The 57,671-nt window shown below is 72.6% G+C and carries 41 protein-coding genes and 1 other RNA gene (1 of these 42 running past the window's edge); 18 read left to right on the top strand and 24 right to left on the bottom strand.

Features of this window, described 5'->3' with window-relative positions; all coding sequences use genetic code 11:
* The 4 genes from ACH4FH_RS36080 to ACH4FH_RS36065 all read right to left on the bottom strand — a co-directional run.
* Nucleotides 1-637: the start of a HelD family protein gene (locus ACH4FH_RS36080; RefSeq protein WP_398560198.1), read on the bottom strand. Its footprint begins 1,934 nt before the window's first position; 637 of the gene's 2,571 nt are visible here — the first part of the coding sequence; its start codon is at nucleotides 635-637; its stop codon lies beyond the left edge, outside the window.
* A 230-nt stretch (nucleotides 638-867) separates the two neighbouring features.
* Nucleotides 868-1,623, bottom strand: a complete 756-nt coding sequence (locus tag ACH4FH_RS36075) for an anti-sigma factor family protein (RefSeq protein ID WP_398560197.1) — start codon at nucleotides 1,621-1,623, stop codon at nucleotides 868-870.
* Nucleotides 1,620-2,159: a sigma-70 family RNA polymerase sigma factor gene (locus ACH4FH_RS36070; RefSeq protein ID WP_398560196.1), complete on the bottom strand. Its 540-nt coding sequence runs from the start codon at nucleotides 2,157-2,159 to the stop codon at nucleotides 1,620-1,622. The genes ACH4FH_RS36075 and ACH4FH_RS36070 overlap by 4 nt, the downstream gene beginning before the upstream one ends.
* 116 nt (nucleotides 2,160-2,275) lie before the next feature.
* Nucleotides 2,276-3,034 (bottom strand): CGNR zinc finger domain-containing protein, encoded by a 759-nt coding sequence (locus tag ACH4FH_RS36065; RefSeq protein WP_398560195.1) that lies wholly within the window; start codon nucleotides 3,032-3,034, stop codon nucleotides 2,276-2,278.
* Nucleotides 3,035-3,260: 226 nt separating this feature from the next.
* On the opposite strand from ACH4FH_RS36065, the gene ACH4FH_RS36060 reads away from it, so the two are divergent.
* A complete protein-coding gene (locus ACH4FH_RS36060; RefSeq protein WP_398560194.1) occupies nucleotides 3,261-4,064 on the top strand; it encodes a class I SAM-dependent methyltransferase in 804 nt (267 codons plus the stop codon).
* A 74-nt stretch (nucleotides 4,065-4,138) separates the two neighbouring features.
* Here the strand turns inward: ACH4FH_RS36060 and ACH4FH_RS36055 are convergent, their stop codons facing one another.
* From ACH4FH_RS36055 to ACH4FH_RS36045, 3 genes are all read right to left on the bottom strand, one after another.
* Nucleotides 4,139-5,371 (bottom strand): uroporphyrinogen-III synthase, encoded by a 1,233-nt coding sequence (locus ACH4FH_RS36055; protein WP_398560193.1) that lies wholly within the window; start codon nucleotides 5,369-5,371, stop codon nucleotides 4,139-4,141.
* 168 nt (nucleotides 5,372-5,539) lie between these two features.
* On the bottom strand, nucleotides 5,540-6,958 hold the full coding sequence (locus ACH4FH_RS36050) for a nitrate/nitrite transporter (RefSeq protein WP_398560192.1): 1,419 nt from the start codon (nucleotides 6,956-6,958) through the stop codon (nucleotides 5,540-5,542).
* A 92-nt stretch (nucleotides 6,959-7,050) separates the two neighbouring features.
* A complete protein-coding gene (locus ACH4FH_RS36045) occupies nucleotides 7,051-7,512 on the bottom strand; it encodes an ATP-binding protein (RefSeq protein WP_398560191.1) in 462 nt (153 codons plus the stop codon).
* A gap of 124 nt (nucleotides 7,513-7,636) precedes the next feature.
* Between ACH4FH_RS36045 and ACH4FH_RS36040 the strand changes: the two genes are divergently transcribed.
* Nucleotides 7,637-8,461 (top strand): helix-turn-helix domain-containing protein, encoded by an 825-nt coding sequence (locus tag ACH4FH_RS36040; protein WP_398560190.1) that lies wholly within the window; start codon nucleotides 7,637-7,639, stop codon nucleotides 8,459-8,461.
* Nucleotides 8,449-8,697, top strand: coding sequence for a DUF397 domain-containing protein (locus ACH4FH_RS36035; RefSeq protein WP_398560189.1), 249 nt, complete (start codon nucleotides 8,449-8,451; stop codon nucleotides 8,695-8,697). Before ACH4FH_RS36040 ends, ACH4FH_RS36035 begins: the two co-directional genes overlap by 13 nt.
* On the opposite strand, the gene ACH4FH_RS36030 is transcribed toward ACH4FH_RS36035, so the two are convergent.
* Nucleotides 8,694-9,662: a LysR family transcriptional regulator gene (locus tag ACH4FH_RS36030; protein WP_398560188.1), complete on the bottom strand. Its 969-nt coding sequence runs from the start codon at nucleotides 9,660-9,662 to the stop codon at nucleotides 8,694-8,696. The two genes, ACH4FH_RS36035 and ACH4FH_RS36030, sit on opposite strands and share 4 nt — an antisense overlap.
* 104 nt (nucleotides 9,663-9,766) lie before the next feature.
* On the opposite strand from ACH4FH_RS36030, the gene ACH4FH_RS36025 reads away from it, so the two are divergent.
* Nucleotides 9,767-11,065, top strand: coding sequence for an MFS transporter (locus tag ACH4FH_RS36025; RefSeq protein ID WP_398560187.1), 1,299 nt, complete (start codon nucleotides 9,767-9,769; stop codon nucleotides 11,063-11,065).
* Between the two features lie 29 nt (nucleotides 11,066-11,094).
* Here the strand turns inward: ACH4FH_RS36025 and ACH4FH_RS36020 are convergent, their stop codons facing one another.
* The 6 genes from ACH4FH_RS36020 to ftsE form a co-directional block, all read right to left on the bottom strand.
* Nucleotides 11,095-12,093, bottom strand: a complete 999-nt coding sequence (locus ACH4FH_RS36020; protein WP_398560186.1) for an alpha/beta hydrolase family esterase — start codon at nucleotides 12,091-12,093, stop codon at nucleotides 11,095-11,097.
* Nucleotides 12,094-12,245: 152 nt separating this feature from the next.
* Nucleotides 12,246-12,615: a transfer-messenger RNA gene (gene ssrA / locus ACH4FH_RS36015) on the bottom strand.
* Between the two features lie 158 nt (nucleotides 12,616-12,773).
* Nucleotides 12,774-13,253 (bottom strand): SsrA-binding protein SmpB, encoded by a 480-nt coding sequence (smpB, locus tag ACH4FH_RS36010; RefSeq protein ID WP_398560185.1) that lies wholly within the window; start codon nucleotides 13,251-13,253, stop codon nucleotides 12,774-12,776.
* A gap of 18 nt (nucleotides 13,254-13,271) precedes the next feature.
* Nucleotides 13,272-14,480: a S41 family peptidase gene (locus ACH4FH_RS36005; RefSeq protein ID WP_398560184.1), complete on the bottom strand. Its 1,209-nt coding sequence runs from the start codon at nucleotides 14,478-14,480 to the stop codon at nucleotides 13,272-13,274.
* Nucleotides 14,481-14,548: 68 nt separating this feature from the next.
* On the bottom strand, nucleotides 14,549-15,460 hold the full coding sequence (ftsX, locus tag ACH4FH_RS36000) for a permease-like cell division protein FtsX (protein WP_398560183.1): 912 nt from the start codon (nucleotides 15,458-15,460) through the stop codon (nucleotides 14,549-14,551).
* 9 nt (nucleotides 15,461-15,469) lie between these two features.
* On the bottom strand, nucleotides 15,470-16,159 hold the full coding sequence (gene ftsE / locus ACH4FH_RS35995; protein WP_030069385.1) for a cell division ATP-binding protein FtsE: 690 nt from the start codon (nucleotides 16,157-16,159) through the stop codon (nucleotides 15,470-15,472).
* A 251-nt stretch (nucleotides 16,160-16,410) separates the two neighbouring features.
* On the opposite strand from ftsE, the gene ACH4FH_RS35990 reads away from it, so the two are divergent.
* Nucleotides 16,411-16,605 carry a hypothetical protein gene (locus tag ACH4FH_RS35990; protein ID WP_398560182.1) on the top strand — a complete coding sequence of 65 codons (195 nt, stop codon included), beginning with the start codon at nucleotides 16,411-16,413 and terminating at the stop codon, nucleotides 16,603-16,605.
* 192 nt (nucleotides 16,606-16,797) lie between these two features.
* Here the strand turns inward: ACH4FH_RS35990 and ACH4FH_RS35985 are convergent, their stop codons facing one another.
* The 4 genes from ACH4FH_RS35985 to ACH4FH_RS35970 form a co-directional block, all read right to left on the bottom strand.
* Nucleotides 16,798-17,589, bottom strand: a complete 792-nt coding sequence (locus ACH4FH_RS35985) for a hypothetical protein (RefSeq protein WP_398560181.1) — start codon at nucleotides 17,587-17,589, stop codon at nucleotides 16,798-16,800.
* A 324-nt stretch (nucleotides 17,590-17,913) separates the two neighbouring features.
* Entirely contained in the window at nucleotides 17,914-19,020 is a 1,107-nt protein-coding gene (gene prfB / locus ACH4FH_RS35980) for a peptide chain release factor 2 (RefSeq protein WP_398560180.1), read from the bottom strand.
* 109 nt (nucleotides 19,021-19,129) lie between these two features.
* Nucleotides 19,130-20,431, bottom strand: a complete 1,302-nt coding sequence (locus tag ACH4FH_RS35975) for a serine/threonine-protein kinase (protein ID WP_398560179.1) — start codon at nucleotides 20,429-20,431, stop codon at nucleotides 19,130-19,132.
* A gap of 194 nt (nucleotides 20,432-20,625) precedes the next feature.
* On the bottom strand, nucleotides 20,626-22,257 hold the full coding sequence (locus tag ACH4FH_RS35970) for a protein kinase (RefSeq protein ID WP_398560178.1): 1,632 nt from the start codon (nucleotides 22,255-22,257) through the stop codon (nucleotides 20,626-20,628).
* 479 nt (nucleotides 22,258-22,736) lie between these two features.
* Between ACH4FH_RS35970 and ACH4FH_RS35965 the strand changes: the two genes are divergently transcribed.
* From ACH4FH_RS35965 to ACH4FH_RS35945, 5 genes are all read left to right on the top strand, one after another.
* Nucleotides 22,737-26,423, top strand: a complete 3,687-nt coding sequence (locus ACH4FH_RS35965; RefSeq protein ID WP_398560201.1) for an FHA domain-containing protein — start codon at nucleotides 22,737-22,739, stop codon at nucleotides 26,421-26,423.
* 299 nt (nucleotides 26,424-26,722) lie between these two features.
* Entirely contained in the window at nucleotides 26,723-28,153 is a 1,431-nt protein-coding gene (locus ACH4FH_RS35960; RefSeq protein WP_398560177.1) for an ABC transporter substrate-binding protein, read from the top strand.
* 37 nt (nucleotides 28,154-28,190) lie between these two features.
* A complete protein-coding gene (locus ACH4FH_RS35955) occupies nucleotides 28,191-29,573 on the top strand; it encodes a carbohydrate ABC transporter permease (protein WP_398560176.1) in 1,383 nt (460 codons plus the stop codon).
* Nucleotides 29,570-30,451 carry a carbohydrate ABC transporter permease gene (locus ACH4FH_RS35950; RefSeq protein ID WP_398560175.1) on the top strand — a complete coding sequence of 294 codons (882 nt, stop codon included), beginning with the start codon at nucleotides 29,570-29,572 and terminating at the stop codon, nucleotides 30,449-30,451. The genes ACH4FH_RS35955 and ACH4FH_RS35950 overlap by 4 nt, the downstream gene beginning before the upstream one ends.
* Before the next feature lie 344 nt (nucleotides 30,452-30,795).
* Nucleotides 30,796-31,740: a class I SAM-dependent methyltransferase gene (locus ACH4FH_RS35945; protein ID WP_398560174.1), complete on the top strand. Its 945-nt coding sequence runs from the start codon at nucleotides 30,796-30,798 to the stop codon at nucleotides 31,738-31,740.
* A 43-nt stretch (nucleotides 31,741-31,783) separates the two neighbouring features.
* On the opposite strand, the gene ACH4FH_RS35940 is transcribed toward ACH4FH_RS35945, so the two are convergent.
* Complete coding sequence (locus ACH4FH_RS35940) at nucleotides 31,784-32,473, bottom strand: class I SAM-dependent methyltransferase (protein WP_398560173.1); 690 nt, start codon at nucleotides 32,471-32,473, stop codon at nucleotides 31,784-31,786.
* 168 nt (nucleotides 32,474-32,641) lie between these two features.
* Nucleotides 32,642-34,945 (bottom strand): CDP-glycerol glycerophosphotransferase family protein, encoded by a 2,304-nt coding sequence (locus tag ACH4FH_RS35935; protein WP_398560172.1) that lies wholly within the window; start codon nucleotides 34,943-34,945, stop codon nucleotides 32,642-32,644.
* Between the two features lie 173 nt (nucleotides 34,946-35,118).
* Between ACH4FH_RS35935 and ACH4FH_RS35930 the strand changes: the two genes are divergently transcribed.
* From ACH4FH_RS35930 to galE, 3 genes are all read left to right on the top strand, one after another.
* Complete coding sequence (locus ACH4FH_RS35930) at nucleotides 35,119-38,844, top strand: CDP-glycerol glycerophosphotransferase family protein (RefSeq protein ID WP_398560171.1); 3,726 nt, start codon at nucleotides 35,119-35,121, stop codon at nucleotides 38,842-38,844.
* A 294-nt stretch (nucleotides 38,845-39,138) separates the two neighbouring features.
* Nucleotides 39,139-40,794, top strand: coding sequence for a glycosyltransferase family 2 protein (locus ACH4FH_RS35925; RefSeq protein ID WP_398560200.1), 1,656 nt, complete (start codon nucleotides 39,139-39,141; stop codon nucleotides 40,792-40,794).
* Nucleotides 40,795-40,850: 56 nt separating this feature from the next.
* Entirely contained in the window at nucleotides 40,851-41,837 is a 987-nt protein-coding gene (galE, locus tag ACH4FH_RS35920; protein ID WP_398560170.1) for a UDP-glucose 4-epimerase GalE, read from the top strand.
* Nucleotides 41,838-41,944: 107 nt separating this feature from the next.
* Here galE and ACH4FH_RS35915 read toward each other — a convergent pair whose 3' ends face one another.
* Entirely contained in the window at nucleotides 41,945-43,918 is a 1,974-nt protein-coding gene (locus tag ACH4FH_RS35915; RefSeq protein ID WP_398560169.1) for a glycosyltransferase family 2 protein, read from the bottom strand.
* A gap of 204 nt (nucleotides 43,919-44,122) precedes the next feature.
* On the opposite strand from ACH4FH_RS35915, the gene ACH4FH_RS35910 reads away from it, so the two are divergent.
* From ACH4FH_RS35910 to ACH4FH_RS35900, 3 genes are all read left to right on the top strand, one after another.
* A complete protein-coding gene (locus ACH4FH_RS35910) occupies nucleotides 44,123-46,723 on the top strand; it encodes a YfhO family protein (protein ID WP_398560168.1) in 2,601 nt (866 codons plus the stop codon).
* Between the two features lie 63 nt (nucleotides 46,724-46,786).
* Entirely contained in the window at nucleotides 46,787-47,839 is a 1,053-nt protein-coding gene (locus tag ACH4FH_RS35905) for a glycosyltransferase family 2 protein (protein ID WP_398560167.1), read from the top strand.
* Nucleotides 47,839-48,318: a GtrA family protein gene (locus ACH4FH_RS35900; RefSeq protein ID WP_398560166.1), complete on the top strand. Its 480-nt coding sequence runs from the start codon at nucleotides 47,839-47,841 to the stop codon at nucleotides 48,316-48,318. Before ACH4FH_RS35905 ends, ACH4FH_RS35900 begins: the two co-directional genes overlap by 1 nt.
* Here the strand turns inward: ACH4FH_RS35900 and ACH4FH_RS35895 are convergent.
* On the bottom strand, nucleotides 48,273-50,504 hold the full coding sequence (locus ACH4FH_RS35895; RefSeq protein ID WP_398560165.1) for a PIG-L family deacetylase: 2,232 nt from the start codon (nucleotides 50,502-50,504) through the stop codon (nucleotides 48,273-48,275). The genes ACH4FH_RS35900 and ACH4FH_RS35895 overlap by 46 nt on opposite strands.
* 219 nt (nucleotides 50,505-50,723) lie before the next feature.
* The gene (locus ACH4FH_RS35890; RefSeq protein WP_398560164.1) at nucleotides 50,724-51,347 is read right to left on the bottom strand and encodes a TetR/AcrR family transcriptional regulator; all 624 of its coding nucleotides are present in this window, start codon (nucleotides 51,345-51,347) and stop codon (nucleotides 50,724-50,726) included.
* Between the two features lie 140 nt (nucleotides 51,348-51,487).
* Here ACH4FH_RS35890 and ACH4FH_RS35885 point away from each other — a divergent pair, with 140 nt between their 5' ends.
* A complete protein-coding gene (locus tag ACH4FH_RS35885) occupies nucleotides 51,488-52,417 on the top strand; it encodes an ABC transporter permease (RefSeq protein WP_398560163.1) in 930 nt (309 codons plus the stop codon).
* Nucleotides 52,418-52,520: 103 nt separating this feature from the next.
* Nucleotides 52,521-53,255 carry an ABC transporter ATP-binding protein gene (locus tag ACH4FH_RS35880; RefSeq protein ID WP_398560199.1) on the top strand — a complete coding sequence of 245 codons (735 nt, stop codon included), beginning with the start codon at nucleotides 52,521-52,523 and terminating at the stop codon, nucleotides 53,253-53,255.
* Between the two features lie 96 nt (nucleotides 53,256-53,351).
* On the opposite strand, the gene ACH4FH_RS35875 is transcribed toward ACH4FH_RS35880, so the two are convergent.
* Nucleotides 53,352-57,671, bottom strand: a 4,320-nt coding sequence (locus ACH4FH_RS35875) for an NAD-glutamate dehydrogenase (protein WP_398560162.1), incomplete at its 5' end; no start/stop codon positions are given.

Below are 57,671 nucleotides of genomic sequence, written 5' to 3'. Positions count from 1 at the left end.
CCAGCGCGGCCATCAGCGCGCCGTCGCCGATCGCCGGCAGCTCCCGGCCGTCCAGTGTCGCGGTGACCTCCGGACGCATCAGGTCGTCCTCGACACCGAGGACCTGGCGGCCCTTGGAGCGGATGACGCGCCGGCGTACGACCCGGCCGGGGGCGACCGGGGTGGCGCGGTAGAAGGGTGCGGCGGCGGGCGCCCGCCAGTCGATGACCAGCGGGGAGTAGTCCGCGTCGAGGACGCCGAGGCGTCCGATGTGCAGCGTCTCGGCGATGGCGGCGTGGCCGTCCTCGATGGCGCCCTCGGCGGGTTCGACGGAGGTGTACGCGCCGTCCGGGCCCTTCTTGCCGTCCTTGCCCAGGAGCAGGTCGATGCGGCCGAAGAGAAAGTCCTCGTACTCGGAATTCAGGCGGTGGAGATGGACGCCGGCCTGGAAGACCTGGGCGTCGCGCTCGGCGAGTGCGCCGGGCGTGCCGACCTGGCCGCGCTTGGCGGCGTCGTCCATCAGGAACTCTGCCTCGTGGATCTTCTCCTCAAGGCGCCGGTAGACGCGGTCCAGATGCGTCTGCTCGGTCTCGATCTCGCGGTCGCGAACGGAATCCGAAGCGTGATCCGGCGCGTGCGTGGCATTCTGCGCGGCCACCCAGGCCCCCTTCTGCTGTGCGTAGGGCAGCCGTCAACCGTACGCGAACCGGGCACCGCGCGCACCTGGCCATACGGACAAAAAGGGACGTGTTCGGTCGGATGTTGACTCAGGCATCGACTTCATCCCCAGCCAGGTCAGCCGGGGGTCCCCGTTCGACGGTGAGCCGTCCCCGCCCGCGGCGCGCCGCGGCGCCCGGCGGGCGTGCCGCCGGACGGGTTGGCGCAGCCTCAGACGTCCACCGTGGCCAGCCGGTCGCCCGCCAGGGTGCGGATCTCGAACCGGTCGATGTCGCCGCGGTTGAGGGCCGCCCCGCCCGCGGCGTACAGCGGCTGCCGGTTCCACTTGGCGGCGCTGTCCTTGATGCCGTACCCGCCCGGGGGCACCGCCCAGGTGGTGACGGTCTGGCGCCTGCCGTCCTTGCCGACGGCGACCAGGTCACAGGTGAGCGGGCCCTTGACGTTGGCGAGTTCGAGGACGACCTGCGTACCCCAGGGCCGGGGCGCCATGGACACGCCCGCCGCGACCTTGGTGTCGGGGTCGACGGACGTCACCCGCTCGCCCTCGGCGTACTGCGCGCGGACGGCGTTGGCGAGCGGCGGCACGGCCTCGGCCCCGGTCCCGGTCCCGGATTCGCCGGAGGTCAGGGAGACCGTGGCGAGCGGCCCGCCGATGATCAGCACGGCGGCCGCGGCGACGAGGTACAGCCGGCGCCTGCGCCGGGTGCCGCGGGTCGCGGCGACCTCGTCGAGCAGGCCGTCCAGGACACCGGGCCCGGGGGTTGCGGTGAGGGTCTGTGGGGTGGGGGCGGACTCCTTGAACTCGGCCAGCAACGGGGGCAGGCCCATCAGTTCCTCGAGTTCCGCCGCGCACCGGTCGCATACGGCCAGATGTACCTCGAACCGGTCCGCGTCGGCGGCGTCCAGGACGCCCAGCGCGTAGGCGCCGACGTCGGTGTGCCGGTCCGGCTGCGTGGGCGGGTTCACTCCGTCACTCCTCGTTCCTCTAGCGAGAGCTTCAGGGAGCGCAGGGCGTAGAACACCCGGGACCGCACGGTCCCGGCCGGCACCCGCAGCACCTCCGCGGCCTCGCTGACCGTACGCTCCTTGAAGTACGTCTCGACGAGGGCCTCTCGGTGGGCCTGGCTGAGGTCGCTCAGCGCCTCGGAGATCGTCATCAGGCGCAGCGCCCGGTCGATCACATCGGCCGCGGGCATCGTCTCCAGGGGTGTGGGGTCGACCTCCTGCGGCCTGGCCTGGCGGCTGCGGTGTCCGTCGATGACGATCCGCCGGGCGACCGTCACCAGCCACGGCCGGATCGAGCCGGTGGCGCGCTGCAACTGGTCGGCGTTGCGCCAGGCGCGCACCAGCGTTTCCTGCACCACGTCCTCCGCGCGGTGCCGGTCGCCCGCCACCAGTCGCAGGACGAAGGCGAGGAGCGGACCCGCGTGCTCGTCGTAGAGGGCTCGCATGAGCGCCTCGTCTGGTGTCGTCCGGTCTGCCACGACGGCATCCTTGCGCACTCCAACTCCCGGGTCGATAGCGCGGATCACCGGAGCGGGCCGGGGACCATGCCACGGATCGGACTTGCGGAGAGGAGTACGGGCCAAAGGGACGGGGCGACTCACTGTCCGGCGGATTATTTTTTGGCGTGAATCAAAGGAGAGGCGGGAGGGGCGGGAGGGGCGGGAGGGGCGGGAGGGGCGGGAGGCGCGGACGGCCAGGGAGACGCGGGAGCCGACGAAGGCGAGGGAGGCACGGCAGGCGCGGGTGCCGCGCCGACGGCTCCCCCGGAGGGCCCGCCCGGGGTGGTCGTGCCCGTGCGCCGCCGCATCGAACGCCTGCGGTGCCGCGCCACCCGCTCCCGGTTGCCGCACACCTCGCTGGAGCACCACCGCCTGCGCCGCCCGCGGGAGGTGTCCAGATAGACCAGGGAGCAGCTCTCCCCCTCGCACTCCCGCAGCTGTCCGCGTGCCGCCTCGTCGGTCAGCAGCGTGACGGCGTCCCGCGCGATCGCGGCCAGCAGCCCGGCACAGTCGGGCGGGCCGGTGAACGTGCGGGCAAGGCTCCCTTCGGCGGTACGCAGCAGGCGCACGGCGGGCGGATCCGCGACCTCGGCGGTAGCGTTGAGCAGCGTCAGGTCGGCATCGGCCGCCCGGTCCCGGAGTTCGTCGTGCACCACGCGGTGCAGTAGCTCGCGCAGCGCTCTGAAGCGGGCGACCCAGCCGCCGTCGACACCCTCCAGCGGTACGCCGGGTGGTACCACCCCCGCGCCGACCAGCCAGGCCGTCAGGTGCTCGGGCCCGGTGAGCCGTTCGGCCGGGGTGCCGCCGGTCGTGGCCACCAGGTCCAGGCAGATCCGCCCGCAGTCGAACCGCAGGTCGTGAGGCGCCGCCATGTGCCTGTCACTCCTTAGAGAACAAACGCGTGTGCCCCAAGAGTGCCCGGCGCGGCGGCCGTCGGGAACCCTCCGGGGGCGCCCACCACGGAGGTGCACCGCACACGGACACATCAAGTAGACACTGCATGTATACCTCTCGGGTATAGTCCGCGGCGTGGCGCCCGGACGGCCCTGCCGACCACCGCGCCCTGCCCCTTCCGGCCCCACCAGGACGAAGGTCTCCATGTCGCCGAAATCCCTGCTCAGGAACCGCGCCAGCCTGACCCACAAGCTGGCCTACGCGATCCGGAACCCGGCCCGCATCACCCCGTACCTCAGGCGCACCGCGCGTGACGCCTGGCTGCGCGTGAAGCACCCCCGCCACGTGGACTACTACCGCGCGGTCATGGCGTCCGACGCGGCCCGCAACCCGGAGGCGGCCGTCGGTAGCCAGAGCCACGAGCGCTGGCTGGCGCTGGGGGAGATGCAGTTCGACTACCTGACGGAACACGGCCTCAAGCCGGTCCACCGGATGCTCGACATAGGCTGCGGCAACCTGCGGGCGGGCTGGCGTTTCATCGACTACCTGGACACCGGCAACTACTACGGCATCGACATCTCGCCGGACATCCTGATCTCCGCGAAGAAGACCCTCACCACCTACGAACTCCAGGCCAAGCTGCCGCACTTGACCCTCACGCACGACCTCACGCTGGACTTCCTGCCGGACGGCCACTTCGACGTCGTGCACGCGCACAGCGTCTTCTCCCACTCGCCGATCGAGGTCATCGACGAGTGCCTGGCCCACGTCGGCCGCATCCTGGCGCCCGGTGGCTTCTTCGACTTCACCTTCGACCGCACCGAGGGCGCCGAACACCAGGTGCTGCGGGAGGACTTCTACTACCGGACCGAGACACTGCTGCGACTTGCGCGCAAGCACGGCCTGGAGGCCCGGTTCATGGAGGACTGGGAGAAGCGGCCGCACGGCCAGTCCAAGATCCGCGTCAACAACGTCAACAACTTCGACCACGTCGACCACACAGCCTGACGCGTGCCGCGGCGGTCACCGCGGCACGCTCCGCCCGGAAGGACGCTCAGGCGCCGTCGCTCCGCCCGGACCGGTCAGGCCCCGTCGTACTTGCCGGTGTCCGCGTGCGGGTCGAGCGAGAGCCGGTAGCCCCGCTTGACCACCGTCTGGATCAGCTTCGGCGCGCCCAACGCCACCCGCAGCCGGGCCATCGCCGTCTCCACCGCGTGCTCGTCCCGCCCCGCGCCCGGCAGCGCCCGCAGCAGGTCCGCGCGGGCCACCACCCAGCCGGGGCGGCGGGCCAGCGCGCGCAGCAGCGCCATGCCGGCCGGGGGCACCGGCCGCAGCTCGCCGTCCACGACGACGGCATGGCCACGGATCTCGATGCGCCGCCCGGCGACGGGCAACGAGAGCACCCGGCCCGGGAGTTCGCGGCACAGCACCTGCACCAGCGGCCCCAGCCGGAAGCGCTCCGGCTGGAGAGTGGGCAGGTCGAGGGCCTGGAGGGGCAGCGCGGTGACCGGCCCCACGCACACCGACAGCACGTCCTGGCGCAGGGCGGCGAGCACCTCCTCCTTGATGCCGCGCTCCTCGGCGCGGCGCAGCAGCGACGCGGCGGCCGGGGCGCTGGTGAAGGTGACCGCGTCCACGCCGCGTCCGATCACCGCGTCCAGCAGGCGGTCCACGGGGGCGATGTCCTCGGGCGGCATCCAGCGGTAGACGGGGACACCCACGACCTCCGCGCCGTCGGCCCGCAGCGCCTCCACGAAGCCCGGAAGCAGCTCGCCGTGCAGCTGGATGGCCACCCGGCGCCCGGAGACCCCCTCCTCCAGGAGCCGGTCGAGGACCTCGGCCATGGACTCGGACGCGGGCGACCACTTCTCGGTCAGCCCGGCGGCCCGGATGGCGCCTCGCACCTTCGGCCCGCGCGCGAGCAGCTCGACGCCGGCCAGCCGGCCGAGCAGTTCCTCGCCCAGGCCCCACCCCTCGGCGGCCTCGACCCAGCCGCGGAAGCCGATGGCGGTGGTGGCGATCACCACGTCCGGCGCGTCCTCGATCAGGTCCCGGGTCGCGGCCAGCAGCTCGGTGTCGTCCGGCAGCGGGACGATGCGCAGCGCGGGCGCGTGCATCACCTGCGCGCCGCGGCGCTCCAGCAGCGTGCCCAGCTCCTCCGCCCGCCGCGCGGCGGTCACACCGACGGTGAACCCCTCCAGTGGCCGTACGGCCCGCGCGGCCTCCTGCCGGGTCTCCTGCGGATCCCCGTCGCTCGACTGCGTCTGCTGGTCGCCTCGCTGCTGTGGTTGCTGCTCCTGCTGCTGATCGTGCATGGTCGTCCCGCTCCGCCCAGAGTGGTGTGGTGCATTGTGCGTATGCGCTCCCCCACCGCCGCGGCTCGGGCGAGAGGGGTATCGAGGTACCGAGCCTGCCAACACCACGTGACAGGCCCGGTCACCCAGTATTTCCCAAGTGTTACGGCGCGTCCTGCGGCGCGCGTCTCACACCTCCGCGTAGACGGGGCGTGCGGCCGCTTCTCCCGCCTCCACGCCCGTCTCCGCGCCCTCCGAGGACGCCGCGCGCGACGGCCTGCGCAGGTATACGGCCCAGGTCACCACGCAGCACACCGCGTAGAAGGCGAGGAACGACACGAACGCCGGGGTACCGGATCCCGTCATCTGGAACGACTGCCGGAAGGCGAGGTTGATGGCCAGCCCGCCGAGCGCGCCCACCGCGCCGATCAGCCCCATCGCGGCTCCCGAGAGCCGCCGCCCGTACGCCACGGCCGCCTCCCCCGCGAGCCCCCGCCGGACGGCCTGGGCCTGGAAGATCCCCGGGATCATCTTGTACGTGGAGCCGTTCCCGAACCCGGTCAGCACGAACAGCGCGATGAATCCCACGAGGAAGACCGGCAGCGACCGCTCCGCCGACGCGTAGATCACCACGCCGGTCGCCGCCCCCATCGCCACGAAGTTGCCCAGCGTGATCCGGGCACCGCCGAACCGGTCCGCGAACCGCCCGCCGACCGGCCGCACCAGCGAGCCGAGCAGCGGCCCGATGAACGTCAGGGACGCCGCCTGGAGGGGCGTGCGCGCGAACTGGGTCTGCAGAACCAGACCGAAGGCGAAGCTGTAGCCGATGAACGACCCGAAGGTGCCGATGTACAGCAGCGACATCACCCAGGTGTGCGGCTCCTTGGCCGCGTCGCGCGCCGCCCCGGTGTCGTTCGTGACCGGCCCGAGGTTGTCCATGAACAGCGCGGCGAGCACCGCGGCGACCACGATCAGCGGCACGTAGACGGCGAGCACGAGCCGCGGGTGCGCGGCTCCCGCCGTACCGATGACCAGCAGACCGAGCAGCTGGATGACCGGCACGCCGATGTTTCCGCCACCGGCGTTCAGGCCCAGCGCCCACCCCTTCTTACGCAGCGGGTAGAAGGAGTTGATGTTGGTCATCGACGAGGCGAAGTTGCCGCCGCCGACGCCGGTCAGCGCCGCGACCACGATGAACGTCGTGTACGAGGTGCCCGGCGTCATCACCAGCGCCGCGGCGGCCGTCGGCACCAGCAGCATCAGCGCGCTCAGCACCGTCCAGTTACGCCCGCCGAAGCGCGCCACCGCGAAGGTGTAGGGCACCCGCAGCACGCCGCCCACCAGCGTCGGTATCGCCACGAGGAAGAACTTTCCGGCCGGGTCGACCCCGTACTCCGGCCCCATGAAGAGCACCATCACCGACCACAGGCTCCAGATGGAGAAGCCGATGTGCTCGGAGAGCACCGAGAAGATCAGGTTCCGCCGTGCGATCTTCTCACCCGTCTGCTTCCAGAAGCCTTCGTCCTCGGGATCCCACTGCTCGATCCACCGGCCTCCTCTCCTCGTACGGCTACCGCTACGGGTCTCTGCCGCGGCCTCGGCCGTCATCGCGCCTCCCAGGGGTCGTCTCTTCTCCCTGGAGGTTAGGTTCGGCGCGTTTCCGGCCCGTGCCGACAGGTGACCACGGCGAAACCTTGCACTCACGCCTTCCGCGGCCGCGTGGTGAGCCCTCGGGGGTCCCCTTCGGTGTGCGGCTCCCCTCGGAGCGCGAACTCGCACCAGACGATCTTGCCGGGATCGCGCTCCCCCACCCCCCACTTGTCGGCCAGCGCCTCCACCAGCAGCAGGCCCCGGCCACCCTCGTCGCCCGGCCCTGCCGTGAGCACCCGGGGACAGCCGTCACCGCTGTCGTGCACCTCTACGCGCAACGTGCCGTCGGCCTCCCTTCGCAGCCACAGCCGAAAGCCTCGGCCGGGCGGCACACCGTGCCGCACCGCGTTCGTCGCCAGCTCGCTCACGCAGAGCAACACCGCCTCCGCGGACTCCCCCACTCCCCAGCCGGCGAGCACCGCCCGCACGAACTCCCTGGCCAGCGGCACGGAACGGCGCTCACGCCGGAACAACCGCTCGCGGGAGTCGAGGGGTTGCATCTCATCGTTCATACCGGGAGAGTCGCAGTGGGTAACTACGCTGTGCCAGTACGTGAACCCGTACTCCCGACGAGTACGGGCGCGCACACGGTCACGCGCGGCGAAGTACGGGGAGTGGAATGTCATGCAGCCACGAATGAAGCCCAAGAACCGGCACTCCTCGGCGATGGAACTCCTCGGCGCGCAGATGGCGTTATTCCGCGTCAACGCCGGCTTCACCCAACGCGGCCTCGGTGAGCGCGTGGGCGCGGCCGAGGAGAGCATCGCCTCGATCGAACAGGGCAGGCGCGCCCTGCTCCCCCACCTCGCCTCCCAGCTGGACCAGCTCCTGAAGACGGGCGGCGCGCTCGCGGTGGGAGTCGAGAGGCTGCCGGAGCGGGAGAAATATCCGGTGTGGGCGGCGGATTTCATGATGCATGAGCGGGAGGCCATTGCTCTCTGTTGGTACGAGAACGGCGTCATCCCTGGCTTGCTCCAGACCGAGGATTACGCGCGCGCCACATTCCGCAGCGATGTCCCACACCTCAGTGATGAGGAGGTCGAACGCCGGGTCGAGGCACGGCTGGATCGCCAGCAAATCCTGCACAAGCCGGAACCTGTCACCGCCAGCTTCGTCATTTCCGAAGCCGTTCTGCTGAGCGAACTCGGCGGACGCGAAGTCATGCGAGACCAGATCTCCCGTCTGCGGACTTGCGCGGAACTCACGGGCGTCTCTGTCCAGGCGCTGCCTCTGGCCCGCAAGACGCACGCCGGGCTCGACGGCCCATTCGTGCTGCTGGAGACCTCCGGACACCAACACCTCGCTTATACGGAGGCGCAACGCAGTAGTGCGCTGACTGCCGACCCTCACGAGGTCAGTGTCCTCACGCAGAAGTATGGAATGCTGCGAATGCAGGCCCTCAACGCAGAGGAAACCGCGAGCCTGTTGGACCGGTTGCTAGGAGACCAATGCCCGACCTGACGTGGTTCAAGTCCAGCTACAGCGGTAGCGAGGGCGGCGCCTGCCTCGAAGTCGCCTACACCTGGCAGAAGTCCAGCTACAGCACCGAACAGGGGGGCAACTGCGTCGAGGTCGCCGCCCACCCCACCACCATCCACATCCGCGACTCCAAAGACCCCCAGGGCCCGCACCTCGCGCTCTCCCCCGAGGCATGGGCGTCCTTCACCGCGTACGCCGCCGCGCGCCCGACCGACTAGCCGGCGCCCATCGCGCGCGCATCCTCCCGAGGTAGCCACGCCTTCGCCGGAGCGGTCAACCAGCCACTGCCGGCGGCGAGTTCATTGGCGGCCTTCCGCAGCGCGTCGAGTCCCGGATGCCGCAGTCCCTTGCGCCACACCATCGAGATCGGGGACAGCGGCACCGGATCGACCAGCGGCCGCAGCACCATCCCCGGCACCTCGATGAACTCCACGCTCGCCAGCACCGACCAGCCCCGCTTCCGCACCACCCGCACGAACTCCCGCGAGCCCTCGATCTCCGGGAACGGCGCGGCCATCGCGATCCCGCGCCCCTCGAAGAGGCGGGCGGCCAGATCCGTCCACTCGGCGGTCTGCGGGTTCCCGGCGCCCGCGTAGAGCGTCTCCCCGGCCAGCGCCGTGAGCGGCACCGCGCTCCGGGAGGCCAGCGGATGGCCCTCGCGCAGCAGCACCGCCATCGGCTCCAGCCGGACGGGCTGATGCTCCAGGCCGGCCCGCACCCCGGCCGGCAGCGCCGCGACCCGGCCGAAGGACACATCGAGCCGCCCGTCCGCCAATTCGGCGGCCGCGCCCGTCAGTCCGCTGTGGAAGCGGGCGACCAGCTCACAGCTCTCCGGCACCCGGCCACGGGCCGTCTCCAGCACCCGGTGCGCCGTCCCGATCGGCACCCCCACATCGACCAGCAGCGGCCGCTCCTGCACCGCCCGGAACGCCGCGGCGAGCTCGTCCTGCGCGGCCAGCACCCGCCGGGCGTACGGCAGCAGCCGCTCCCCATCCGGCGTCAGCGCCACCTGGCGCGTGGTCCGCACGAACAGGACGGCACCCAGCTCCCGCTCCAGACGCCGGACATCCCGGCTGAGCGCCTGCTGGGCCACGTACAACCGGGCGGCGGCCCGCGTGAAGTGAAGTTCCTCGGCGACGGCGGTGAACGCCCGCAGCAGACGCGGGTCGATGTCATACGGCACCGGGCCACTCTCCCAGCCACCTCCCAGCACTAACAACCCTGTTGCGTGAATGCAGTCTGATCAGGTGTTGGACGACTGACCTGGGCTGCCGCGACGGTAGACGCATGATCCTGTTCCTCGCCGCCCGCCCGGTCACCGCCCCGCCCGTACGGCCCGTCGCGCGGCCCGCCCGTCGCGCGCCCCGCCTCCGCCGCTCACCGCGCGGGCCGCTCGCGCCGTACCGCCGGATCTTCGCAGTCCCCGGCACCCGCGCCTTCACCGCCGCGAACCTGCTGGCCCGCCTCCCGATGGGCATGCTCAGCATCAGCGCGGTCCTGATGATCGCCGGATCCCGCGGCTCGTACGCGCTGGCCGGGGCGGTCACCGCCACCGGGCTCGCGGCGACCGCGCTGGCCGGTCCCTGGACGGCCCGGCTGATCGACCGCCACGGCCAGGCCCGTATCGCCGTTCCGGCCACCGTCCTCGCTGTCCTCGGCTCCGTCGGCCTGCTCCTGTGCGTGCACCACGACGCACCCGCCTGGACCTTGTTCGCCTGCTACGCGGCCACCGCCACCACGCCCAACACCGGCGGGATGTCCCGTGCCCGCTGGGCCCACCTGCTCCGCGGGGACCCCGCCGCCCTGCACACCGCCAACTCCTTCGAGCAGGCGGCGGACGAACTCTGCTTCATGCTCGGCCCGGTCCTCGCCACCCTGCTGTGCACCGCCCTCTTCCCGGAGGCGGGTACGGCCGTGGCGGCGGCACTCCTGCTCACCGGGGTGCTGCTGTTCGCGGCCCAGCGCCGCACCGAACCACCCGTCCCGCACCGAGAGGCCGGCCGCGCCCGCCCCCGCCCACCGCTCCGCCTCCCCGGCCTGCCGCCCCTCCTGGCCACGTTCCTGTGCACCGGCGCGATCTTCGGTTCGCTGGAGGTCGTCACCGTCGCCTTCGCGGACCACCACGGCGTACGCTCCGCCGCCGGGGCCATGCTCGCCCTCCAGGCAGCCGGCTCCTGCGCGGCCGGCCTGCTCTACGGCCTGCTGCCGCCGGCCGGCCGAACCGCCCGCCGCTTCCTCCGCTGCGTCGCCGCGATGGCCGCCCTGATGCTGCTCCCGCTCCTCGCCGCCTCGACGGGCAGCGCCGTGGCCCTGGCCGCCGCGCTCCTGCCGGCCGGCATGGCCACCGCGCCGACCATGGTCACCGGCATGGGCCTGGTCCAATCCCGGGTGCCCGCAGGTCAGTTGAACGAAGGGATGACGCTGGCCGTGACCGCCCTGCTCGGCGGCATCGCGGCCGGCTCGGCAGCGGGCGGCTGGGCCGTGGACCACCTCCCCGGCTCGCCACCCGCCGCCTATGTCGTCCCGGCCTCCGCGGCCGGCCTCGCGCTCGTCACCAGCCTGCTCACCGCACGCGCCCGCCGCTGAACCGGGCGGCCCGGCGGGCGCGGGGCCTCTCAGCCGCCCAGCCCCCATCCCCGCCCCAGCTCGTACGCGGCGCACAGGTTCACATCGAGCACATACGCCGCTGCCGTCCCGCACTGCGCCGGCCCGGTCCCCGGGTCGACCGGCTGTCCGTGCCCCATGCCGGTGATCGCGTACGTCTGGACGACCGCGGCCCCGGCAGCGTTCTGATACACCGCGTGCGGATACCCGCCCACCGTGTCCGTGCGGTCCGCCGTCCCGTCGGCGCCGTGCACATTCGTCCACTGCTCGACGAGATCCGCCATGTTCACCGGCTTCACTGTCGTGTCCGCGGTGCCGTGCAGCACCGTGAGTGTGGGCCATGGACCGCCGTACCCCGGGTACGCCGCCCGCACCCGGTCGCCCCACTGCGCAGGCGTCTGCGTCGCCCCGACGTACATGCACACATACGGCGACCCGGCGGCCTGCGCACAGCCGTACGGCAGCCCGGCGACCACCCCGCCGCCCGTGAATTCCTCCGGATACGCGGCCATCATCACGGTCGTCATCCCGCCACCCGCCGACAGCCCGGTGACATAGACCTTCGAGGCCCCCGTGTCCGTCCGCTGCCGCTGCACCATCTGCGCGACGGACGCGGCCTCTCCCTGCCCGCGGGCCGTGTCGCCCGCCGTGAACCAGTTGAAGCAGGAGGTGGCGTTGTTCGCCGTGGTCTGCCCCGGCAACACGACCGAGAACCCCCACCGGTCAGCCAGCTCGACCCACCCGCTCTGCCGTCCGTAGTCGACGGCGTTCTGCGTACAGCCGTGCATCGCGACCACGACCGGCCGGCCCGCAGGCAGCCCGGCCGGCACATAGCGGTACATCCGCAGCGCCCCGGGATTCGTCCCGAACCCGGTGACCTCCTCGATCGCCCCGGCAGCAGCCTCCGCCCGCGCGCCGCCCACCGGCGACAGCCCGCCCGCCAGCAGCCCGGCAAGCAGCACCAGCACCCCGGCCGCCCGCCGGCCCCATATCGTCCGCGTCCGTCTCATCACGCCACGCCCCTGCCCTTCACCGTCCGGTCCGTCCTTGCCGAGGGACGGTAGGCGGGCCCCGGGGGCGCCGATATGTGGGCGGCGACCACAAAAACGACTCAGGCCCCGGTGTCCTCTCGGACACACGGGGCCTGGGCCTCACATGGGAATTGTGGAGATGGCGGGAATCGAACCCGCGTCCAACGGTGCAGCAACAGGGCTTCTCCGAGTGCAGTTCGCTGCGATTTTCTCGGCCCCGGAGATCACGCGAACAAGTCTCCGACGGGCTCAGTCACTGTTTGATTTCCTTCTATACCCCGTGACCGGGTCTAGAAGTTTAGTCCCCTAGCTGATGCCAGGATCCGGGTCGGGAACAGCCCCGGGCTGACACTTCGCAAGTCGCTACTTAGGCAGCGAGGGCGAAGGAATCGCGCTTGGTGTTGGCGATTATTGTTTGCGACATATGGTTTACGAGATCATTGCCGCTTCCTCGACTCGCTTCCCCTGCTTCAACATCCGCTGTCGAAACCGATCATCCCCATGTTGTTTTTTCAAGGTGGTGCACTGACACCCGCATGGGGCGCCAGATCCTGCACACCCCGTGAGGTGCAGTGCCATCGTACGTGACCAACGCACGACGATGCCAGCGTATTCCCGGCCCTGCCCCGGCGCCGTGGTGGTCGGGCGGGGGCCGGGGGTCAGGCGCGCTGACGCCTGCGGGCGGCCGAGACGGCGCGCTCCGTCTCACGGCGGTCCTGCTGCTCCCGCAGCGTCTGCCGCTTGTCGAATTCCTTCTTGCCCTTGGCCAGGGCGATCTCGACCTTGGCCCGGCCGTCCTTGAAGTACAGCGCCAGCGGCACGATCGTGTGACCGCTCTCCTGGCTCTTCGCTTCCAGCTTGTCGATCTCGACGCGGTGCAGCAGCAGCTTCCGCTTGCGGCGGGCGCTGTGGTTGGTCCAGGTGCCCTGGGTGTACTCCGGCACATGGACGTTGTGCAGCCACGCCTCGTGACCGTCGATGTGCACGAAGCCGTCGGCCAGCGACGCCTTGCCCTGCCGCAGCGACTTCACCTCGGTGCCCCACAGCACCAGGCCGCACTCGTAGGTGTCCAGAATGTGGTAGTCGTGCCGCGCCTTCTTGTTCTGCGCGATGAGCTTGCGCCCCGTCTCTTTAGCCATAGTGCGGCCATTTTCGCACTACGACCCACCCCCGAGGCCACTCAATACTGTCCGGGCTCTTTTCTCCGCGCGACTCTCGGCCAAAACGTCGGGGGTGATCCCCCGGCTGTCGACGGTCCGGCCGGACGGGGTGCGGTAGTGGCCCACGGTCAGCTCGGCGACCGAGCCGTCCGGCAGCTCACTGGGCATCTGCACGGAGCCCTTGCCGAAGGTCGGGGAGCCGACGACGACCGCCCTGCTGCGGTCCTGCAAGGCCCCGGCCAGCAGCTCACCGGCGCTCATCGTGCCCCCGTCGACGAGGACCACCAGCGGAACGCGGGTATTGCCGCCCCGCTCGGCGTACAGGGCGCGCTGGCTGCCGCGGACGTCATAGGTGGCGACCAGACCGCCGTCCAGGAAGGCGGAGGCCGCGGCGACGGCCTCGGTGACGAGGCCGCCGGTGTTGCCGCGCAGATCCAGCAGCAGTCCGCCGTGCGGCGCGGCGCGGCGGACGGCCCGGCGCACCTCCTCACCGGTGCCCTTGGCGAAGGCGGCGACCTTGATGCGGGTCAGACCGTGGGCCCCGGCCGACCGCTCGGTGGTGACGTTCTGCGTTCTGAGACGGGTGCGGTGCAGGGTCGCGGTCCAGGAGCGGGAGCCGCGCTGAAGATCCAGCCGGACGGACGTACCGGCCTCGGCGGAGTGCCGGCCCGAGCCGTCCTCGGCGGCGCCGCGCAGCCGGGCGACGATCTCGGTGACCGGTCTGCCCCGGGAGGGCCGGCCGTCGACGGCGCGCAGCGTGTCACCGACGGCGATGCCGGCGCGCTCGGCGGGGCTGTCGTCCTGCACTCCGGAGACCTCGATCAGGCCACCGTGTGCCTGGCGCACCCACAGGCCGACGCCGACGTACGCACCGTCCAGCTGCTGCTGGAAGCCCTCGAACTCGCCGGGTGAGTAAATCGTCGACCAGCGGTCACCGCTGCGGCTGACGACGTCGGCCGCGGCCTGCGAACCGGACTTGCCGTCCTCGATGGCCTCGGACGCGGCACGCTCGACGGCCGCGCGGTCGGCGATCCGCTCGGCCCGGCCGTCGGCGGTGGTACGCACCGGCCGCTCCACGGCGCCTTCGGCGCTCTCGTTCCATGTACCCGCCGCCGCGCCGGTCGCGAGCACACTCGCGAAGACCAACGTCAGGGCTGCCCCGCGGCGGATGCGGCGGGGCCGGTCGTACGCACACGGGCCCGACATGCCGGTGAGTCTAGGTGACAAAAGGGCGCCGTACGGTGAGTTGACCGCACGACGCCCCTTGGCAAAGCTCACACCTTGAGATACTTGCGCAACGCGAAGAAGGCGGCGAGCGCGGGCATCAGCAGCCCGATCAGCAGCACCAGTGGCAAGACCGCCGCCACCGAGTCCCAGCCGATGAAATTGATCACCTGGATCTTCTCCGCGAGCCAGTTGTTGACCAGGACGTACTTGCCGCCGACGATCAGCACGCAGGCGAACACGGCCCCCAGCAGGCCCGCGATGGCGGCCTCCAGGATGAACGGCATCTGGATGTAGAAGCTGGACGCTCCCACCAGGCGCATGATCCCGGTCTCCCGCCTTCGGCTGAACGCCGACACCCGGACGGTGTTGACGATCAGCATCAGCGCAACGACAAGCATCAGCCCCATCACACACAGCGCGGCGATATTCATGCCGTTGAGGAGGTTGAACAGGGGTTCAACGGTGTCCCGTTGGTCCTGTACCTCCTGCACACCGGGCCGCTCGGAGAACGCCGACTTGATGACCGTGAACTTCGTCGGGTCCTTGAGCTTGACCCGGTAGGACTCCGGAAGCTGGTCGGGCGTGACCAGTCCTGCGACGGGCGTGTCGCCGAACTGCTCCTTGTAGTGCTTGTATGCCTGGTCACTGGACTCGTACTGCACGTTCTGCACGAGCGGCAGCCGGTCGAGCTCGGCCTTTATGTCGTCCTTCTGCTGCTGCGTGGCCGCACCCTTGGTGCAGTTGGTGCCGCTGCCGGCGTCGTTCTTGTTGCAGAAGAAGATGGAGACGTTGACCTTGTCGTACCAATAGCCCTTCATCGTGCTGACCTGGTCGCGCATCAGCAACGAGGCGCCGAACAGGCCGAGCGAGAGGGCCACGGAAACGATGACGGCGAAGGTCATCGTGAGATTACGGCGGAGACCGACGCCGATCTCCGACAAGACGAACTGGGCGCGCATGGCGTCCTTTCAGTGCTGGTAGCCGTACACGCCGCGCGACTGGTCGCGTACGAGCCGGCCCTTCTCTAGTTCCATGACCCGCTTGCGCATCTGGTCGACGATCTGCTGGTCGTGGGTGGCCATGACCACCGTCGTACCGGTCCTGTTGATCCGGTCCAGCAGCTTCATGATGCCGACGGAGGTCTGCGGGTCGAGGTTTCCGGTGGGCTCGTCCGCGATGAGCAGCATCGGGCGGTTGACGAAGGCCCGCGCGATGGCGACGCGCTGCTGCTCACCGCCGGAGAGTTCACCCGGCATACGGTCCTCTTTGCCGCCGAGGCCGACGAGTTCGAGGACCTCGGGCACCGTCTTGCGGATCTGGCCACGCGGCTTGCCGATGACCTCCAGCGCGAAGGCGACGTTCTGCCCCACCGTCTTGTTGGGGAGCAGGCGGAAGTCCTGGAAGACGGTGCCCACCTGGCGCCGCATCTGCGGCACCTTCCAGTTGGACAGCTTCGCGAGGTCCTTCCCCAGTACGTGCACGGCACCATGGCTGGCGCGCTCCTCGCGAAGGAGCAGGCGCAGGAAGGTGGACTTACCGGAGCCCGAGGAGCCCACCAGGAAGACGAACTCGCCGCGCTCGATCTCGAGCGAGACGTCCCTGAGCGCAGGGCGGTTCTGCTTCGGGTAGGTCTTGGAGACGTTGTCGAATCGGATCACTGATGCACCACGGTCGACCTGGATAGAGGGCACGGTATGCCGGGTTGCGGCTCCCGTCGGTGTGCGTGACCATACGCGAACCTCATACGGCGGCGCAGTCGCCGTCGGGGGTTGGTGCGTTTATTCACGGCACCTACGGGACAAAAGGAGCACAATCCCGCGGGGCGCGCCGTTCCGTCACGGACCTGGCACAGTGGTAGGGGGAACCAATGTGCCTTCCGGTGCGTTGGCGCAGTGGAGAAGGAGGTCGCATGACGTACGACCGATTGGTGTGCGCCAACTGCGCGGCCCCTGTGAGTGAGGGCCGCTGCCCGGTCTGCCGGGCCAGCAGGGAACGACTTCAGCACCAGCAGGGCGGCATGTTCGCCCAGCTCAGCCCCGTGACACTGGTGGCACTGCTGATCGTGTTGATCGCGGTCGGGCTGCTCCTGCACCAGACCGTCTGAGGCCGGGAGCGGCAGCCACGCGTGAGCGCCGCCGTATAGGGGGCGACACCCCGTTACCTCACCTGGCGCAAGCGGACGCGCACTTTGCGTGCGCCGGGTGTATACCCCGTCGGCACGCGTTTGGCCGGAAGAACACCGGAGGGCCCGGAGCGCTGGCTGCGCTCCGGGCCCTCGTCGTGTACTGCGTCAGCGTCAGGCCGCGGCCGCGCCGCCGCCGCTCTTGTTGATGAAGCGGGGCATCAGGCGGAAGCCGACACCGCCGGCGATCATCGTCGCCGCGCCGATCAGCAGGAAGGTCGTGCCGGAGGAGCCGGTTTCGGCCAGCTCGCCGCCCTTGGCCTCCTGCTTGGGCTGACCGGGCGTGTCAGCGATCTGCTCCTTGCCCTCGCCCGGCTGCTCGACGGGCTTGGTGCCCTCGTTGTCGGTGCCGGTGCCGGTGCTGTCGCCACCGGTGGCCTCGTCGCCGCCGGTCGCGCTGCCGGTGCTGCCGTTGCTGCCGGTCTCGCCGCCGGTGGTGTCGTCGCCGCCGGTCTCACCGCCGGTCGTGTCGTCGCCGCCGGTCTCGCCACCAGTGGTGTCGTCGCCGCCGGTCTCACCGCCGGTCGTGTCGTCACCGCCGATCTCGCCACCGGTGCTGTCGTCACCGCCGATCTCGCCACCGGTGCTGTCGTCACCGCCGATCTCACCGCCGGTGCTGTCGTCACCGCCGATCTCGCCACCGGTGCTGTCGTCACCGCCGATCTCGCCACCGATGCCGCCGTCACCGCCGGTCTCGCCGCCGGTGTCGCCACCGGAGTCGCCACCAGAGTCGCCACCGCCGATGATGCCGCCGATGATGCCGCCAATGATGCCCGTGTCGCCACCATTGTCGGGGCCTTCGGTACCTGCCGCCGAGGCGGCGCCGGCCGCGGTCAGCGACGCACCGGCCGCGATCACCGCGCCGGCTGCGATGCGCGCTACGCGCAGCCGCGTCTTCTTCGTCATGTGCTGCTACCCCCAGTAGCTGAACTCGTCAATGGAGCATCTCTGTACGGGGCCACGGCCGATAGGGGGTACGCGAGTCACGGCCCCACACTGCGGGCAGGCCACTCATCTCCCCGTTCATACACGCGCCCCAGACATACGCATGCCGCGCCCACCCTTCCCAGTTCTCCCAACATCGTCAAGGTCGAATAAAGTCTCGATGACCGAATTGCCAGAAGTTGGGCGGTGCATGGACGTACGACTGTGACCAAACCGCCACATCAAAAAACAACTGCCCTCCGAGGAGAGGCAGTTGTTTGATGAGGCGTATACGCCGAAAAGCGCCTACTTCTCCTGCTGCTTGCGCCAGCGGATCCCGGCCTCCAGGAAGCCGTCGATGTCGCCGTCCAGCACACCGGAGGGGTTGCCGACCTCGAACTCGGTCCGCAGGTCCTTGACCATCTGGTAGGGGTGCAGGACGTACGAACGCATCTGGTTGCCCCAGGAGTTGCCGCCGTCGCCCTTGAGTGCGTCCATCTTGGCCTGCTCCTCCTGGCGGCGGCGCTCAAGGAGCTTGGCCTGGAGGACGTTCATCGCGGACGCCTTGTTCTGGATCTGCGAGCGCTCGTTCTGACAGGAGACGACGATGCCGGTCGGAAGGTGCGTCAGACGGACCGCGGAGTCCGTGGTGTTGACGCCCTGGCCGCCGGGGCCGGAGGAGCGGTAGACGTCCACCCGCAGCTCGGACTCGTCGATCTCGATGTGGTCGGTCTTCTCGACGACCGGCAGCACCTCGACGCCCGCGAAGGACGTCTGGCGGCGGCCCTGGTTGTCGAACGGCGAGATACGCACCAGTCGGTGGGTGCCCTGCTCGACCGAGAGCGTGCCGTAGGCATAGGGGACCTGCACGGCGAAGGTGGTCGACTTGATGCCGGCCTCTTCCGCGTACGAGGTCTCGTACAGCTCGGTCTTGTAGCCGTGCCGCTCGGCCCAGCGCAGGTACATCCGCTGCAGCTTCTCGGCGAAGTCGGCGGCGTCCACACCGCCGGCCTCGGCGCGGATGTTGACCAGCGCCTCACGGGCGTCGTACTCGCCCGAGAGGAGGGTGCGGACCTCCAGCTCGTCCACCGCCTTGCGCACGGCCGTCAGCTCCGCCTCGGCCTCGGCGCGGGCATCCTCGTCGCCCTCGTCCTCGGCCATCTCGAAGAGCAGCTCGAGGTCATCGACCCGCCCGCGCAGCTCCTCGGCCCGGCGCAGCTGGCCCTGCAGGTAGGACAGGCGGCTGGTGATCTTCTGCGCGCTCTCCGGGTCGTCCCACAGGGACGGTGCCGCGGCCTGCTCCTCGAGCACGGCGATATCGGCCCTCATCTTGTCGAGGTCCAGGACGGCCTCGATCGACCCCATGGTCGAGGAGAGGGACTTCAGCTCTTCGGATACATCAACGACTGCCACGCACCCAGCCTAACGGCTGACGCCGTCGGCGTGCCCCGGCCCCGTCGGGACGGCCCTGCCGGGCCGCTGCCGGGCCGCTGCCGGGCGGCCGGCTGCCCGGCAGGCGCGGTCACGGGGCGTCGGGCTCCGACCTCTGGACGCCGGGCCCGGCATCGCCCGGCTCGTCGTCGCCGGAGGCCAGCCAGCCGCCGAGGCCGGCGGCCACGACCACCGCGGCGGCGGCCGCGCCGAGCTTGATCCGCCGGCGGCGCACCGCCCGGTGCCGGGCCGAACCCGCCCGGCGCTCCCCGGCGGCCCGAGGGGTGCGGGCGGTGCCGTGGGCGCCGCCCGCCAGCTCGTCCGGGCCGGGAACCCGCATGCTCGTGTGGGTCTCCCGGTTGGAGTCCGGCACCGCGCCCTGGACGAGCGGAACCGCGCCACGGGTCGGGCCCGCCTCGGGTGCCACCGGCGGGTAGAGCGCCTCGTCCCGCGGTGCCGCGCCGTCCTGGCCCGACCGCTCGTCCTCCGGGTGCTCGCCGTCCGGCTCGTCGATGTCCAGCGGCGGGATACCGGCGAGGTCGGGAAGCATGTCCCGCAGCCGGGCGGCCAGCTCCGGGGCGCGCAGCCGGGACGCGGGAGCCTTCGCCAGGCACTGGAGCAGCAGCTGCCACAGCTCGTCGGGGATTCCGGGCAGCGGCGCGACACTCTCGGTGACATGGCGGCGCAGCACGGCCCCGGGGTGCCCGCCGCCGAAGGGGGTGAAGCCGGCGAGCAGCTCGTACAGGACGGTCGCCAGCGCGTAGACGTCGACGGACGCGCGCGGGGGCAGGCCCTCGATGATCTCCGGCGCGAGGTAGTCGGGGGTGCCGATGACCTTCGTCGAGCGAAGCGGGACAGCGGAACCCCCGGCCGGCGGCTGGGGCAGGGTTCTGCGCGGCGAGTCGACGAGCCGGGCGATGCCGAAGTCGGTGAGCAGCGCGGGGTGCGCCCCACCGGGGCCCAGCTCGCCCTGCATGTCCAGCAGGACGTTCTCGGGCTTGACGTCGCGGTGCACGATCCGTGCGGCGTGCGCGGCGGCCAGCCCGTCGGCGACGTCGGCGGCGATGGCGACGGCGGCCTCGGGGGCCATCCGGCGCTCGCGCTCCAGGCGGGTGCGCAGGTCGGTGCCCCGTACGAGGTCCATCACCAGCGCCAGGTCGTTGCCGTCGACGACGAGGTCGCGCACGCCGACGACGCGGGGGTGGTCCAGGCTCAGCAGCGCCGTACGCTCCTGCACGAAGCGGCCGACGAGCTCCTGGTCGGAGGCGAGATCCTCACGCAACAGCTTGATGGCCACGGCCCCTTCGGGACCCTCGCCCAGCCATACCGTGCCGGCACTGCCGCGCCCCAGGATCTGGTGAGCGGTGTACCGGCTGCCGATCTTCCGTGCCAAGACTGCTCCGACGTGTCGGGCCCCCGAGCGTCCTGCGGGGGCTGAAGTTGGCGTCAAAGCTACGCGGGTACCGACGGGTTCAGTGCCCCGGACGGCGGCAACCTTCACTTCTGTTAGTGAAATCGCCCGCCGGAAGTCGACAAATCCACGAGGTCACGCACCGGGGCGGCCCCTGCCGCCCCGGTGGTGAGGCACTACTTGGAGAGGCTCTCCACGAAGTCCTGCACGGTGCGGAAAGCGTCCCCGATCTGGTCGAAGTAGCTCTTCGTCGTGCCGATCCACTCCTGAAGAGGGGTCAGTTCCCAGATCAGCCAGCTCGCCACGAACAGTATGAGCAGGGTGAACAGACAGCCCTTGAGACAACCGAGGCCAGGAATCTTCATCGGGTTGGCGCTGCGTTGACGCGGCTCGCGCCGGGGACGGGGCTCCGGGGCGGGCGGGCGCTGCGGTTCGTAGCGCTGCGGCGGGGGCTCCTGGCGGCGCTGCGGTGCCTGGGGCCGCTGCGGCTGCTGGGCGTACGGCGCGGGCCCGCCGTACTGCGGCTGCCCCTGCGGAGGCTGCTGCGGCGCGGGCCGGCGCTGAGGGCGGCGGCGCAGCGGGTCCTCGCTCGGGTCGAGGTACTGCACCTGGGTCTGCTCGCTGCGGTCCCGGGCGGCCCGCATCTGGGACTCCCAGGGGTGCGGCCCGTCGGGCTCCTGCGGTCCGCCGCCGGGCATGCCCTGCGGCATCGGCGGCACCGGCGGCATGGCGCGGGTCGGGTCGCCCTGGCCGTAGCCCGGGCCGCCGGTGGACGGCATCACGCTGGTCGCCGCGCCCGGGTCGTAGGAGCCGGCGTGGGAGGGCAGCACCTGGGTGGAGTCGGCGTCGCCGCCGGCCGGGCCCCCGTCCGTCCCGGGCACCATCGCCGGCGCGGGGTCGGGTGCGAGCAGCGCCGCGACACCCAGCGCCGCCTCGGCCTGAGCCGGGGAGGAGTGCACTCCGACGCCGGCCGCGACGGTGCGCAGCCCGCGGGCGAGGTTCTCGGCGCTGGGCCGCTCCTCGGGGCGCTTGCGCAGGCAGCGCTCTATGACCGTCCACAGCGGCTCGGGGATGGTGCTGGGGCGGCGCGGCTCCTCGCTCAGGTGCCGGTGCAGCACTTCGAGGGCGGTCGCGCCGGCGAACGGCGGCCGGCCGGTGACCAGCTCGTACAGCAGGATGCCGGCGCCGTAGATGTCGACCGCTGAGGTCTGCGGGCGGCCCTCGGCGGACTCCGGCGCCACGTAGGCGGGGGTGCCGACGAATTCGTGGGTGCGGGTCAGGCCCGGGGAGTCGGCGAGGCGCGCGATGCCGAAGTCGGTCAGCATCGGGTGCATCTCGCCGCTGCCGTTCGACCCGGCGAGCAGGACGTTGGCGGGCTTGAGGTCGCGGTGCACCACGCCGTCGGCGTGGCTGGCCGCCAGCGCGTCGGCGATCTGCGCGGTCAGCAGGGAGGCCGCCACCGGGCTGAAGGGGCCGTTGTCGCGCAGATAGCGATGCAGGTCCGGACCGTCGACCAGGTCCATCACCAGGGCGAGCAGATCGCCCTCGACGACGAGGTCACGGGTCCTGACGATGTTGGGGTGGGTGAGCCGCAACAGGACGGAGCGCTCCCGCAGGAAGCGCATCACCACGTCCGCGTCGTTCGCCAGCTCTTCCTTGAGGACCTTGATCGCCACGGTCTCGCCGGGCTCGCCGGCCACGGCGGCCTCGGCGCCCGCCGTCTCCCGCTGACGGGCACGCCAGACGGTGCCCGTGGCACCGCGTCCCAGCGGTTCCTCAAGCAGGTACTTGCTGCCTACCGGCCGCACGTCATGCGCTCCCTGGTCGTGGTGGTTCCTCTGCCTGGCCCGCAGGGTCAGCTCGCGGCCCGTCCGCCCACTGTAATGCCGTCGTACAAGCTCCTGGGCTCGCGACGGCGACGGGGCTTGTGGGGAAGACGTGCCGAAGCGGCGAATGGTTGCCGCCGGCCGCCGGCGGATGTGCGGACGACCGCCCCGGCGGGTCCGGCCCCTTCCGAAGCTGATCATGGCGATCGAAAACCGGCCGTTCACCGCGCGCAAGCAGGCACTTTTTCGCCCTTAGAAGACCAAACAAGATCACTCGTTGGCGGTCGACGGGCGTGTTGTCAGTGGCAGGTGCGAGGATGCACCCAGCACGCATGCGGTGGGGCGCGCGGTCTTTGTCGCGACGTGCACTTGGGACTTGTACGTGCCGACGTGCTCGGGTGCGGTGGGGGAGTGAGCGCGGCCCCTGCCGGATTTCCCGGCAGAAGGGACCGTTGACGGCGATGCAGATCCGGCTGACCGTCCTCGGGCCGCGCAGCGGCCACACCACCCGGGCCTGCGACGTGCTCGTGACGGCCCCCGCCGGGACTCCACTGGCCTCGGTGGCCGGCTCCCTCGCGGCGTCGGTGGCCGGCTCCGGCGCGGACGTCGGCGGCGCCGGCAGCTCCGGGACCGGGAGCTCCGGCGGCTCGGGCAGCCCCGGCAGCGGCCCGGTCGTGCTGTACGCCGGGACCGAGCGGCTCGATCTCCAGCGCGCCGCGATCGGCGAGCCCCCCTTGATCGACGGCGCGGTGCTCTCCCTCCAGGGCCCCGGCCCCGCGCCTGCGCACGGCCTGCCGCACGGCCAGGCCCGGCTGCGCGTCGTCTCCGGGCCCGACGCCGGCGGCGTCCATCTGCTGCACGGCGGCCAGATCCGCATCGGCCGTTCCGCCGACGCGGACGTCCCCCTCGACGACCCGGACGTCTCCCGGCTGCACTGCGCGGTGACCGTCGAACCGGACGGCTCCGTGTATGTCGCCGACCTGCGCTCCACCAACGGCACCGCCGTCGACGGCGCCGACCTCGACGAACAGCCCGCCCCGCTGCGTCCCGGCACCCTGCTGCGCATCGGCGAATCCGCGCTGCGCCTGCAGGCTTCCCCCGGCGCCCCTGACCCGGCCCTGGCCGCCACACCCGACGGCGAGGGGCATCTGCGCATCACCCCGCAGGCGGCGGGCGACGCCGGGCGCGGTGACTCCGGCGCGGTGCGCGGGGACAGCGGCCGGGGCGGCCCGCCGGGCGCTGCGGGGCCGCAGGTCTCGCAGACCGAGGGAGGGTTTGGCGCGTCGGTACGGTGGCCGGAGCCCGGCGCGGACGTCCCGGCGCACCCGGCCCACCACCCCGGCGACGCCACCGGCCCGGACTCCCGGCCCGGCACCTACGACGCCTACGGCACGCAGCCGGGCGGCACCGGCGGTGGCCGGCACGCGGACTCCGCGCCGCTCCCGGCCCAGGCACCGGGCGCACCGGCCCCGTCATCGGGCGGACCGGCCCGGCAGGACGCGCCGCCGCGCGCCGCCACCGCGTGGGACGACGCCCAGCGGCCGCCCGCCTCCCCCGGCCCCGGAGCGGCCTTCCTGGACAGCCCCTCCACCGGCCGTCCCGCCCAGCGCCGCGAGCCCGGGTACGACGACCGTGAAGACGACCAGCCGGGGCACGACCACCGCCGTGCCGGCCACCCGGCGCCCGACCGGCAGGTGCCCGGACACGGCCCCGGCGGCCGCGACGGGTACCCGGCGTATGACGACACCTACCCGCCAGGCACCGGACCCGGTACCCGCCGCGGCACGCCCCTGCGCGGCACTCCCACCGACGGCCTCGGCTCCGGGGTCCGGGAGCGGGCCGAGGGCCTGCCCGCGGGCGCGCAGGAACGGACGCACGGCGGGCAGCAGGCGCTGGCCCCGGCCGAGGCCGAGCCCCCGAGGGGCGCGCGGCGCGGCGGCATCGGTGCCTGGGCGCGGCGGCTGGCCGGCGGCAGGTCCGCGGTGGACCGGCCGGCAGGCGCCCCTGAGCGGACCGTGGACCCGGTCGCGGAGCACGCCGCCGCGTCGCCCCCGGCTGCCGCCTCGGACCTCTCCACCACGGCGGGCCCCGCCGCCCATGAGCGATGGCCGGATGCCGCCGCGATACTGCTCACGGCGCTCGGCCCCGGACCGCGGCTCTGGGAGCGCGGCCCCGATCACCCCGACGTACTGACCGTCCGGCTGGGTACGGCCAGCGGCAGCGGCGGCCGGGCCGCCGTGCCGGTCACCGTCGATCTGCGGCGGGCGGGCGCCCTCGGCCTCGCCGGGCCGCGCGGGCGGCTGGCGGGGCTGACCCGCTCCGCGGTCGCCCAGCTCTCCGCCCTGCACTCCCCCGGCACCCTGGAGATCGTGCTGCTGAGCACGGACCGCTCGCGCAGCAGCGAGGAGCGGGTGGCGGACTGGTCCTGGCTGGGCTGGCTCCCCCAGGTCCGCCCGGCACACGGCCAGGACTGCCGCCTGCTGCTGGCCTACGACAAGGAGCAGGCCACGGCCCGTACGACCGAGCTGGTGCGCCGGCTGGACGACGGTCCTCTGGGGCCCGGCTGGGCCAGCGCCGACCGCGCCGATGTCGCCTCCGCCGCCGCGGGCCACCACGGCCCCTACACCGTCGTGATCGTCGACGGCGACCTCGGCTCGTCGGCGCTGCGCGAGACGGCGGCCCGGCTCGCGGCGGGCGGTCCCGCCGCCGGTATCCACCTCATCTGCCTGGCGGAGACCCCCGCCGCGTCCCCCGCCTTCCCGCTGGCCGCGACGTACGAGGCGGCCCGTGTGGCGTCGCCCGCGTTCGGCGAGTGCGGGGCGGTGGCGGTGCTCAGCGGCGATGTCGCCACGGCGCTGCGCGTCGTCCAGCCGGGCTCCGGGCCGAACGGCACGGTCGCGACGGTGGACGCGGTCTCCGGCGCCTGGGCGGAGCGGTTCGCCCGCGCGCTGGCGCCGCTGCGCGAGGCCGACGCGACGGCCACCGTCGGCGGGCGCACGGTGCACCGCGCGGCCGTCCCGCTGCCCGACTCGTCCCGGCTGCTGGACGAGTTGGGGCTGGCCCGCGCGACCCCCGCGTCGCTGATGGCCCGCTGGGCCGCCGCGACGGACACCGACCGGCCGGGTGCCGCCGCGGTCCTCGGCGCCGGCCCGCACGGCCCGCTCTCCGCCGACCTCGCCTCCGACGGCTCCCATCTGCTCGTGGAGGGCACGGCGGCCACCGGCAAGACCGAGCTGCTGCGGTCACTGGCCGCCTCGCTCGCCGCAGCGGACCGCCCGGATCTGCTGTCGATGGTGCTGGTGGACGGCAGCAGCGAGCGCGGCGAGGGGCTGCGGGTGTGTACGGAACTGCCGCATGTCACGACGTATCTCGCCGCCTCGGACCCGGTCCGGATGCGCGAGTTCGCGCAGGCGCTGTCCTCGGAGCTGAAGCGGCGCGCGGAGATACTGGCCGGGACGCCGTTCGCGGAGTGGCGCGCCAAGCATCTGCCGGCGCCCCGGATCATCGCCCCGCGCCGTACGACCGAGGGCACGACCGGCAGCGCCGCCGGAGAGCCGGACCCGTCCACGACGGGGACGCTGCGGCTGCGGGCGCGCAGCGGTGCGCCGGTGGCGGACGGCGCGGCGGCGGCGCCGATGTCGCGGCTGTTCGTGCTGGTCGACGACTTCGACGAGCTGGTGTCCCCGGCGCTGGGCAGCACGGGCCGGCCGGCCGCCGGTTCGGTGGTGCGGGCCCTGGAGGCGGTCGCCCGGGAGGGTGCCGCGCTCGGCGTGCATCTGATCGCGACGACCGGCCATCCGGACCGTACGGCCGACACCGCGACCTGTGCCCGCGCCGGTCTGCGGGTGCGGCTGGGCGCGTCGGGCGATCCGTCCGACCCGGTCCCGCCCGGCCGCGGGCGGCTGCATCGCGCCGAGGACGGATCCTCCACGCCGTTCCAGGCGGGCCGGGTCACCGGGCGGATACCCAGGACCTCGACCCTGCGGCCGACGGTCGTGCCCCTGGAGTGGCAGCGGATGGGCGATCCCCCGGCCCGGCGCCCGCTGCGCGAGCTGGGCAACGGCCCGACCGATCTGGCGCTGCTGGCCAGCGCGTTGCAGCGCGCCGCGCAGTCCTCGGGAGCGCCGTCCGCCCCGCCCCTGGTCTGAGCCGGGGGCGGGCCGCGGGCCTCCGAGGGACGCTGCGCACCATCCGTCCCGCCGCCCCCACCACCCGTAACAGCCCGATCACAAAAGGCCAGTTGGCGCGGGAGACGGTATTGCGGCCCGGGTGATCAGGGCGTAGGACTGTCGCACACCACAGCTGCACAGCACGGCACCACGGCACCACTCAGGGCACGACGCGAACAGCACGACGCGAACGGCACGGGCAGGGACGCCGCGGCACGACGTGACACGGCGTCCCTCCGCACCGGCACGGCAGGCGCGGCGAAAAGGGGCTGACGGGGATGCGCACACGACTCGACCGCACGGCCGCACGCGGCACGCAGGCGCTAAGGGGCGGCGGCACACGAGGCCCGGCGTCGACGGGACGGACGCGCGCCACCTCCGCACTCGCGGTCACCGCGGCGCTCGCTCTCGCGCTGTCCGCCTGCGGCGGTGGCGGCGGCGCCAAGGAGGAGAGCGAGGGCGGCAAGGGCGGCAGCACCGCCCCCACCGTGTCGCTCCCCAAGCTCAGCGGCCAGAAGCTCCAGGTCACCGCGGTCTGGACGGGCGCCGAGCGGGAGAACTTCGTGAAGGTGCTCGACGAGTTCGAAAAGCGCACCGGCGCGAGCGTCGACTTCGTGCCCAGCGGTGACGACATGGCCGGCTTCGTCGGGTCCAAGATCGCCGGTGGTGGTCAGCCGGACATCGCGATGCTCCAACAGGTCGGCGTCCTCAACGAGTTCGCCGCCAAGGGCTGGCTCAAGCCGCTCGGGGCGACCGCCAAGGCGCAGCTCACCAAGAACTACGCCAAGGGCTGGCAGGATCTCGGCGCCCACAAGGGCACGCAGTACGGCGTGTACTTCAAGGCGAGCAACAAGTCGCTGGTCTGGTACAACGCCAAGGCGTTCGACAACGCCGGCGCCCAGGAGCCGAAGAACTGGCAGGACTTCCTCAAGACCGCGCAGACGCTCTCCGAGTCGGGCGTCGAGCCGGTCTCGGTCGGCGGCTCGGACGGCTGGACGCTGACCGACTGGTTCGAGAACATCTACCTCTCGCAGGCGGGCCCGGAGAAGTACGACCAACTGGCCCAGCACAAGATCAAGTGGACCGACGCCTCGGTCAAGAAGGCGCTGACCACGCTCGGCCAACTCTTCGGCCGCAAGGACCTGCTGGCCGGCGGCAACGCGGGCGCGCTGCAGACGGACTTCCCGACATCGGTGACCCAGACCTTCAGCGGCGGTGACACCCCCAAGGCCGCGATGGTCTCCTCGGCGGACTTCGCCGCGGCCAACATCAGCCAGACCAAGGCCGCGATCGGCACCGACGCCAAGGTCTTCCCGTTCCCCGCGGTGGGCGCCAAGTCCCCCGTGGTGACCGGCGGTGATGTGGCGGTGGCCCTCAAGGACGGCAAGGCGGCGCAGGCGCTGCTGACGTTCCTGGCGTCGACGGACGCGGCCAAGATCTGGGCGCAGGCGGGCGGATTCATCTCGCCCAACAAGGAGTTGGACCAGGCCGCGTACGCCAACGACGTGATGCGTGAGATCGCCAAGGCGCTGATCGCGGCGGGCGACGACTTCCGCTTCGACATGTCCGACCAGGCGCCCGCCGGGTTCGGCGGCAAGCCGGGGCAGGGCGAGTGGAAGGACCTCCAGGACTTCCTCAAGAGCCCCAAGGACATCGCGGGCACCCAGGCACAGCTGGAGAAGGACGCCGCCAAGTCGTTCGGGCACTGACGCCGACCGCCTCGACCGGGACCGGGGGACCGTCACGATGAGCGACGTACACACCAGCACAGAACCCGTCTGCGGCATACCGGGCGGCCCGCCGGCCACCGGCCGTCCGGGCCGCCCCGGCAGGAAACGCCGACGGCTGACGGGCACCCGTCCCTGGATCGCGGCGGCCTTCCTGCTGCCCGCGCTGCTGCTGCTCGGCGCGCTGGTGGTCTATCCCATCGTCTTCTCCGTCCAGCGCAGCCTGTTCGACGCGTCCGGTGACGGCTTCGTGGGGCTGGACAACTACGGCGAGATGTTCTCGGACGACGGCATCCGCACGGCGCTGCAGAACAACGTCATCTGGGTGGTGGTCGCGCCGACCGTCTCGACGGCGCTGGGGCTGATCTTCGCGGTGCTGACCGAGCGGATCAGCTGGGGCACCGCCTTCAAACTGGTCGTCTTCATGCCGATGGCGATCTCGATGCTGGCGGCCGGGATCATCTTCCGGCTGGTCTACGACCAGGATCCGGAGCGCGGGGTCGCCAACGCGGTGTGGGTCGGCGTGCACGACACCTTCGCGGATCCGGCGCCGTTCCCCGGCGCCAAGCCGCGGCCGAACGCGGATCTGCGGCCTTCCGGGGGCGGCGCGTTCACGACGAAGTCGGCCGTGGCCGCCACGTCCCCGGCGAATGTGCCGCTGGTCGCCGTGCAGCCCGACGACGTGCGCGGGGCCCAGCGCGCCGCTGCCGCCACCGCCCGGCCCGGCAAGGTCACCGGCACCGTCTGGCTGGACTTCACCCGCGGGGGCGGCGGACGCGTCAACGCCATCGACCCGGGCGAGAAGGCGCTGGCCGGCATCACGGTCGAGGCGGTCCGGGGCGGCAAGGTGGTCGCCTCGGCGACGACGGCGGCCGACGGGACGTACGCACTGCCCGCCGACCGGGCCGGCGGCGCCCAACTCCGGCTGCCCGCCGCGAACTTCGCCGAGGCATACCGCGGCATCAACTGGCTCGGCCCCGCGCTGGTCACCCCGGCCATCATCGGCAGTTACGTGTGGATGTGGGCGGGCTTCGCGATGGTGCTGATCGCGGCGGGTCTGGCGGCGGTGCCGCGGGAGCTGCTGGAGGCGGCGCGGGTGGACGGCGCGGGCGAATGGCAGGTCTTCCGCCGCGTGACGGTGCCGCTGCTGGCACCGGTCCTGGTGGTCGTGCTGGTCACGCTCATGATCAACGTGTTGAAGATCTTCGACCTGGTCTACATCATCGCGCCGGGCTCCAGCGTCAGGTCCGCCAATGTGCTCGCGCTCCAGCTGTTCCAGTCGTCGTTCGGCACGGACGTCGACGAGGGCCTGGGCAGCGCGATCGCCGTATTCCTGCTGCTGCTCGTGCTGCCGGTGATGTACGTCAATCTCCGGCGCATACGGAAGGAGCGTCGCCGATGACCACCGTGGACGGTGCCGTACGGGCCAAGCGGTCGATGGCCACGCGGCTGGCGGCCCGGACCGGCGGCGGGGCGCTGCGGATCTTCCTGGTCCTCGTCGGCCTGTTCTGGCTGATGCCCACCATCGGGCTGCTGATCTCGTCGCTGCGCAGCCCGCAGCAGATCTCCGAGTCCGGGTGGTGGCAGGTCTTCCGGGCCCCGGCGCAGATCACCTGGGACAACTACAGCCAGCTGCTGTCCAACGACAAGGTCATGGGCTCGCTGCTGACCACCGCGGCGATCACGGTGCCGGCGACGGTGCTGGTCGTCGTCATCGGGTCGCTGGCCGGCTATGCCTTCGCGTGGCTGGACTTCCCCGGCCGCGACATCTGGTTCATGGTCGTCGTCGGGCTGCTGGTCGTCCCGGTCCAGGTGGCGCTGATTCCCGTGGCCGAGCTGTTCGGCGCGGTCGGGCTCTTCGAGACGACGGCCGGGGTGATCCTCTTCCACACGGCCTTCGGCCTGCCGTTCGCGGTGTTCCTGCTGCGCAACTTCTTCGCGGAGATCCCCCGGGAGCTGCTGGAGGCGGCCCGGCTGGACGGGGCGGGCGAACTACGGCTGTTCACCCGGGTGGTGATGCCGCTGGGCGGGCCCGCCATCGCGTCGCTGGGGATCTTCCAGTTCCTGTGGGTGTGGAACGACATGCTGATCGCGCTGATCTTCGCGGACAGCGGCAGCCCGCCGATCACCGTCGCCCTCCAGCAGGAGGTGCGGCAGTTCGGCAACAACATCGACGTCCTGGCGCCGGGCGCGTTCGTGTCGATGGTGGTCCCGTTGATCGTCTTCTTCGCCTTCCAGCGCCAGTTCGTCTCGGGTGTGATGGCGGGCGCGGTGAAGTAGCAGGTGCGGTGAAGCAGCGCGCCACCACTGCCGGTCCGCGCGCCATCTTCCGTTCATTTCCGTCCCCCTACGATGACGGCCGATGACGGTCACGCCGTGCACCGCGTGGTGCGAGCGGCATGCGTCGGGGCGGCCGCGTGCGCGTACGCCCCGCCCGTGCCGAGCGGTGGCGCCCCGGCGCCGCCCTGCCCCGCGCGCCTCGGCCACGCCACGGCATCCGGCCGTATCGGCAGCAGCACCCGGCGGACACATCCGCGGCGCAGCACCGCCGCCACATATCGCACCCGCACACCTGCGCGTCGCCCCTCGCCCTGGATTCCCGACCGTCTGGAGACGGACCGCACATGACTGCCCTCACCGCAGACCAGAGTGCCGAACAACTCCCGCGACCCACGCGACTGTCCGAGGTCAAAGGCTGGTTCTTCACCGCTGACCAGCTGCTTTTCGACTGGTTCCTCGCGCATCAGCGGGACCGGTCCGAGTCGGGCGACCTGCTCGAACTGGGCGCGTACATGGGCAAGAGCGCGATCTTCCTCGGCGCACGGCTGCGCGCCGGCGAGCGCTTCACGGTCTGTGATCTCTTCGACTCCCCCGCCGAGGACGCCTCCAACTCCCGGGAGATGAAGAAGTCCTACGCGACCCTGACCCGCCGCGCGTTCGAAGCCAACTACCTCGCGTTCCATGACGAGTTGCCCACCGTCGTGCAGGGCCTCAGTTCCGTCGTCCGGGATCACGTCGAGGACAACACGGTACGTTTCGCCCATATCGATGCCTCGCATCTGTACGAGCATGTCCACGGCGACATCCTGGCGGTCCGCGAGCTGCTCACCGACCAGGGCATCGTCGTCCTGGACGACTTCCGCGCCGAGCACTGCCCCGGCGTGGCCGCCGCCACCTGGCAGGCCGTGGTGAACGAGGGCCTGCGGCCGGTCTGCATCACCGGCACGAAGTTCTACGGCACGTGGGGCGACCCGGAGCCGCTGCAGGCGGCCCTGCTGGCGTGGATCGAGTCACACAAGGACATCTGGCACGAGGTGCAGCAGGTCAACGGCGCCCCGCTGATCCGGCTGAGCGCCAAGGGCGCCAAGGACCCCGCCCAGCCGGTCTCCCGCCACGCGTCGCCGCTCCGCCCGCGCGCCGCGGACCGGGCGCCGGCGGCATCCGCGGCCCGCGCGGTTCCCCGCCCCCGGCCCGGCTCGCTGCGTCGCGTCGCACTGAACGTGCTGCCGCCGGTCCTCACCAAGGCGGTCGTCGCCGCCCGCCGCAAGGGCCGCGCGGCATCCCGCTAGGCGGCCGGACGTCGCGAGCGGGGCGGGGCCGCGCCGGCACCTCTCAGAGCGGCACCTGCCCCACCAGCACGAACGCGTTGCCGCGCAGCAGCTTCCCGGCCGGGCGCGGCAGCGGCGAGGAGTAGGTGCGCCGGACGGCCAGGCCCGCGGACTCGGCGAAGGCCCGCAGCAGCGGGAAGTCGGTGAAGCGGACCGCGGCGGGGGTCGCCCGGTGACCGGCTTCCTGCGGGGTGATCAGCACGATTCCGCCGCCGGGCCGGACATACGGCACGTAGGCCCGCAGCAGGTCCTCGACCTGCTCGTCGTCCAGGCGGTCCAGGACGTGCGCGCACAGCAGGGCGTCGAAGGCGCCGGGCCGGGCGTGCGGGCTCGCGAGGAACGCGTCGGCGGTAAAGGCGGTCAGACCGCGGGCCCGGCACCGCGCCACGTCCTCCGGGTCGTGGTCCACACCGACGCTGCCGGACCCGCAGCCCGCCAGGGCGTCGCCGGTGCCGCAGCCGATGTCGAGGACCCGGCCCCGGCCGATCCGCCGCAGCTGCCTGCGGTGCGGGGGCCGGACGGGCCCGATCCGCGGCGAGCCGGTGCGCCCCGGGGCCGGCCGTCGCGCGGTCGAGGCGTGCGGCGCGGTGCCGCTGAGGGAGGAGCCGGCGCCCGGGGCGCCGGCGGGGTCGCCGCCGGGGCCGGCGGCCTCGGGACTGTCGGTGGCGGCGGAGCTGTCGGTACGGCCGGACATCGGGTCGCGGTCACCTTTCCCTCGGGGCCCGGCGCAACGGCGCCGGGACGACACCCCACGGGTCTACGGCATCGGACCGGGCCCGCCCGCACGGCGCGCCGGTCCGCCCCCGACGGCTCCCCGGCTCGGCGGCGCGCCGGTCACCCGGCGCCCCGCCCCACGGCCGCCTCATACGCCCGCGCCCAGCAGGCGGCCGCGCTCCTCCGCCTCGCGCGGGGTGGGTGCCACGGTGCGCTCCGACGCCGGCAGCGGCGGCAGCAGTTCGTCGTCGCCGAGCAGTACCCGGCGCACCACGCGCTCGGCGGCCTGCCCGTCGTCGTACGGGCAGAACCGCTCCCGGAAGGCGGCCCGCATACCGGCCGCGTGCGGGGCGTCCCAGCGGCCGGAGCGGAAGGCGTCGGCGACGGCGTACTCGTCGTCGGCGACCACGCCGGGGGTGTCGCCCGGCTCGCCGGAGAGCAGGTCGACATAGACGCCGCGGGCGCGCCGGAAGGTCTCCCAGTCGGCGGAGTGGACCACGATCGGCCGGTCCAGGCAGGCGTAGTCGAACAGCAGGGACGAGAAGTCGCAGAGCAGCGCGTCGGATGCCAGGCACAGCTCCTCGACACGGAGGTGGCGGGAGACGTCGAGGATCCTGCCGGCGTCCCGGAGGGCCGCGAGCCCGGCGTTCGGGCCGTACAACGGGTGGGCGCGGACGAGGAGTTGGTAGCCCGCTCCGAGGTCGCGGCTGAGCCGTTCCAGGTCGAGCGGCGGGGTGACGTCGCGCAGGTAGCCGCGGTGGGTGGGGGTGTAGAGGACGGCGGTGGTGCCGGGTTGGATGCCGAGCCGGGCGCGCAGGGCGCGGATGTCGTCGGCGGTGGCGGTGAAGTAGGCGTCGTTGCGCGGATATCCGGTGGGCAGGGTCTCGTAGCCGCTGGGGTAGGCCCGCTCCCAGACCTCGCTGGAGTGCGGGTTCGCGCTGAGGTTGTAGTCCCACTGGTCGGCGTGGTCCAGCAGCCGGGTGAAGCTGACGCCGGCCGCCGCCGCGGGGTAGCGGCGCAGATCCATGCCCATGGCCTTCAGGGGCGTCCCGTGGTGGGTCTGCAGGAAGATCTGGTCCGGCCGCTTGTGGAACGGGCGGCCGAAGTCCGCGTTGTGCACGAGGTACTTGGCGCGGGCCAGCACCTCCCAGTAGCGCCGGGAGCCGGTCACGACATGGTCCACCCCGGCCGGCACCTCGTCGCGGTCACGGGCGTTCACCGCCCAGACGCCGTGCAGATGGGGTGCGGTCTCGCGGGCCTTGCGGTAGACCGCGGCGGGGCTGCAGTGCACGCCGCGGTTGCCGTACGCGCCGTAGAGCACGAGGTTGTCGTCCAGCGGGCGGCGCAGCTGGAGCCGGTAGTAGCGCTCGGAGGCGGTACGGGCGGCGGCCTCGCGGCGGGTGCGCAGCTGCTCGGCGGCGCCCCTGCGCAGCGCGTCGGCGCCGCGCAGCGAACGGTAGCCGCCGTACGAGCCGAGCCCGGCGGGCAGCGGCACGCCGGACGGGCGGTGCCGGCGCAGGGTGCCGGCCGCGGCGCGGTGGAAGTCGGCCCGGTCGGCCGGCGGGACGCGGGCGCCGTCCGCGAGGATCGCCAGGAGGTGGCGGGCGGCCCGGTCGTAGAGCACGGGGGCCAGGACGGCCGCGTCAGGGTGCCGGGCGACACGGTGCAGAAGTTCGTCGTAGCGGTCCACGGCGACGAGGTGGTGCCGGCCGGGGGTCGTCGAGGCGCTGCCGCGGCGGCGCCGGCGCCAGGTGACGCAGATGCGGTCCAGGGTCGCGATCCGCTCGGCGTCCAGCAGCATGCCGAAGGCGACCGGGAGGTCCTCGTAGGGGCCGTCGGCGAATGCCAGGGCCCGCGCGCGCCAGACGTCGCGGCGCACGGCGCGGTTCCAGGCGGCGGGCAGCACCCCGAGCACGCCGGGGCGTTCCGCGGCGGTGAAGACATCGGTGCGGGCGGCCGCGGGGCCGGCGGCCTTCGCGGTGCGCGGTACGGCCTTCCTGGGTCCCGGCGTGGTGTGCGCCGTCGCGCGCTCCAGGAACTCTCCGTCGCCGCTGGGCCGCACCCGCTCCCAGACGTCCGTGCGCGCGTGGTCCCACAGCAGGATGTCCGGGGCTCCGGTGGCGCGCAGCCGCTTGTCGATGGCGGCCAGGGCGTCCGGCGCGAGGGTGTCGTCGCCGTCGAGGAAGAGCAGATAGTCGCCTTGTGCGCGGGCCGCCCCGGCGTTACGGGCGGGCCCCGCACCCCCGGGCCTCGCCAGGTGCAGCCCGACCAGCCGCGGATCGCGGCCGGCGTATTCATCGATGATCGCCCCGCCCTCGTCCGTCGAGCAGTCGTCGACCGCGATCAACTCCAGGTCGCCGAAGGGCTGGTCGAGGACGGAGCTGAGGCAGCCGCGGAGGAATCCCTGCACGCTGCGGGCGGGGACGATGACGCTGAAGCGGGGCATGGCCATCCCGTGGATCGAGACACTCAAACAGCGGACGAACGCCGAGCGTAACGATGCGGACACAGAGTGTCGATCATCTGCCTCACCCTTTCAGCGCAGATCCGGTGACCGGGTCGCCGATGGGCGAGTTGAACGCCCCGTCCCGTGTCTGAACCTGTCCGGAAAGGCTTGGTCCGCGCATGAAGCCTCGGCTCACCGTTGTCGTACCGGTCCCTCGCACCGAGGGGTCCGAACGGAATATGGAGGAGTGCCTGGAGTCGGTGGCGGCTCAGACGCTGACCGCACTGGATGTGGTGATGGTGGACGCCGGCCCGGCGGACGAGGGGCACGGATCCGCCGAGAGCGCGCCCACCGCCCTCGCCCGCCGCTTCACCGAGCGGGACCCGCGCTTCCGCATCGTCCGCGGCGCCGCGCACGGCTCCTGCGGCCCCGGCGCGGCGCGCAACGCCGGCGCCCGGCACGCCTATCCGGACACCGGCCATCTCGCCTTCCTCGACGCCGACGACGTGCTGTTGCCCCGCGCGTACGAGGATCTCGTCGGCCTGCTGGACAAGTCCGGTGCGGACTTCGCGACCGGCAATGTCTACCGGCTCGGCGCGGCCGGCCGCAGCCAGTCCCGGCACCATCCGGCCGGCCGGGAGACCGCGCTGCGCACCCACATCACCGAGGACCTCACCCTGCTGTCCGACCATTTCGCCCGCAACAAGGTCTTCCGGCGGGCGTTCTGGGACCGGCACGCCCTCGCCTTTCCCGACGGCGAGTGGTGCGAGGACGCGGCCGTGACGCTGCCGGCCCACTTCCTCGCCGACGCGGTCGACGTGCTCCACGAGCACGTCTGCTACTGGCGCCTGCCGGACGGCCCCGGCCGCCACCGGCCGCCGGACGCCCGGTCGGTCCGGGACCGGTTCGCGGCGGTGGCGGGCGTCCGCGCCTTTCTCACCGACCCGGCCCGCAGCCGCTGGTCGGCGTGTCTGCCGGACTACGACCGGGCGGTGCTCACCGACGAGTTGCCCGACCTCATCGAGGCGCTGCCGGCTGCCTCCGCGGAGTGCAGGGCCGTTTTCCTGGAGTGCGCCCGCGACTTCCTGTCCCGCGTCGACCCTCAGCTCTTCCCGGCGCTGCCGGTGGAATTGCGGATGCGCTGGTACCTGGTCCGCGCCGGCCGGCTCGCGGACCTGCTGACGCTGCTCGCGCACGAGGCACGCAACCCCGGCGGCTTCACGGTCACCGGGCCGCCGCTGCGCAAGCGGGCGGTGCTGCCGCTCACGCCGCCGCTCGCCCTGCCGCCCGGCGTGACCCGGCTGGAGGGTACGGACTTCCCCGTACGCGCCCGGGTTCTGGAGGCGGTGTGGCAGAACGGGACGCTGCTGCTGCGCGGCTACGCCTACATCCGCAACCTGGACGCCGCCACCCGGCACGGCTACCTCAGGACGGCCGTGGTCTCCCAGGGGCGTCGCCGGATCCTGCTGCCACTGCGGCCCGTGGCGATGCCGCAGGCCACCGCGGACTCCGGTCAGGAACAGCACTGCTACGACTGGTCGGGCTTCGAGCTGGCCCTCGATCCGCGCCGGCTGCGCAAGGCCGGCCGCTGGGAGGAGGGCGACTGGAGCGTCAGCGTGCTGCTGGCGTCGGCGGGCGTGGTGCGGGCCGCCGGGCTGTGCGCACCGGACGCCGGCTCGGGCGCCGCGCCGCTCGGCCACGAGGTCGTGCCGTTCGCGGAGGTGGCACCCGAAAAGGGAGAGACCGGAGAGGCAGTAGGGGCAGTAGAGGCAGACGGTCAGCCCGAACAAGGCCGTCAGGCCGGCCAGGGGGTGGAGAACGCGTGGCCCGACACGGCCGCGGAATCCGGTGAGCACGCAGCCGTCCGGGTCACCCCCCGGTACGCGGACGGGCGGCTGCGGCTGTCCGTCGAGCGCAGGACACACCGGCTGGCCGGCCACCGCGCGGCGGCGGCCGGCGCCCTGGACCTGACCGTCACCACCCCCGGCCCGGCCCCGTCCGCCCTGCGGCTGACGCACCGGGGAACCGGCACGGTGGTGTCCTTCCCGGTGGAGAACGCCGAGGCGGCAGGGAGCGGCGACGACCCGGCGCCCGGCCACCGGCGGCTCACCGTCCGCATCCGGCTCGACACCCTCGCCGATGCGCGTCCCACCCGGGACGGCGCCCCGCAGGCGATCCCGCCGGCACACACCGAGACCTGGGCGGCGGAGCTGGTCCTGGCCGACGGCGGTATCGAGCCCGTCGCCTGCGCACCGGACCTCCCGCCCGTCGCCCACCCCCTCTCGCACGGCCGGGAGCTGGTCGTGGCGGCGACCCCGGGCGGGGACCTCGTGCTGCACGACCGCACCCCGCAGCCGTTCCTGGACCGCGTCTTCTGGCGCGCCGACGGCACCCTGCTGCTGGCGGGCCCGCTGCCGGACGCCGCGCCGCACGCCACCGAGCTGGTGCTGCGGCACGCCGCGCACGCCACCGAGACCGCCTTCCCCACCACGCACGACGGCAGCCGCTTCCACTGCGCGCTGCCACTGGGCGCGCTCCCCTCGCTCGCCGGGCCGGTGCCGTTGCGGGAGGGCCGCTGGACGCTTCATCTGCGCGAGCAGGGCGCGGCCGGCACCCCGCTGGACGCACCGGTGCGCTTCCCGCCCGCCGTCTTCGACGGACTGCCCGCGACCCGTACCGTCCGCGGCAAGCCGCTCGTCCTCGACCGGCACCGGCAGGACGAGGCGTTCGTCGCGGCCGGGCCCACGCTGCCCGCCATCGACCGCGGTCCCTACCGCCGCCGGGTGCTGCGCGAACAGCACTACCCGCTGCACCGCACCCGCCCCCTGCGCGAGACCGTCCTCTACAGCAGCTTCGGCGGACGCGCGTACGGGGACTCCCCGCGCGCCGTCCACGAGGAACTGCTGCGCAGGGGGACGGAGGTGGAGCACCTGTGGGCGGTACGCGACGCCCAGGCCCCGGTGCCGGGCGCCGCCCGCGCCGTGGTGGTGGGCAGCGCCGCCTGGCACGGCGCGCTGGCGCACAGCCGCTGGGTCGTCACCAACACCCACCTGCCGGCGTGGTTCACCCGGCGGGACGGCCAGACGGTCGTCCAGACCTGGCACGGCACCCCGCTCAAGCGGATCGGCGCCGACCTGGCCGGCACGCTCTGCGCCGGACTGGCCCATCTGGCACCCCGGGCACGGCCCGAACGGCAGTGGAGCGTGCTGCTCTCCCCCAACGCGCACAGCACCCCGGTGCTGCGCTCCGCGCTCGGCTACTCCGGTGAGCTGCTGGAGTCCGGCCTGCCACGCACCGACGCGCTGGTGCACCCCGAGCGGGAGCACGCGGCCGCGGCCGTACGCGCACACCTCGGCATCCCGCGGGACAAGAAGGTCGTGCTGTACGCACCGACCCCCCGGGACCACCTGGCCTACGACGCCCGCCACCACCGCCTGCATCTGCCGCTCGACCTCACGGCCGCCCGGCGTGCGCTGGAGGCGGACCACGTGCTGCTGGTCCGCGGCCATCCGCTGGTCGCCGACCGGCTGCCGGCCCACCACGCGCCGTTCGCCATGGATGTCTCCACCCACCCGGACGCCACCGAGCTGCTGCTGGCCGCCGATGTCCTGGTGACCGACTACTCGTCGCTGGCGGCCGACTTCGCCAACACCGGGCGTCCGATGCTCTTCCTGACCCCCGACCTGCCGCACTACCGCGACACCCTGCGCGGCTTCACCCTCGACTTCGAGGCCCGCGTCCCCGGTCCGCTGCTCACCTCGACGGAGGAACTGATCGACGCCCTCGGCGATCTGGACGCCATCGCCCGGGCGGGGGCGGACGCCTATGCGGACTTCCGTCAGGCGTTCTGTCACCGCGACGACGGCGGCGCGGCGGGCCGGGTCGCCGACCTGCTGACGGAGTGACGCGCGGCGCCCGGACACGTGCGGGCCCGCCCGCGGCGACCGGGCCGCGGCAAGTCGTGCGGCGCGGATCGGCATCCGGCGGCGCTCGCGTCGTTACAGCATGTGCAGGCGTCCTCACGGACACCCGCACACCCAAGTCCGGTCTTTCGGTCCGTCACAGGACAGTAAGGACAGGGAAAACCGTGGCGAAGGGTGCAACCGCTCAGCGGGAATCCCCCTCTGACCCAACACAGGGAGTCCGGACCCCGCTCGTGCCCAGAGACGCTGTCGACACGAAATGTAGATGTAGTGACTGTGAAAGAAGCCCTAGAGCCACGGCCTGGGCCCACCATCACGCCAACCGCGCAGGTCAGCATCGTCGTCATCGCCTACAACGATGTCGCCCATGTCTCCGAGGCCGTGCGCTCTGCTCTGGCGCAGGGGGCACCGGGACAGACGGTCACCGAGGTGATCGCGGTGAACGACGCCTCCACCGACGGCACCGGCGCGGCCCTGGACATCCTCGCCCGCGCCGATCCACGGCTGCGCGTCATCCACCGCACCGAGAACAGCGGCGGCTGCGGCACCCCGCGCAACGACGGGGTGCGGGCGGCCACCGGGCGGTTCGTGATGTTCCTGGACAGCGACGACGTCCTGCCCCCGGGCGCGGCGCAGGCACTGCTGACGGCCGCGCTCCGGCACGACGCCCCGGTGGCGGCCGGCGCCTGCGTACGGCGTGAGCTGCCCGCGCGGCGCGACGTCGCCTGGCAGCCCAACCTCTACCGCGAGGCGGCCGTGCACGGCTCCCCCGAGACCAGCCCTCAGCTGGTGCGGGACACCCTGTGCGTCAACAAGCTCTACGACCGGGCGTTCCTCACCGAGCACGACATCGCCTTCCCCGAAGGCCGGTTCACCTACGAGGACTTCGTGTTCACCGCCCGGGTGCTGGCCGCGGCCCCGCGGATCGCGACCATCCCCGACAGCGTCTACGTCTGGCATGTGCGCCGCGCCGCCGCCAAGCAGTCGATCTCCCTGGACCGCAAGGACGTCGCCAACTGGCAGGCCCGGATCGACGCCCACCGCACCAGCGTGCAGATCTTCGAGTCCGCCGGGCACAAGGCGCTGGCGCACGCGGCGGACATCAAGTTCCTCGACCACGACCTTCGGATGTACGTCCGTGAGCTGCACACCCGGGGCGCGGACTACCGCGCCGACTGGTGGCGGCTGACCCGCGCCTACCTGGCCCGCTTCGACGAGGCCGATCTGCTCGCGGCGCGCGCACCGGCGCGCTGGCTCGCCCGGGTGGTGCTGGCCTCCCCCGAGCCGCGGGATCTGGAGCGCCTGACCCACCTGGCGGCCCGGCCCGGCCGCCTGCTGCCGCCGTACGCGGAGGCCGGGGGCCAAGCGGTGTGGTCGGCGGAGCTGCCGGAGGTCGAGCTGGACGCGCTGGGCACCAAGCCGATGCACCGGCTGCCGGTGACGGTGGACGCGGAACCGGTCATCGGCGCCCGCAATGTGCTGCGGCTGCGCGTGCACGAGATGTACGGGCGGCTGGCGGCGGCCGAGCCGGTCACCATCGACGTCGAGCTGCGGCGCCGCGCCGACGACCGGCGCGGTCCGGTGCACACCGCCGCGCTGACCGCGACCGCGGCGCCCGGCGATGAGGCCGGTGTCTGCTGGACCGCCGAGGTGGTGCTGGATCTCGCGGCGCTGGCCGCGCGGAACGGCAGCCGCTCCGCCGACCCCGAGCCATGGGATCTGATGGCGCAGGTGACCTGCGCGAACGGCGCCGGCTTCCGCGCCTCGCTCCGGGCGACCGGCCCGGGGCTGCGCCGCCGCGTGCTGCCCAGCAGGCGGCATGCCCTGCTGCTGGTGCAGCCGTACGCGACGACCGGCGGCGCGCTGTCCCTGCGGATCGCGTGCGGGCTGCGCAGCGTGTGGCGTATCGCCGCCCGTAGGCTGCGCCGCTGAGCGGCGCCCCGTCCCCGCCCCGACCCGACCGAGTCCACCGAGCCTAGGATGGCGCTATGTCTTACTTGATCACGGGTGGTGCCGGTTACATCGGCGCCCATGTCGTACGAGCCCTGCGGCAGGCGGGCGAGACGGTCGTCGTGCTGGACGACCTGACGACGGGCGTGGCCGCCCGGGTCCCGGAGGGCGTTCCGCTGGTCGTCGGCTCCACCCTCGACCGGGAACTGCTCAGCCGCACCCTCGCCGAGCACGGCGTCACCGATGTCGTGCACCTGGCCGCCAAGAAGCAGGTCGGCGAGTCCGTCGAGATGCCGCTGCACTACTACCACGAGAACGTGCACGGCCTGCAGACCCTGCTGGAGGCGATGGCCGCGGGTGGCGTCGGCCGGCTGGTGTTCTCGTCCTCCGCCGCCGTCTACGGCATGCCCGACGTCGACCTGGTCACCGAGGACACGCCGTGCGTGCCGATCAACCCGTACGGCGAGACCAAGCTCGTCGGCGAGTGGATGGCCCGCGCGGCCGGTAAGGCCCACGGCATCAGCACCGCCTGCCTGCGCTATTTCAACGTCGCCGGGTCCGCCACCCCCGAACTCGCCGACACCGGTGTCTTCAACATCGTCCCGATGGTCATCGAGAAGCTCACCGAGGGCACGGCGCCCCTCATCTTCGGCGATGACTACGACACTCCCGACGGCACCTGCATCCGCGACTACATCCATGTCGCCGACCTCGCCGACGCGCATGTCGCGGCCGCCCGCAAGCTCGCCGAGCCGGGCCCGGTCCGCGATCTGACGCTCAACATCGGCCGCGGCGAGGGCGTTTCGGTGCGCGAGATGGTCGATCTGATCGCCGAGGTCACCGGGCACGACGAGGTCACCGCCCAGGTCACGCCGCGCCGTGCGGGCGACCCGGCACGGGTGGTCGCCGCCGCGGACCGGATCACCGCCGAGCTGGGCTGGAAGGCCCACCACGACGTCCGCGACATGATCACCTCGGCCTGGGCGGGCTGGCAGCACCACCGCCCGCGGGAGCATCGCGGCTGATCACCGCCGCACCCGCACCCGGTCACGCCCCGAGGGCCCACGCCCCGTCTCCGCCGCCCCGCGCGGCCGGAAACGGGGCGTGCGCGATTCCGGTCGGCCCGCCGCCGTCAGCGCGACAAACGCGACAGCGGCGCCGTCAGGCAGCCGCCCGGCGGCACGGTGAGGACCAGCGGGGCCCGCACGTCCCCGCGCCGGACGGCCGCCCGCACCGGCAGCTCCCTCCGTAGCGGCCCGGCGGTCAGCCGCAGCGCGACCCGCCAGGTGCCGGGCGGCCCGCTGCGCAGCAGGGAGCACACCGTGAAGCGGTCCCCGGCGCCTCGTTCGACGGTGGTGCGCAGCGCCACCGTCCGTGCGGCGTCGAAGAGGATCAGCTGGAGACCGGCGTCTGCGGGGCAGCCGGGCAGGGTGAGCCGGGTCGTGAGGGCGACCCGCCCGGACGGGCTGATGGTCGCCTCGCCGCGCAGATCGGCGCCCAGCGGCCGGCGGACGCCGGTGCGGTCCAGGTCGAGGTGGAGATGGCCGTACGGCTCCGAGCGGAAGAGCGCGGCGACGACCGGGCCGGCCGCGCCGCCGTCGGCGAGCCGCGGCGCCATGCCGGCGGTGTCCCGGCGTTCGGGGCACAGCCACGCCTCGCGGCGTACGCCGGGTGCCGCCGCGCCGTCCGCGAGGTGTGCGGCGACCGCCACCTTCAGACCCCACACACCGTCGGCCATGGGCGCGCCGTCCGCCGCGGTCGCCGGGTCGATCCGGGCGTGCCAGGCGCCCTCCGCACAGTGGGCGGCCGGGATGCGGTACTCGCCGCCACCGCCGCGCAGCACGACCTCGACGGAGTGCGTCTCCAGGCCGGGCAGTGCGGCGGTGCCGCGCAGTTGGAGGACGCCGTCCACCCACCCGAAATCCGTCAGCCGCTGCTCCAGGACGAGCCGGTCGGTGAGGTCGTAGCAGGCGTCGGGCAGTCCGCGGGCGGGGTCGCGGAAGTACGGGTAGCCGGCGTAGACCCGCCCGTCCTCGTCGATGTGCGCGGGCGCGACCCGGCGCTGAGCCCCGGTGGCGGGATCCGTGCCGGTGTCGGCGTGGATGATGCCGGTCAGTTCGTCGACGAGTCCGGCGGCCAGGCAGTGGGCGCGCAGCCGGAGCCGGGGCGGCAGGGCGGCCCGTACCCGGTCGGTGAGGTACCGCTCGACGAGGGGGCGGGCGGCGGCGGCCATCTCGCGGCGGCCCGCGGCGTCGCGGGCGAGGTAGGGGGCGGTGAAGCAGGCGAGGATCTCGCCGTGGAAGTGCCGGACCATCAGCTTGTCGCGGTCCGGACCGGGCGGTACCGCCTCGGCGACATCGGCCAGGACGGTGCCGACGTAGCGCAGCTGGTCGGCCCAGTCCAGGTCCTGGCGGGTGGCGTTGCTGTCGTCGTCCCGGCCGTGCAGGTGGTAGCAGTCGTGATCGGCGAGGACGGAGACGGTGCCGGCGCGCAGCAGCGCGGCGATACCGAACGGCAGGTCCTCGCCCAGCAGCCGCCCCTCGGTGAAGCGCAGTTGGTGCTTGTCGAGGAAGGAGCGGCGGAAGAGCTTGTAGGCGGCCAGGGTCCAGTAGACCGGGGAGTCGAAGACCGAGACGCTGCCGCTGGTGGTGCGCAGGTCCACCGGTGCGGAGCGGCCGTCGGCCCCGACGATGCGCCCGTGGACGATATCCGAACCGTGGGTCTCGGCCATCTCGGTGAGCCGGTCCAGCGCCTCGGGGCCGAGCCGGTCGTCGGAGTCGAGGAAAAAGACGTAGTCGCCGGTGGCCCGCGCCAGCCCGATGTTGCGCGGTCTGCCCGCGCCGCCGGACGCGGCCTGGCGCACCACCGTCAGATTCGGGTGCCGGCGGGCCTGTTCGTCCAGCCACTCCGCGCTGCCGTCGGTGGAGCCGTCGTCGACCGCGATCAGCTCGATCCGGGCCTGGTCCAGGCTCTGGGCGAAGACCGAACCGATGCTGCGGGCGAGATAGCGCCGGGTGTTGTGCACCGGCACGATCACCGAGACCGTCGGCGCGGCGGCGGAAGGGCCGGCGGCGGCCACGGCCATCGCTTCGTCAGACACAGCCACCCTGCGCTCCGTTCCTCTCCTGCGGACCGTGGAATTCACCCTGCACCCCGGCAGAGTAAAACGGGCTATCGAGACATATCCCGTAGTGTGAGCGTTCGCTGATCGTGGAGTGGTGCCGGTACGGCGGCCTCCACCCCGTAAGAGGCGGTCCGGGCGCGGGAGGTTGCCCGGCCGTCTCGGGACGCGCAGGGAGAACGCGGCGACGTGAGACCGACCATCAGGCGCCTGGCCGCACCCGGGCTCGCGGCGCTGCTGTCCATGGCGGCGTACTGCCTGGCCCTGGCGATCCACGGCGGCTACCCCTTCGGCGCCCGCTCGCGCGCCATCAACGATCTGGGCAACCAGTTCGTGCCGTTCCACGCCCGGCTGTGGGACCTGATCCACGGCCACACCGGCGGCGACCTGTTCTTCAACTGGGGCAGCGGCTACGGCGTCCCGTTCCTCGCCGATTTCTTCACCTACCTGATGAACCCGTTCTCCTGGCTCGTCGGGCTCTTCCCCCGCCATCTCGTCGACCTCCCCGTCTTCCTGGTCACCCTGTTCGGTATCGGCCTCGGCGCCGCCCTGATGACCGTCCTCCTGGCCCGGCTGCAGCCCGGTTCCGGCCTCCTGCGGGCGCTGCTCGCGGTGGGCTACGGGCTGTGCGGCTGGGTGCTCAACGACGGTTACGCGGACCCGATGTGGATGTGGGGGCCGGTCGCGCTGCCGCTCATCGGCATCGCCGCGGACTGGTGCCTGCACCGGCGGCGCTGGGTGGCCGCCACCCTGCTCATCGCCCTCGCTTGGGCGGGCAATTTCTACACGGCGGCGATGGCGACCCTCGCCATGGGGCTGGTGCTGCTCCTGCGCCTGCTGCTGGCGGAGCGGAAATCGGTCGGCGACCGGCTGCGGTCGCTGCTGCGGGCCGCCGGCGCGGGACTGGTGGGCATCGCGCTCGCGGCGCCCGCGATGACCGTCACCTACCGGGCGAGCAAGGCGGCCCAGCCGGCGCCGGAGGCGGTTTTCCTCGGCCGGCCGGCGCTGCGCGACCAGTTGGCGCAGCTGCTGCCAGGCGGCCACGGCGGGGCGCACGCCACCCCCGTGCCCAACGTCGCCATCGGGATGCTCGGGCTGCTGCTGGTGGCCACCTTCCCGTTCGTCCGCGCGCTGCCGCTGCGGGTGCGGGTCGGCTGGTACGGCCTGGCGGCTGGGGTCGCCGTGTCGTTCGTGTGGAAGCCGACGATCCTGCTCTGGCACGGCGGGGCGCTGCCCAACGGAAGCCCGTACCGCGCCTCCTTCGTGCTCAGCGCGATCTTCGTGATGATCGCCTGGCTCACCCTGGCGCACCGCCCGCGCCCCCGCGAACTCGCCGCAGGGGCGACGCTGGTCGCGCTCCTCGCGATGCTCTGCCGCGACCGGAACTCCGTCGGCACCGCCACCTGGATCCTGGTCGTCGGCGGCGGTGGCGCGGCGTGGATGGCGCTGGCGGCACTGTCCTCCCTGCGCGGTCACGCCGCTCGCGCCCGCCTACGGACCGCCGTCGCCGCGGCGCTGGCCTGCACGGTCCTGCTGGGCTCGGCGTACACGGTGTTCTCGGTGACGGTGCAGCGGGGCAAGATCGCCTGGTTCCGGCCGAAGACCACGCTGAACGACCGGGCGGTCGCCGCCCACGCCGGGCTGGCCGCCCGCGCCGACTGGCCCCGCTCGCGCACCGATCCCGGCCCGCACGAGTTCGCCAACAACGACCCGCTGCTGATCGGCGGCGAGGGCGGCTCGTACTACAGCAGCTTCGTGCCCGCCGGGACCGCCGGCACGCTGCACGGCCTGGGCGCGGGCTGGTACATGAAGGGACGGCACACGCTCAGCTTCGAGGACCCCGTGGGGCGGGCGATCATGGGCGTCAGCAGCTATCTGGCTCCGGTGCCGGAGGGCGGCGGCCGGTACACCACCGGGCGTGCGCGGCCCGCCCCCCTGCTGACCGTGCGCCGCACACTGCCGCCCGCCGGCCACACGGGGACCGTCTTCGCCCGCCAGGAGCGGGTGCTCGGCGCCGCCGTCTACGAGGTGCCGGCCCTGACACCCCGCCCGGGTGATGTCGCGGTGCCCAGCCGGGGCGGCTGGATCCTGCCCGCCGTACGGAAGCCTGCCGCGGACCCGGACCGCGCCGGGACCGTCTTCACCGGGCGCTGCACCCCGGGCAGCACCGCCGTCTGGTACGCGAAGTGGTTCTCCGGGCACGTCGGCGGGCTGGGCAGCAGGACCCGGGCCGTGGGCTGGTTCGAACGCACCGCCAACCCGGTCAGGTCACTGGGCACGGTGCCCGAGGACGGCACGGTCGCGGTGCGCTTCACCGGTCGCGGTCACCAGCACGTCCCCCGGTACGCCCTCGGCTGCGTCTCGCCGCGCAAGCTGGACGCGGCGGTGGACGCCCTGCGCGCCAAGGGCCCGGTCGCGTTCCGCACGAGCGGCCACGGGCTGACGGCGACCCTGCGGCCCGGCAGCGCGGGATACGCGGTGCTTGCGGTGCCGCTCACCCGGGGGTGGGGCTGTTCGGTGGACGGCGGGCCGTCCCGCGCGCCCCGCTCCTTCAGCGGTCTGCTGAGCGTCCGCCTGGGCTCCGGCGCCACCCGATTGGCCTGTTCGTACACACCGCCCGGCCTCAAAGCGGGCCTTGCGGTGAGCGGTGCGGGCGCGCTGGTGCTCACCGCGGTGGCCGTCGGCGCGGCCGCCCGTAGGCGCCGTGACGCCGGTCCGGGCGCGCCGCCCGTGACTGCCGGAGCGTCACCACGTCTGCACCGCCCGAATAGTGACATCGGCGCACATTAGTAGACTTGGCCCTCAGGGAGCGGCGCGTGAAACGCCCCCTGCCCCGGCGAAAAGGCCAGTTCCATGAAGCTTTCCATCGTCGTGCCCTGTTACAACGAAGAAGACGTCATATCCCGGTTCGACGACGTCATCCGCGCGGCTCTCGGCGAACTCGCCGTGGAGTACGAGCTGTGTTACGTGGACGACGGCAGCGCCGACGGGACCCTGCTCCGGCTGCGCAGCCTCGCGCTGCAGCACGCCAGCACCACCCGCTACCTCTCCTTCAGCCGCAACTTCGGCAAGGAACCCGCGATGCTGGCCGGCCTCAAGGAGGCCACCGGCGACGCGGTGATCCTCATGGACGCCGATCTTCAGCACCCTCCCGAGCTGATCGAGAAGATGCTCGATCTCTACCACCTCGGCCACGACCAGGTCGTCGCCAAGCGCAGCCGGGACGGCGACAAGCGGCTGCGGACCGTGCTCACCCGGATGTACTACCGGGCGGTCAACTCCTGGGTGGATGTCGAACTCACCGACGGCGCGGGGGATTTCCGGCTGCTGTCCCGCAAGGCCGTGGACGCGCTGCTCTCCCTGCCGGAGTACAACCGCTTCTCCAAGGGGCTGTGCTCCTGGATCGGTTTCGACACGGTCACCTTCGACTACCGCAACGCCGCCCGCGAAGCCGGCGAGACCAAGTGGCGCTTCGGCTCGCTGATCAACTACGGCATGGACGGCATGATCTCCTTCAACTGCCGCCCGCTGCGCGCGGCGATCTACGCGGGTCTGAGCCTGGCCACCTGCGCCGCGCTCTACACCCTGTGGATCATCGGTGTGGCCCTCGCCGGCGGGGTCACGGCGCCGGGCTATGTGACGCTGGTGGCCATCGTGGTGGGCCTTGGCGGTCTGCACATGGTGATGCTCGGCCTGATCGGCGAGTACATCGGACGGATCTACTACGAGGCCAAGCGCCGACCGCACTTCCTGGTCAAGGAGGCCAACGGCGCGCCGCAGCCGCGCGTCCGGCCGGACTTCACCACCGCGGCCACCATCACCTCGACGGACCTCACGAACGCCGCACGCGCGGCCCGTACGGCCCCGCCGCCGCACCCCGCGTCCAGCACCTCCCAGGCGGGCTGATGCGGTGGTCTCCGCAGGCCGTGCCGTGGGGACAGACAGCCCGCTTCGCCGCCGTCGGCGCCGTCAACACCGTGACGTTCTACGCCTGTTATCTCCCGCTGCACCGCGTGCTGCCGTATTTCGCGGCGTACACCGCCGGCTTCCTGGTGAGCCTGGTCGGCTCGTTCTTCCTCAACACCCACTTCACCTACCGCACCCGCCCGACATGGCGTAAGTTCCTGCTCTTCCCGTTGACGCAGGTCACCAACTATCTGGCGCAGAGCGCCGGCCTGGTGGTGCTGGTGAGCTGGTGCGGGATGAACAGCGCGGTCGCACCGCTGCTCGCCGCACTGCTGGCCCTGCCGGTCACCTACCTGGTCTCCCGGCGGATTCTGCTGCCGGACCGCCGCGAAGCCGCCACGTCGGACGGCCACCGACCCGACGATGCCGGCCCTCAGGCCGCCCCGCCGCCCCCGGCCCGCTCCGACGAGCCGGCCTGAGCCCGCCAGCCCACGAACCGCGCGCTCTTCCCGGCCGCCCGCTGACGGGCCGCGTACAACCTGCCGTCGTGGCCCAGCGCCACCACCACGGCGCGGCCCTCGGCGTCCTCGGCGACACCGGCCGCGGCCGAGTGCGGCACCTTGCCCCGCTGCCAGGGCCGGGGCCCCTCCTGCGCCATCGCGACCCGCACCTCGCCCGCGGCGTCCCGCACCGCGAGCACCATCCGGTCGCCGCGGCCGACCGGCACGGCGGCCACCCGGCCGTGGCCGCCGACCACCGCGCACCGCGCCGTCACCCGCCACCCGCCGGCCGGCCGCCGCCAGTCGGCGAGCAGCACCTGCGCGGTGGCCGGCTGACGGTAGGCCACCCGCACCGCGCCGTTGCCCAGCCCGACGACGCTGACCGGGCCGCCCGCTTCCGGCAGGCCGGTGGCGGCGGCCGGCTGCGGAAGCGCACCCGCCTTCTTCGACACCCAGTGGTGCACCGTGCCCGGGGCAGGTGCGACCAGATGCACCAGCCCCTTGGAGTCAAGACAGGCGTCCAGTCCGTCGACGACCTGCGGTGACGCCTGCGGGGAGCCGACCGGGCCCGCCAGCCGATGCCACAGCCCCCACCGCGCGCCGTGCGGGCCACTGCGGCAGGCGATACCGCCGTCCCAGGTCCGTACGAAGACATGCACCGTGCCGTTCCGGGCCACCACCGCCGCCGGGAAGCCGGTCTCCAACGACTTGGCCGGATCCGGGTCGGGGGAGCCGAGCGACTCCCACCGCGTGAAGGCGGGCACGCCGTCGGGCGTGGTGCCGCGCTGCCTTGCGGTCATCAGCTCACGGCGGTGGGCGGCGTTGCGGCCCGGCAGGACGGTGCGGCAGGCGAACAGCTGAAGGGTGCCGTCCGGGTGACGGACCACCTGGATCTGACCGTGCAGCAGTTCGCCGCCCACCGGCACCGGACCGTCGAAGCTGCCGCTGCCCGGCGCGGTCTCCGCCCAGCAGCACGCCGCGCCGTCGAGCACGGCGAAGGCCATGAGCCGGCCGTCCCGGGCGGGCCGTATCCAGCCGTTGGAGCCGGGGGCGCGCAGCCTGGTGCTGCGGGTCCAGCCGCTGGAGCCGCCGCTGAAGGCGGAGGCTCCCACCTTGCGGTCGCCGCACCCGGCCGGGTCGCCGCAGTCGCGGTTGTCGGCCCAGCCGTAGACCGACAGCAGGTCCCCCTTGCGGCGGGCCGCCGCGGTGTCCAGGCCGGCGGGCAGGGCGGCGACCTCGTAGCCGAGGTAGTTCTCGACGAAGGTCGGCCGGCGGTGAGCCCGCGTCCAGTAGCGGGCCAGCGCCGCCTGCACGAAGTAGGCGGAGGCGGTGTGGTCCTGATGGTCGAAATACCGCAGGCCGGCCAGGCGGGCATCGGTGCCCGCCGGCTGGAGGTCGGGGCCGTCCTGCGGCTGGTGGGGCTCATGGACCGCGTTCGGGTCCAGCGTCCGCACGACCGAGGGGCCGACCCGCTCCAAAACCGCCACCAGGGTCGAGATGACCTGCTCACGGGTGTAGTGGAACGGCCACCGCACGGGGGTGCCGGCGGCGGGCAGGGTGGGAAGCGTGTCGGACGCCCCGAGCCAGAGGCCGCGCAGGCTGGTCGCCCGGGGTGCCCAGACGGCCCGCGCCTCGACCAGCCCCAGGAAGATCAGCTGGTGCTGCGGAGCGGCCCGCAGCGTCTGGACCTCCACCTCCAAGCCGGGCAGCAGGGATACCGCCGCGATGTCCCAGGGGCTGTCCGGGGCGCCGGTGGCCATTACCGCGTGTGCGGCGCGCAGCCCGTTGGCGCGGGCCCGGGAGAAGGCGGCCCGGTCCTGCGGGACGCTCGCGGGGTCGCTGGTCCCCTCGCCGACGTTGTGGCCGTCGGACTCACCCCCCGTCAGGCAGACGGTGACCGAGCGCCCGCCGCTGCGTAGGGACTGCTCCAGATCGGGGTTCATGAAGTACAGGCCGTCGTCGGCGTGCGCGATGACGTGTAAGAAGGCCGGGTCGGGAGCGGCGGCCACGGACCGGCCGGTACGGGCCCCTTGGGCCGACCGGGTGAGCAGGTCCTCGGGTGCGAGCCACGCCCACACCCCCGCGCCGGCCGATGCCGCCAGCACGCCACCGCCGGTCGCCTGAAGCAGCCGGCGGCGGGATACGCGAGGGGGGCGCGCTTGCACTCGGGGTCTCCTCCGGGGCGCCGAGGGCGCCACCACCATCGGGGATCGCGTCGGACGCGGCTCCAACCGGCCCGATGCGCAGCGAGGCGCGGACCGGACGAAGCCCTCCGACGAGAGGCACGCTCCCAGTATTTGATGGCACGGCAGATCCCGCCTGTCCGCGAGGGCGCCGTCACACCCCCCGCGCGCGTCGGCGGCCGGCCCGGCGCCCGCCCCCGGTCAGGGCCTGGCGAGTGCGCTGACCACCGCCGCCGACAGCTCGTCGAGATAGGCCGGCGGCAGCTCGTCGCGGACGACCAGCAGCCGCCAGTACAGCGGGCCGGTCAGCAGGTCCAGGGCCAGTCGGGCGTCGGCGCCCGCGGGGATCTCGCCACGTTCGGCCGCGCGGGCCAGCATCGCGGTGGCCACGCCCTCCTGACTGTCGTGCAGGGCGCTTTTGAGGGCATCGGCCAGTTCGGGGCTGCGCGCCGCCTCTGCCAGCAGGTCGGGAATGATCTGGGCGGCAACCGGGTGCCGCAGCGCGCGGGCCGCGACCTCCAGCAGCATGCGCACATCCCCTTGCAGCGACCCGGTGTCCGGGGTCGGCATACCGGCCACCGCCACCGCGGAGACCACGTCCAGGACGAGGTGCAGCTTGGAGCGCCACCGCCGGTAGACGGCGGTCTTGCCGACGCCCGCCCGCCGTGCGATGCCCTCGATCGACATCCGCGCGAAGCCGACCGCGGCCAGTTCCTCGAAGACCGCGGCGCGGATCGCGGCGGTCTTGTCCTCCCGCAGCACGGCGGCGCCGGCCGGGGCCCGGCGTGCCGCCGCGGGGTCAGTCTCGCTGCCGTTTTTTGCCATGCCATGAGCATAGCGTCACGACGCTACGGTTGCGTTTCGACGTGACGGTCCTCTACTGTCGGCGTCGCGACGATACGGACCCGTTCCGTCGCTCCGCATGTTCACCGCCCCCGACGTCGTCAGGTACGAAAGCGGCCTCCATGCCCCAGACCCTCGCTCCACCGGCCCCGGCGCCCGCCCGGGCGCCCGCTCCCGGCGCGCCCCCCGACCCGGAACTGCGCGCACTGGCCGAACGTCACGGCCTGGCGGTGAGCGGCGCCCGGCCCTCGCTCCCCGCCTACACCCGCCGCCTCTGGGCCCGCCGGCACTTCATCGGCTCCTTCGCCACCGCCCGGCTCACCGCGACGTACACCACCGCCAAGCTCGGCCAGCTCTGGCAGGTCATGACCCCGCTGCTCAACGCGGGCGTCTACTACTTGATCTTCGGTGTGCTGCTGCACACCAGCCGCGGCATCGAGAACTTCATCCCGTTCCTATGCACCGGCATCTTCATCTTCACGTTCACCCAGTCCACGGTGCTGGCCGGCACCCGATCCATCTCCGGCAGCCTCGGCCTGGTCCGCGCCCTGCACTTCCCCCGCGCCTGCCTGCCCCTCGCCCACACCCTCATCCAGCTCCAGCAGCTGGTCTTCTCGATGGGCGTGCTCGGCGCCATCGTGCTGCTCTGCGGAGTGCCGCTGACCTGGCACTGGCTGCTGATGATCCCGGCGCTGCTGCTCCAGTCGGTCTTCAACGCCGGACTCGCGATGATCATGGCGCGGATCGGCGCCCGCACCAGCGACACCGCCCAGCTGATGCCGTTCGTCCTGCGCACCTGGATGTACGCCTCCGGCGTCTTCTACGACATCTCGAACTTCACCCGCGACGCACCGCACCTGGTCGCGGTGCTCCTGGACCTCAATCCCGCGCTGATCTACATCGACCTGATGCGCTACGCCCTGATCGACACCGTGCGGGCCGACACCCTGCCGCCGCACGTCTGGCCGATGGCCCTGGGCTGGGCCCTGCTGTCCGGCACCGTCGGATATCTCTACTTCTGGAAGGCGGAGGAGGAGTACGGCCGTGGCTGACACCATCACCGTTACCGAACACCCCGGCGCGCTCCCGTCCACGGCCCCGCGGCCGGCCGGCCCGGCCGCCACGACGGCGCCCGACGAGCGCGTCCCCACCGTCATCGCCGACGACGTCCACATCGTCTACAAAGTGCACGGCGCGGGCGGCGGCCGGGGCAGCGCGGTCTCCGCACTGAGCCGGATCGTCCGCCGCACCACCTCCGCGGGCACCCGCGAGGTGCATGCCGTCAAGGGCGTCACCTTCGTCGCCCACAAGGGCGAGGCGATCGGCCTGATCGGCTCCAACGGATCCGGCAAATCCACCCTGCTGCGCGCCATCGCGGGCCTGCTGCCGCCCGCGAGCGGCCGCGTCTACACCCACGGCCAGCCCTCGCTGCTGGGCGTCAACGCCGCGATGATGAACGACCTGACCGGCGAACGGAACGTCACCCTCGGCGGCCTGGCGATGGGCATGAGCCGCGAGGAGGTGCGCGAGCGCTACGACGGCATCGTCGACTTCTCCGGCATCAACGAGAAGGGCGACTTCATCTCGCTGCCGATGCGCACCTACTCCTCCGGGATGGCCGCCCGGCTGCGGTTCTCCATCGCCGCCGCCAAGAACCACGACGTGCTGATGATCGACGAGGCTCTCGCCACCGGCGACCGCAGCTTCCAGAAGCGCTCCGAGGCCCGCATCCGCGAACTGCGCGAGGAAGCCGGCACCGTCTTCCTCGTCAGCCACAACAACAAGTCGATCCGCGACACCTGCAACCGCGTGCTGTGGCTGGAGAAGGGCCAGTTGGTGATGGACGGCCCGACGGACGAGGTCGTCAAGGCGTACGAAGCGTTCCGGTAACCGGCGCCGGCCGGCCCCGCCCGGACCGCTCGCGCCGCACACACGGGGACGGCCCCGGAGCCTGTTGCTCCGGGGCCGTCCGTCGTGCGGGGCGCGTCAGCTGTGCGTGCGCAGCAGCGTACGCATCGTCCGCATGGCGACCGAGAGGTTCGCCAGGTCGAAGCCGTCCGAACCGTGGATCTCCTCCAGGGTGGCGCGGGCCCGGCCGAGGATGGCCGCGTTGGCCTCCTCCCACGCCTTGAACCGCTGCTCGGGCGTCGAGGTGCCGTTGCCCACCGACAGGACATCGGCGGTCAGCGCCGCGTGCGCCGCGAAGAGGTCCTCGCGGATCGAGGCGCGGGCCATCGACTGCCAGCGGTCGTTGCGCGGCAACTCCAGGATCCGGTCGAGGAGTTGGTTGATCCGCAGCCGGTCACCCAGGTCGTAGTAGACCTCGGCGACATCCAGCGGCTCCTTGCCGGTGCGGTCGGCGATGGCGACGATGTCCAGCGCCGGGAAGACCGAGGAGAAGCCCGACACCCGCACGGCCAGCTGCTCGGGCACACCGGCGTCGGTCAGCTCCGTCCGGATCGTCTCGTACCACTCCAGGTCGCTGCCCTGCAGCAGCTTCGGCACCGCCGTCCAGACCCCGGCGACCCGCTCCGCGAAGAAGTCGATGGTCTCCGAAAGCTCCAGCGGCTGCGGCCGGTTGTTGAGCAGCCAGCGGGTGCCCCGCTCGACCAGCCGGCGCGAGTGCAGCCGGATGCGGGTCTGCACATCGGCCGCGACGATGTTGTCCAGCGCCTCGACGTCGTCCCAGACCTGACCCAGGGAGAAGATCGCCCGCGCCGCGGTGTGCGCCCGCACGACCTCTTCGAGGGATGCCCCGGTCTCCTCCCGCATGCGGTGCAGGAAGCTCGTACCGCCGGTGTTCACGGTGTCGTTGACCAGCACGGTCGTGACGATCTCGCGGCGCAGCGCGTGGGCGTCGACCTGCTCGGCGAAGCGGTCGTGCAGCGCCGACGGGAAGTAGGCGTGCAGCAGCCGCTGGAGGTAGGGGTCGTCCGGCAGGCCGGTGTGGATCAGCGCGTCGGCAACCGTGATCTTGGTGTACGCCAACAGCACCGCGGTCTCGGGCTGGCTCAGCCCGCGCCCGGCGGTCAGCCGCTCGCGGATCTGCCGGTCAGTGGGCAGGAACTCCAGCGCCCGGTCGAGGTCACCGTCGCGCACCAGACGGCGCATGAAGCGCTGCTGGGCGTGCAGCATGCTGGACGACTGGGCCTGCGCCAGCGCCAGCGCGGTGTTCTGCGCGTAGTTGTTGCGCAGCACCAGCGCGCCGACCTCGTCGGTCATCTCGGCCAGCAGCTTGTTGCGCTGCTTGACCGTCATATCGCCGTCGGCGACGACCGAGTTGAGCAGGATCTTGATGTTGACCTCGTGGTCGGAGGTGTCGACACCGGCGCTGTTGTCGATCGCGTCGGTGTTGATCTTCCCGCCGGCCAGCGCGAACTCGATCCGGCCCAGCTGGGTCAGGCCGAGGTTGCCGCCCTCGCCGACGACCTTGACCCGCAGGTCCTCGCCGTCGACCCGGATCGCGTCGTTGGACTTGTCGCCCACATCGGCGTTGGACTCCGCCGAGGACTTCACGTACGTGCCGATGCCGCCGTTCCACAGCAGGTCGACCGGCGCCTTGAGGATGGCCTGCATCAGATCGGCCGGCGTCATCTTCTTCACGCCGGGCTCGATGCCCAGGGCGGCCCGCACCTGCGCGTTGATCGGGATGGACTTGGCCGACCGCGGATGGATGCCACCGCCCGCCGAGAGCAGGTCGGTGTTGTAGTCGGCCCACGACGAGCGCGGCAGCTCGAAGATCCGGCGTCGCTCGGCGTAGCCGACCGCCGCGTCGGGCTTGGGGTCGATGAAGATGTGCCGGTGGTCGAAGGCGGCGACCAGCTGGATGTGCTCGCTGAGCAGCATGCCGTTGCCGAAGACGTCACCGGACATGTCGCCGACGCCGACGACGGTGAAGTCCTGGGTCTGGGTGTCGTGGCCCAGCTCCTGGAAGTGCCGCTTGACCGACTCCCAGGCGCCGCGGGCGGTGATGCCCATGCCCTTGTGGTCGTATCCGGCGCTGCCGCCGGAGGCGAAGGCGTCCCCGAGCCAGAAGCCGTAGGACTCGGCGACCTCGTTGGCGATGTCGGAGAACGTCGCGGTGCCCTTGTCGGCGGCGACGACGAGGTAGGTGTCGTCCTCGTCGTGGCGGACGACGTCCTGCGGGTGCACGACCTCGCCGCCGACGAGGTTGTCGGTGATGTCCAGCAGACCGGAGATGAAGGTCTTGTAGCTGGCGATGCCCTCGGCCAGCCACGCGTCGCGGTCCTGCGCCGGGTCCGGCAGCTGCTTGCCGACGAAGCCGCCCTTCGCGCCGACCGGCACGATGACGGTGTTCTTGACCATCTGCGCCTTGACCAGGCCGAGGATCTCCGTACGGAAGTCCTCCCGGCGGTCCGACCAGCGCAGACCGCCTCGGGCCACCTTGCCGAACCGCAGGTGGACACCCTCGACCTTGGGCGAGTACACCCAGATCTCGTACGCCGGGCGGGGTGCCGGCAGGTCGGGGATGGCCTGCGGGTCCAGCTTCATGGACAGGTAGCTGTGCGGGCGGCCATGGCTGTCGCGCTGGTAGTGGTTGGTGCGCAGCGTCGCCTTGATGACGGTCAGGAAGGACCGCAGGATCCGGTCCTCGTCCAGGGAGGCGACCTGGTCGAGCGCGCCGTCCAGCTCCTCCAGCAGACCGTCGGTCAGCTCCGTCCCGGCCCGCTGCCGCTCCGGCGACATCCGCGCCTCGAACAGCGAGACCAGCAGCCGGGTGGTGTGGACGTTGTTGGCGAGGGTGTCCTCCATGTACGTCTGGCTGAAGGTCGATCCGGCCTGCCGCAGGTACTTGGCGTACGCGCGCAGCACCATCGCCTGGCGCCAGTGGAGGCCGGCCCGCAGCACCAGCGTGTTGAAGTTGTCGCTCTCCGCCGCGCCGGTCCACACCGCCGTGAAGGCTTCCTGGAAACGCTCGCGGGCGTCGTCGCCCTTGACGTGCTCCGGCATCCGCAGGCCGAAGTCGTAGACCCACGCGATGGTGGCGTCCGCGCAGCGCAGCTCGTGCGGACGCTCGTCGACGACCTCGACACCCAGGCGGTTCAGCCCCGGCAGCACGCGCGACAGCGAGACCGGCTCGCCCCTGCGGTAGATCTTGAAGCGGCGCTCGCCGGGGCCGGCGCCGACCGGCTCGTAGAGGCTGACCGAGAAGTCGCGTCCCGACTCGCCGGTGAGCTTCTCCAGGTGCTGGATGTCGGCGACGGCGCTGCGCGGCGAGTTGTCGGCCTTGTAGCCCTCGGGGAAGGCATGGCCGTAGCGGCGCAGCAGCTCGGCGGCACGCTCCTCACCGACCTCGGCGGTCAGTGCCTCGGAGAACCCGTCGGCCCAGGAGCGGGCGGCCTCGACCAGCCGGGCCTCGATGCGGTCCACATCGCTGTCGGTGAGGTCCGGGAGGGACGCACCGGGCTCGACGCGGATGACGAAGTGCAGCCGGGAGAGGATCGACTCGGTGTTCCACGCGGTGAAGTCGACGTTGGTGCCGCCGAGTTCCTCCTTGAGGATGTCGATCAGCCGCAGCCGGACGCCGGTCGTGTAGCGGTCGCGCGGGAGGTAGACCAGCGCGGAGTAGTAACGGCCGTACTCGTCCTGGCGGAGGTAGAGCCGCAGCCGACGGCGCTCCTGGAGGTAGAGCACGCTGGTGGCGATGGCGCGCAGCTGCTCGACCGGCGTCTGGAACAGCTCGTCGCGCGGGTAGGTCTCCAGGATCTGCAGCAGGTCGCGGCCGTCGTGGCTGTTCGGGCTGAAGCCCGCGCCTTCGAGGACCTCGGCGACCTTGCGTCGGATGACCGGGACCCGGCGCACCGACTCGGTGTACGCGGCGGAGGAGAACAGCCCCAGGAAGCGGCGCTCGCCGATGACGTTTCCCTCGGCGTCGAACTTCTTGACCCCGACGTAGTCGAGGTAGGAGGGGCGGTGGACGGTGGCGCGGCTGTTGGCCTTGGTCAGGATGAGCAGCTTGTGCTCACGGGCCTTGGCGCGGGCGTCCGCCGGGAGTCGGTTGAAGGACGGCGAGACGGGGTGGCCGTCGTCGTCGGCGTGCGAGGGGTCGGCGCGCAGGATGCCCAGGCCCGTACCGGGCACGGCGGTCAGCACGTCCTCCTCGGCGCCGCCCTCACCGGGCGCGGAGACCAGCTCGTACTCGCGGAAGCCCAGGAAGGTGAAGTGGTCGGCTGACAGCCATCGCAGCAGCTCGCGGGCCTCGTCGATCTCCTGGTCGCGCAGGTCGCCGGCGGTCGGCTCGGCGGGCAGCTCGTCGGCGATGCGCAGCGCCGCGCCGCGCATCTT

This window comes from Streptomyces sp. NPDC017993 (assembly GCF_044328065.1).
Classification (GTDB): domain Bacteria; phylum Actinomycetota; class Actinomycetes; order Streptomycetales; family Streptomycetaceae; genus Streptomyces.
This window is presented reverse-complemented; position numbering and strand designations above follow the sequence as displayed.

Excerpts from the sequence above, each read along its gene's own strand:
- ACH4FH_RS35985 (WP_398560181.1), bottom strand. The coding sequence starts at position 17,589 with ATGACGAAGAAGACGCGGCTGCGCGTAGCGCGCATCGCAGCCGGCGCG.
- ACH4FH_RS35945 (WP_398560174.1), top strand. The coding sequence starts at position 30,796 with ATGACTGCCCTCACCGCAGACCAGAGTGCCGAACAACTCCCGCGACCC.
- ACH4FH_RS36050 (WP_398560192.1), bottom strand. The coding sequence starts at position 6,958 with ATGACGGCCGAGGCCGCGGCAGAGACCCGTAGCGGTAGCCGTACGAGG.
- ACH4FH_RS35950 (WP_398560175.1), top strand. The coding sequence starts at position 29,570 with ATGACCACCGTGGACGGTGCCGTACGGGCCAAGCGGTCGATGGCCACG.
- ACH4FH_RS36040 (WP_398560190.1), top strand. The coding sequence starts at position 7,637 with ATGAAGCCCAAGAACCGGCACTCCTCGGCGATGGAACTCCTCGGCGCG.
- ACH4FH_RS36045 (WP_398560191.1), bottom strand. The coding sequence starts at position 7,512 with ATGAACGATGAGATGCAACCCCTCGACTCCCGCGAGCGGTTGTTCCGG.
- ACH4FH_RS35885 (WP_398560163.1), top strand. The coding sequence starts at position 51,488 with ATGCCCCAGACCCTCGCTCCACCGGCCCCGGCGCCCGCCCGGGCGCCC.
- ACH4FH_RS36025 (WP_398560187.1), top strand. The coding sequence starts at position 9,767 with ATGATCCTGTTCCTCGCCGCCCGCCCGGTCACCGCCCCGCCCGTACGG.
- ACH4FH_RS35960 (WP_398560177.1), top strand. The coding sequence starts at position 26,723 with ATGCGCACACGACTCGACCGCACGGCCGCACGCGGCACGCAGGCGCTA.
- ACH4FH_RS36005 (WP_398560184.1), bottom strand. The coding sequence starts at position 14,480 with ATGTCGGGCCCGTGTGCGTACGACCGGCCCCGCCGCATCCGCCGCGGG.
- ftsX (WP_398560183.1), bottom strand. The coding sequence starts at position 15,460 with ATGCGCGCCCAGTTCGTCTTGTCGGAGATCGGCGTCGGTCTCCGCCGT.
- galE (WP_398560170.1), top strand. The coding sequence starts at position 40,851 with ATGTCTTACTTGATCACGGGTGGTGCCGGTTACATCGGCGCCCATGTC.
- ACH4FH_RS36020 (WP_398560186.1), bottom strand. The coding sequence starts at position 12,093 with ATGAGACGGACGCGGACGATATGGGGCCGGCGGGCGGCCGGGGTGCTG.
- ACH4FH_RS35965 (WP_398560201.1), top strand. The coding sequence starts at position 22,737 with ATGCAGATCCGGCTGACCGTCCTCGGGCCGCGCAGCGGCCACACCACC.
- ACH4FH_RS35905 (WP_398560167.1), top strand. The coding sequence starts at position 46,787 with ATGAAGCTTTCCATCGTCGTGCCCTGTTACAACGAAGAAGACGTCATA.
- ACH4FH_RS35900 (WP_398560166.1), top strand. The coding sequence starts at position 47,839 with ATGCGGTGGTCTCCGCAGGCCGTGCCGTGGGGACAGACAGCCCGCTTC.
- ACH4FH_RS35890 (WP_398560164.1), bottom strand. The coding sequence starts at position 51,347 with ATGGCAAAAAACGGCAGCGAGACTGACCCCGCGGCGGCACGCCGGGCC.
- ACH4FH_RS35940 (WP_398560173.1), bottom strand. The coding sequence starts at position 32,473 with ATGTCCGGCCGTACCGACAGCTCCGCCGCCACCGACAGTCCCGAGGCC.
- ACH4FH_RS35935 (WP_398560172.1), bottom strand. The coding sequence starts at position 34,945 with ATGGCCATGCCCCGCTTCAGCGTCATCGTCCCCGCCCGCAGCGTGCAG.
- ACH4FH_RS36065 (WP_398560195.1), bottom strand. The coding sequence starts at position 3,034 with ATGGCGGCGCCTCACGACCTGCGGTTCGACTGCGGGCGGATCTGCCTG.
- ACH4FH_RS36035 (WP_398560189.1), top strand. The coding sequence starts at position 8,449 with ATGCCCGACCTGACGTGGTTCAAGTCCAGCTACAGCGGTAGCGAGGGC.
- smpB (WP_398560185.1), bottom strand. The coding sequence starts at position 13,253 with ATGGCTAAAGAGACGGGGCGCAAGCTCATCGCGCAGAACAAGAAGGCG.
- ACH4FH_RS35990 (WP_398560182.1), top strand. The coding sequence starts at position 16,411 with ATGACGTACGACCGATTGGTGTGCGCCAACTGCGCGGCCCCTGTGAGT.
- ACH4FH_RS35955 (WP_398560176.1), top strand. The coding sequence starts at position 28,191 with ATGAGCGACGTACACACCAGCACAGAACCCGTCTGCGGCATACCGGGC.
- ACH4FH_RS36060 (WP_398560194.1), top strand. The coding sequence starts at position 3,261 with ATGTCGCCGAAATCCCTGCTCAGGAACCGCGCCAGCCTGACCCACAAG.
- ACH4FH_RS36055 (WP_398560193.1), bottom strand. The coding sequence starts at position 5,371 with ATGCACGATCAGCAGCAGGAGCAGCAACCACAGCAGCGAGGCGACCAG.
- ACH4FH_RS35930 (WP_398560171.1), top strand. The coding sequence starts at position 35,119 with ATGAAGCCTCGGCTCACCGTTGTCGTACCGGTCCCTCGCACCGAGGGG.